The organism is Rhodococcus wratislaviensis (genome assembly GCF_900455735.1).
Lineage (GTDB): Bacteria > Actinomycetota > Actinomycetes > Mycobacteriales > Mycobacteriaceae > Rhodococcus_F > Rhodococcus_F wratislaviensis.
Genome location: NZ_UAUI01000027.1, coordinates 173,015 through 230,685 on the forward strand (window position 1 = coordinate 173,015; position 57,671 = coordinate 230,685).

The following is a 57,671-nucleotide window of genomic DNA, read 5'->3' on the forward strand; positions in this document are numbered from 1 at the left end:
ACCGATCACGGGGTGCCCCTGCTGTCCGCGCTGGTCGACGAGTTCGCCGGGAGGTACTCGCTGGCGCCGCCGGTGATCGCGACCCAGGCCAGGGTGGCGCTCGGCGATCACATCGCGCAGGCACTGGGCGTGCAGACGCTCGTCCTGCTGATCGGGGAGCGGCCGGGATTGTCGGTGGCCGACAGTGTCGGCGTCTATCTCACGCACCTCCCGCGTCCCGGACGCACCGACGCCGACCGGAACTGCGTGTCCAACATCCACCCACCCGAGGGCCTCGGCTACGAACTCGCAGCCCGCGTCGTGGCGGGTCTCGTGTCCGGCGCGAGGAAACTGGGCCGTTCCGGAGTGGAGTTGAAGGACACGTCCCGTGCGGATGCGCTCGCAGCCCCCTCGGAGATCCTCGAACTGTAGTCGTGTTATCTAAAGGGCGGCAGGTCCGACCGGGCCTGCGGAGAACCGCCCTGGACGGGGTGTGACGAGGAGAGATCTATGGCCTTCGCTGGCAATGTGGACGAGTTGGCCCTGCTGCAGGCGGTCCGGTTGAAAGAGCAGGTCAGCGCGGCTGTTCTGGCCGAGCATCTCGGTGTGAGCGCCGCGTCCGCGCAGGCCGCCTACGACGCGCTGCTGACCCAGGGCAAGGCGCAGGAAGTCTCGGACGGCCGGGTCGGGCTCACCGAGGCCGGACTGTCGGAGCTCGAGGACCAGCTCGACGCCGAGCGGGTGTCCATCGACGAGGACTCCATCGCGGAGGTGTACGAGAGCTTCGTGCCGTTCCACGAGGAGTTCGTCGGATTGATCGATTCTGCCGACGCCGATCAGCTGGCCGACCTGGACCGCCGTGCGTCGGTCGTGTTCGACGACCTGTCGGCGTTCGTGCCCCGGTTGTCCCGCTACCAGGACCTGTTCGCCGACGCCCTCGCGAAAGTGGCTGCGGGGGAGACGAAGTGGATCTCGGAACCTGTGATCGACTCGTACGCCACCGTGTGGACCGAGCTCCGCAAGGAGCTGCTCGGCGCGTCCGGCACCGCCGAGTGACGTGACACCCGTCACCACCCCCCTATCCGGGGGTGGTGACGCAGTGAGCCGGATCACTACTTTTCCTCTCATCCGGGATACGCCCACCAGGGTGTTCCCCACGGACCACGGAGGAATCGAGTGACCACAGTCTCCAACTCGGGTGCGGGCGCCCCCCACGCCCCCACACCGGTGCGCCAGGGCGGTACCAGCGTCCGCAAGGTGGCCATCGCCAGTGGCATCGGCACGACCATCGAGTTCTACGACTTCTTCATCTACGGCACTGCCGCAGCCCTGGTGTTCCCCACGGTGTTCTTTCCCGCCCTCGGCTCCACCGCCGGCACCGTCGCCTCCTTCGCGACCTTCGCCGTCGCGTTCGTCGCCAGGCCCGTGGGTGCCATGCTGTTCGGCCACTACGGTGACCGGATCGGACGTAAGAAGACTCTGATCTCCACGCTCATCCTGATGGGTGTCTCGACGTTCCTGATCGGCCTGCTGCCCGGTGCCGCGACGATCGGGGTCGCGGCACCGATCCTGCTGGTGCTGCTGCGTTTCGGTCAGGGATTCGCCGTCGGTGGCGAATGGGCAGGCGCCACGCTGCTGACGGCGGAGTACGCACCCCCGGGCAAGCGCGGCCTCTACGCGATGTTCCCGCAACTCGGCCCCGCCGTGGCTTTCATCCTCTCCAGCGCCACGTTCCTCGTCACCGGCACCCTCCTCGGCGACACCAACGAGGTCTTCCTCGAATACGGGTGGCGGATTCCCTTCCTGTTCAGTGCCGTCCTGGTCGGAATCGGCCTCTACATGCGCCTGGCGATCGAGGAGACGCCGGTGTTCCGCGCGGCCCAGCAGGCCGACCGCGCCGACGCCGCCCCGCGGACCCTCCCGCTGATGGACGCCTGGCGGTACCAGACCAAGGAGATCCTCCTCTCGGCCGGCGCGCTCGCCACCCTGTTCGCGTTCTTCTACATGGGCACAGCGTTTCTCACCAGCTACGGCACCAAGACCCTCGGGTTCAGCCGCCCGTTCGTGCTGACGGTCGGGATCGCCTCGGCCGTGGTCTTCGGATTCACGATCGTCGTCTCCGCGCTGTACTCGGACCGGATCGGGCGTCGACGGGTCATCATGATCTCCTGCGGGCTGGCCGTCGTGTGGGCGCTCGCGCTCTTCCCGTTGCTCGACACCGGTTCACCCGTCGCGTTCACGATAGGCGTGATGGTCACACTCGCGATCTTCGGAATCGCATACGGGCCCTGCGGCGCTCTGCTTCCGGAAATGTTCCAGACGCGCTACCGCTACACCGGCGCCGGTCTCGGCTACAACCTCGCCGGCGTGCTCGGCGGCGCCGTGCCGCCGTTGATCGCCGCACCCCTGGCGTCCGCGTACGGCAGCGTCGCGATCGGCGTGATGCTTGCCGTCCTCGGCGTGTTCAGCCTGCTGTGCACGAAGGCCCTGGTGGAAACGAAAGACGACGCACTCTGACAGGGCCGGCGAGGGGTGTCCGGACTTCGCACAGATACCGGCGCCCCTCGCCGTGCAGTATGCCCTGGATCACATCAACCAAGAGTAAGTTCGACCGCGGAAGGGCCTTCGGGTCCGCCCGTCCCGTAGGTGCCCGAACGGGCTCCTGGAGAGGAAGAGTGATGACAACCCCGCTTCCCAGCTACACCAACGGCGTGTGGGACGCCCCGATGCTCGGTGACACCATCGGAGACAACTTCGACCGGACCGTGGCTGCCCACGCCGATCGTGACGCCCTGGTCGACCGGCCCTCGGGGCGGCGGTGGACGTATGCCGAGCTGAGGCGTGACGTCGACGCCGTGGCGGCGGGGTTGCTGAAGCGGGGTATCGGGAAGGGCGACCGGGTGGGGATCTGGGCGCCGAACTGCCCGGAGTGGACGCTGATCCAGTTCGCGACGGCCAAGATCGGCGCCGTGCTCGTCAACATCAACCCCGCCTATCGGGCGCACGAGTTGAAGTACGTGCTCGATCAGGCCGGTATCCGTCTGCTGGTGTCGGCGCCCGAGTTCAAGTCGTCCGACTATGCGGCCATGATCGAGGAGGTCCGGCCGCAGTGCCCGGACCTCGAGATGGTGGTGCTCCTCGGCAGTGCCGAGTGGAGTCGACTGGCGTCGGACGGCATGGCCGCACACGCCGCCGATCCGGCTCGGCTGCCGGCCGCGCAGGCGGCCCTGTCCTCGGACGACCCGATCAATATCCAATACACTTCGGGGACAACCGGATTCCCCAAGGGTGCGACGCTCAGTCACCACAACATCCTGAACAACGGGTACTTCGTCGGCGAGTTGTGCCACTACACGGAGAACGACCGCGTCTGCATCCCGGTGCCGTTCTACCACTGCTTCGGGATGGTGATGGGCAACCTGGCGTGCACGAGTCACGGCGCGACGATGGTCATTCCGGGGCCGTCCTTCGATCCGAAAGCGACGCTGCAGGCCGTCGAGGCGGAGAAGTGCACGTCGTTGTACGGGGTGCCGACGATGTTCATCGCCGAACTCGCCGAACCGGACTTCGCCTCGTTCGACCTGTCGAGCCTGCGGACCGGGATCATGGCCGGATCGCCCTGCCCGGTGGAGGTGATGAAGCAGGTCATCGAACAGATGGGGATGGCCGAGGTTTCCATCTGTTACGGCATGACCGAGACGTCGCCGGTGTCGTTGCAGACCCGGTCGGACGACACGATCGATCAGCGCGTGTCGACGGTCGGCCGCGTCGGTCCGCATCTCGAAATCAAGATCGTCGATCCGGCAACGGGGTTGACCGTTCCGCGGGGCACGCCGGGCGAACTGTGCACCCGGGGGTACTCGGTGATGCTCGGGTACTGGAACAACCCGGAGAAGACCGCGGAAGCGATCGATGCCGGCCGGTGGATGCACACCGGCGATATCGGTGTGATGGATTCCGACGGCTACGTCGCGATCACCGGTCGGATCAAGGACATGGTCATCCGCGGGGGCGAGAACGTCTATCCCCGCGAGATCGAGGAGTTCCTGTACACGCATCCGGACATCCTCGACGCCCAGGTCATCGGGGTGCCGGACGCGAAGTACGGGGAGGAACTGATGGTGTGGGTGCGGATGAAGGACGGTGCCGAACCCCTGGACGCGGCGAAGGTGCGCGAATTCTGCACCGGCAAGCTCGCCCACTACAAGATCCCGAAGTACGTGCATGTCGTCGACGAGTTCCCGATGACGGTGACGGGCAAGGTGCGCAAGGTCGAGATGCGCGAGCAGTCTCTCGACCTGATCGGGCGCACCTGACCCGCCTCGTCACCTGGTCCGCAGCAACGTCGCCACGGCGACCTGCCCGCGCCGCTCGGCATGCTGCAGGGCCGTCCGGCCGTCCGCGTCCTCGATGGACCGATCGGCGCCCGCGTCGAGCAGGAGGCGGACGACGTCCTGATACTGGTCGGATCCGTCGCCGTAGACCACGGCCTCGAGCAGGGCAGTCCAGCCCGGCTCGTTGACGTGGTCTACCGGCACGCCCGCCTCGATCAGCATCCGCACGGTGTCGACGTGGCCGTGCTCGGCTGCCGGGATCAGCGCGGTTCCGCCGAACCGGTTGGTGCTGGTGACGTCGGCGCCCCGGTCGAGGGTGAGCGCGAGAATCTCGGTCAATCCCTCCGCGCCTGCGTACAGGAACGCCGAGTCCTCGCGGGCGTTCTTCGCGTTGACATCTGCTCCGGCGTCGATCAGTGCCCGCGCGGTGGCGACGTCGTCACGGGCGACGGCGTCGAACAGCGCGCGTTCCAGTTCGGGCGTCGACACGGGGGCGGCTCTTCAACCCAGCGACCCGGCGATCGCGTCGAGACCGGCGGCCGCGCAGGCCTGATCCCGCATTCCGTCGGGGGCGCCACCCACGCCGATACCCGCGATCGACCCGCCGGCCGACTTCACGCTCACCCCTCCGGCGAGGAACAACGTGCCGGGCAGGTCGGCGACCGTCGCGCCGTCACCCTTGGCCCGTTCGCTCAGATCGCTGGTGTTCGCGCCGAACGCGGCAGCGGTGTACGCCTTCTGGCGGGCCGCCTCGACGGTGTGCTGAGCGGCATTGTCCCCGCGCAGCATGGCCTGCACGTTGCCGGCGCGATCGACCACCGACACGGTGACGAAGCCGAGTCCGTCGGCCTGGCACTTCGCGAGCGCCGCCTGCGCGGCGGCCTGCGCAGTGCCGATTCCGAGACGGTTCTGGCCGACCACGCCGTCAGCACCGTCGATCGGGGCGGGCGCGGCGGCGGTCGCGACCGGAGTGGACGTCGGACTCGCCTCGTCGGTCGCGGACGTGCCGCACGCCGAGGTGGCGACGATCGCGGCGAGCGGGACGGCGATCGCCAGAATGCGGGGCAGGCGGTGGAAGGTGCGCATCGGAAGGCCTTTCGGGAAGTGGCGAGCTGACCTGACCAGCCTGGCCCGGCGGTGCCGGTGACCGCATCGGGCCGACGGCGCTCCCGAACTCATCCGTCCGGCCCCGGCAGATCATCCGAACGGTGGATCCGCGACCCACGGCGGATCCGTAGGATTACTCGACGTGACGACACCCGTGGACGCAGCGGACAGGTCGGGCGGCGCGGGTCTGCGCGGCCCGCTCGCTACCGCCATACATGTGTCGTTCTACGTCCTCCTCGCGACGTCGACGGCGCGGTACCTGACGTACCACGGAGTGAGCGGGCAGTTCGTCGTGGTGGTCGCGTTGATTGCCGCGCTTGCCGCGCTGTACACGTTCACCGCCGTGGTCGCACGGCGGGAAGGCGCGTGGGAACCGTGGGTGTGGCCGGTCCTGACGACGTGGGCGGTGCTCGTCTGGCTCGCGCCGAGTTTCGCCTGGTGCGCGTTTCCCATGTTCTTCCTGTGCACGAGGGCGTACCCGAGCCGGATCGCGTACCCGGTCGTCGGGGTTCTCGCCGTCCTCACGTCGCTGGCGTTCTTCACCTTCTCCGGGCGCAGCGAGTGGGCCGTGCTGGTGGGACCGCTGTGCACCGGAGCGCTGATCGTCATGGCGTACAGCCAGATCGAGCGGGACGGCCGGGAGCGGGTGCGGCTGCTCCGCCAGGTGGCGGAGACCCGGTCCCGGCTCGCGGAGACCGAGCGGGAGGCGGGGGTGCTCGCCGAACGCGAACGACTGGCCCGCGAGATCCACGACACCGTGACGCAGGGACTGACCAGCAGCCTGCTTCGGCTCGAGGCGGCCGAGCAGATCTGGGCGCAGGCAGATCCGCGGACGGAGGCACGGGCACGCGAGGACGTCCGGGTGGCGACCGGGACGTTGCGCGAGAACCTGGCGGAAACACGCAGTCTCGTGCACCATCTCGCGGCGCCCAACCTGGAATCCCAGCCGATCGATGCGGCACTGCTCGCCGCCGCGCGTACCCACCACCCGCGGGCAGAGCTCCGGATCGTGGGTACTCCGATCGCGATTCCGGCGGAGGTGACGCACGCGCTGCTGCGGATCACTCAGAGCGCGGTGTCCAACATCGCCCGGCACGCCCACGCCGAGACCGTGGGTGTCACGTTGACGTACCTACCGGACGCCGTCGCGCTCGACATCTTCGACGACGGCACCGGTTTCGACCCTGCGCCCGCCGGATCTCCCTCGGCGCGCGGCGGATACGGCCTGCGCGCGATGCGCAGTCGCGTCGAACAACTGGGCGGCACGTTCACCGTCGAGAGCGCACCGGGCGAGGGCACCGTGGTGGCCGCCCAGATACCGTGCGCGAGAGGAACCGCGGCATGACGACCGTGACCGTGCTGCTGGTCGACGACCACGTGGTCGTTCGCGCCGGACTGCGAGCGCTTCTCGACTCGCAGCCGGACATCGAGGTGATCGCCGAGGCGGGCACGGGGGAGGACGCCGTCGCCGCCGTGAGCACATTCCGGCCGCAACTCGTGACGATGGATCTCGCCCTCGGAGCAGGCATCGACGGGGTGGAGGCCATTCGCCGCATCCGGCAGGTCGATCGGGACCTTCCGGTGCTGGTGTTCACGACGTACGACACGGACGCCGACGTGGTGCGCGCCATCGATGCCGGTGCCATCGGATACCTCCTGAAGGATTCGACACCCCCGGAGATCTTCGCCGCCGTGCGCGGCGCGGCCGCCGGCCAGAGTGTGCTGTCGCCGCCCGTCGCGTCGCGACTACTCCAGCAGATGCAGCGCCCCGAGGAGGCCCTCACGCCGCGGGAGGCCGAACTGCTGACCCTGCTGGCCAAGGGCATGACCAACAAACAGCTCGGCAAAGTCCTGTTCATCAGCGAGGCGACCGTGAAGACCCATCTCGCCCACATCTACGCGAAGCTCGGTGTCGACACCCGGGCCGCAGCGGTGTCCGTGGCCCTGCGGCGGCAGGGCATTCGCTGAACCGAGGGGGTGCACAGCGGTACGCCGCGTGAACCTTTTGGCAACGATTTGCCGAAGCCCTGTCGAACGGGTGTCCAGGTGGTTATGTTCGAAATGAGCGGTGACCTTCCGCTCGCACCATGAATTGCGTGTTGAGAGGACAAGGGCCATGGTCGGCAACATCATCGGCACCATCATCTTCGGTGCGGTCATCGGCGTTCTGGCGCGTCTCGTGATTCCGGGAAAGCAGGCGATGGGGTGGGTCATCACCGTCGTCCTCGGCATCATCGGTGCGCTGATCGGGTACTGGGTGTGGGAGGGGCTCCTCGACAAGGGGGACACCGGCGGGATCGACTGGATCCGGTGGATCATCAGCATCGCCGTAGCGGCCGTGCTGACCCTCGGATACACCTCGATGACGAGCAAGAACAGGGTGTAGACGCCGCATCGCACCGCCACGAGAAAGGTCCCGTCCGGTCGTCCGGGCGGGGCCTTTTTGCGGCTTCGCCGCTCACGGGCGCAGGCAGAGAAGCGTCATGTCGCGCAGTACTTTCCGGGTGCGCGAGGGGGTGGTGGGATCGGCGCTGTGCGGGGTCGAGTTGATGAGCCCGAACGTGGCGTGCGCCTTGGTGCGGGCATCCGTCTCGTCGAGTGACGTGTCCACCTGCAGCAGTATCTTCACCCAGATCTCGACGTAGCGCCGCTGCGTCTGCCGGACCTCTCGGCGGGCCTCGGCGGGCAGGCTCTCCAGATCCCGGTCCTGGATGCGAATGAGGTCGGGTTCGCCGAGCGCGAAGTCCAGATGGAAGTCGATGAGACCCTCCAGGGCCACGTCCGGTGTGGGGGCCTCCGCGACGACGAGTGACCCGCCCTCCAGCAGTCGCGTGCTGATCCCGACGAGCAGTTCGACGAGGACGGCGTCCTTGTTGGGGAAGTGCCGGTACACGGCGGGGCCGCTGATTCCTGCTGCGGAACCGAGGTCCTCGAGGCGGACGCCGAGGAAGCCCCGTTCGGCGATGAGGCGGGCGGCGGCGTCGAGCAGCTGGCGGCGACGATCCGCCTTCATCTGCTCCCGGCGCGTGATCGGCGCTTCGGTGCCGTCGACGTCTGTGGTCATCGCCTTGCTCTTTCTCGGATGTGGTCTGGACAACTCAGTTAATCACAGTTATCTTAGTTTCAGTTATCGAGTATTAACTCACTCGGCACGGGCGTCAAGACGAGAAGGCGGCAGGATGGCACTGAGCGGAACCACTGCACGGGAGGGCTACCGGGCAGAGCACACGAAACTGGTGGACGAGCTGAAGTCGAGGCTGGCCGTGGCCTCGCTCGGCGGCAGCGAGAAGTCGCGCGAGCGGCACGTCAGCCGAGGCAAGCTCCTGCCGCGCGATCGAGTGGACACCCTGCTCGACCCCGGAAGCCCGTTCCTCGAGATCTCCCCGCTCGCGGCGAACGGACTGTACGACGACGAAAGCCCCGGAGCGGGTGTCATCGCCGGCATCGGCCGGGTGTCCGGCCGGGAATGCGTGATCGTCGCCAACGACGCGACCGTCAAGGGCGGCACCTACTACCCGATGACGGTGAAGAAGCACCTGCGGGCGCAGGAGATCGCGCTGCAGAACCAGCTGCCCTGCATCTACCTCGTCGACTCCGGCGGCGCGTTCCTGCCAAGGCAGGACGAGGTGTTCCCGGACCGGGAGCACTTCGGCCGCATCTTCTACAACCAGGCCACGATGAGCGCGCAGGGCATCCCGCAGATCGCGGCGGTCCTCGGCTCCTGCACCGCCGGCGGCGCCTACGTGCCCGCGATGAGCGACGAGGCCGTCATCGTCCGCAACCAGGGCACCATCTTCCTGGGCGGCCCGCCGCTGGTGAAGGCAGCCACCGGTGAGGTCGTGACGGCGGAGGAACTCGGCGGCGGCGACCTGCACTCGAAGGTCTCCGGTGTCACCGACCACCTCGCGGAAGACGACCAGGACGCGCTGCGGATCGTGCGGAACATCGTCGCGACCCTCGGCCCGCGCGCCGAGCGTCCGTGGGACGTGATCAGCGCCGTCCCCGCGTCGGCGCCGCAGACCGACCTCTACGACGTGGTCCCCACCGACCCGCGCACCCCGTACGACGTCCACGAGGTCATCGACCGCATCGTGGATGGCGCCGAGTTCCAGGAGTTCAAGGCGGAGTACGGCAAGACCCTGGTCACCGGTTTCGCGCACATCGAGGGCCACCCGGTCGGCATCGTCGCCAACAACGGCGTGCTGTTCGCCGAGTCCGCGATGAAGGGCGCGCACTTCATCGAACTGTGCGACAAGCGCAAGATTCCGCTTCTGTTCCTGCAGAACATCGCCGGCTTCATGGTCGGTCGCGACTACGAGGCGGGCGGCATCGCCAAGCACGGCGCCAAGATGGTGACCGCGGTGGCGTGCGCCCGGGTCCCCAAGCTGACCGTCGTGATCGGCGGCTCCTACGGTGCGGGCAACTACTCGATGTGCGGGCGGGCGTACTCGCCGCGGTTCCTGTGGATGTGGCCGAACGCCCGGATCTCCGTGATGGGCGGCGAGCAGGCGGCGTCGGTGCTCTCGACGGTGCGCAGCGAGCAACTCGACAGTGCGGGCAACCCGTGGTCGGCCGAGGACGAAGAGGCGTTCAAGGCGCCGATCCGCGAGCAGTACGAGGCGCAGGGCAATCCGTACTACTCGACGGCCAGGCTGTGGGACGACGGCATCATCGACCCCGCCGATACCAGAACTGTTCTCGGACTGGCGCTCTCGGTGTGTGCGAACGCACCGGTCGAACCGGTCTCCTACGGCGTTTTCCGGATGTGAGTGGAATGACTGAAATGACTCGGATAGATACCGTTCTGGTAGCCAACCGCGGCGAGATCGCGGTGCGCGTGATCCGCACCCTGCGGGCCATGGGAATCCGGTCCGTCGCCGTGTTCAGCGAGGCGGATCGGGACGCGCGGCACGTCCGTGAGGCCGACACCGCGGTGCTGCTCGGTCCGGCCGCGGCGCGGGAGAGTTACCTCGTCATCGAGAAGGTGATCGCGGCGGCGCAGGCCACCGGCGCGCAGGCCATCCATCCCGGTTACGGGTTCCTGTCGGAGAACTCGAAGTTCGCCGGGGCCTGTGCGGACGCGGGGATCGCGTTCCTCGGCCCGTCCGCTCACGCCATCGAGGTGATGGGCGACAAGATCACCGCCAAGAACGCGGTGGCGAAATTCGACGTGCCCGTCGTACCCGGCATCGCCCGTCCCGGACTGTCCGACGACGAACTGATCGCGGCCGCCGAGGACATCGGATACCCGGTCCTGGTCAAGCCGTCGGCAGGTGGCGGCGGCAAGGGCATGCGACTGGTCGAGGAGCCGGGCGCACTCGCCGAGGCACTGCGCAGCGCGCGCCGTGAGGCGGCGTCGGCGTTCGGCGACGACACGCTCTTCCTCGAGCGATTCGTGTTGCGGCCCCGGCACATCGAGGTGCAGATCCTCGCGGACGGGCACGGGAACGTCGTCCACCTCGGTGAGCGTGAATGCAGTCTGCAGCGTCGCCACCAGAAGGTCATCGAGGAAGCGCCGTCGCCGCTGCTGGACGAGGCGACACGCGCCCGGATCGGCGAGGCCGCCTGCAACACGGCACGCAGCGTCGACTACTCGGGAGCGGGAACGGTCGAGTTCATCGTCTCCGCCGACAAGCCCGACGAGTTCTTCTTCATGGAGATGAACACCCGGCTGCAGGTCGAGCACCCGGTCACCGAACTCGTGACGGGCCTGGACCTCGTCGAATGGCAGGTGCGAGTGGCCGCCGGTGAGCCTCTCGGCTTCACCCAGGACGACATCACCCTCACCGGTCACGCCATCGAAGCCCGCGTCTACGCCGAGGACCCGAGTCGCGGATTCCTCCCCACCGGCGGACTCGTGGCCGACGTGGTCGAACCCGCCGGCCCCGGTGTCCGCGTCGACTCCGGGCTGCAGCCCGGCACGGTCGTCGGCAGCGATTACGACCCGATGCTGGCGAAGGTCATCGCCCACGCCGACGACCGCGCCGGCGCGCTGCGGAAACTGGACCGGGCGCTGGCCGGCACCGGTGTGCTGGGAGTGGTCACCAACATCGAGTTCGCGCGCTTCCTGCTCGCCGATCGCGACGTGGTGGCCGGCAACCTCGACACCGGTCTGCTCGACCGACGGCTCGAGGACTTCGTCGCGGCGGAGGCCACCGATGCCGCCCTGATCGCCGCTGCTGCTTTCCGCTGGTTGCAGCGTTGGCCCGAGCGGGCACAGGCCGATCCGTGGGACGTTCCCAGCGGCTGGCGGGTCGGGGTTCCCGCGCCCACCAGCATCCGGTTGTCCTCTGCCACCCGCACCGACCACGTGCGGATCACCGGCAGCCCGGCCGAGGCCACCGCACAGGTCGAGGACGGCGACACCCTGTCCCTGACCGCGGCGCTCGACGGCACCACCCTCTCCGTGGTGATCGACGGCAGGCGCGAAACCTACCGCGTCGCCCAGACCGACGGGCACATCTGGCTCGCCGGTTCCGACGGCACGACGATGCTGCGTGAGCTCCGTGAACTCAGTGTCCGCACCGGCGACGTCCACGCCGGCGAGGCCGAGATCACCAGCCCCATGCCCGGATCCGTCATCGCCGTCGGCGCCGAGGCAGGTGCCCACGTCACCGCAGGTCAGACACTCGTCGTGGTCGAGGCGATGAAGATGGAGCACTCGCTCACCGCCCCCGTCGACGGCGTCGTCGACATCCTCGTCGCACCCGGTGACCAGGTGATGGTCGACCAGCTGCTCGCACGAGTCACCCCGCACACCGACACCACCGACACGAAAGAAGACGCGTCATGACCGAATTCCTTGCCACCGGCCAGCTTCCCGACGAGTACCAGCAGTTGGCGAAGACCGTCGCCGACTTCGCCAAGAATGTGGTGGCACCGGTCGCGGCGGAACACGACGCCAACCACACGTTCCCGTACGAGGTGGTGTCGGGGATGGCCGACATGGGCCTGTTCGGTCTGCCGTTCCCCGAGGAGTACGGCGGAATGGGTGGCGACTACTTCGCCCTGTGCCTGGCGCTCGAAGAACTGGGCAAGGTCGACCAGAGTGTCGCGATCACCCTGGAAGCAGGCGTGTCGCTGGGCGCGATGCCGATCTACCGGTTCGGCAACGAGGAGCAGAAGCAGGAGTGGCTGCCGCAGCTGACGAGCGGCAAGAGCCTGGCCGCGTTCGGGCTCACCGAGCCGGGTGCCGGAAGCGATGCCGGCGGGACGAAGACCACCGCGAAGTTCGACAGCGGTGAATGGATCATCAACGGCAACAAGCAGTTCATCACCAACTCCGGCACCGACATCACCAAGCTCGTCACGGTCACCGCGGTGACCGGTACGAAGGACGGCAAGAAGGAGATCTCCACCATCCTCGTGCCGACGTCGACGCCGGGCTTCACCGCCGAGCCGGCGTACAACAAGGTCGGCTGGAACGCCTCCGACACCCACCCCCTCACGTTCTCGGACGTGCGCGTTCCCGAGGAGAATCTGCTCGGCGAGCGTGGCCGCGGGTACGCGAACTTCCTGCGGATCCTCGACGAGGGCCGCATCGCCATCGCCGCGCTCAGCGTCGGCGCCGCCCAGGGATGCGTCGACGAGTCGGTCAAGTACGCCAAGGAACGTGAGGCGTTCGGACGGCCCATCGGACACAACCAGGCCATCGCGTTCAAGATCGCCCGCATGGAGGCGCGCGCCCACACCGCCCGCACCGCGTACTACGACGCCGCCGCCCGGATGCTGTCCGGCAAGCCGTTCAAGAAGCAGGCTGCCATCGCCAAGCTCGTCGCCTCCGAGGCCGCGATGGACAACGCCCGGGACGCCACCCAGATCCACGGCGGCTACGGATTCATGAACGAGTACACCGTGGCCCGGCACTACCGTGACAGCAAGATCCTGGAGATCGGCGAGGGCACCACCGAGGTGCAGCTGATGCTGATCGCGCGGGAGGCCGGCCTGTGACCGCCACGACCGAACCGAAGCGAATCGTTCAGCGGGGCCTGTGGTTCGAGGAATTCGAACTGGGGGCGGTGTACGAGCACCGTCCCGGCCGGACCGTCACCGAGGCCGACAACGTCCTCTTCACGACGCAGACGATGAACACCCAGGCCCTGCACCTGGACGCCGCATACAGCGAGAACACCCAGTTCGGTGAGCGCCTCGTCAACTCGATGTTCACCCTCTCGACGCTGGTCGGGTTGTCGGTGGCACAACTGACGCAGGGGACCATCGTCGCGAACCTGGGGTTCTCGGAGATCAGTTTCCCGAAGCCGCTGTTCCACGGCGACACGCTCTACGCGGAGACGAAGATCGCGGACAAGCGCGAATCGAAGAGCAGGCCCGGCGAGGGCATCGTCACCCTCGAGCACACCGGCCGCAACCAGAACGGTGACGTGGTGGCGATCGCGGTCCGCAAGACCCTCGTCCAGAAGAAGCCGTCATGAGCTGGGAACTGCCGGGGCCCGCCTGGCTGTTCTGCCCGGCCGACCGGCCCGAACGGTATGCGAAAGCGGCGGCGGCGGCCGACGTCGTGATTCTCGACCTCGAGGACGGGGTGGCACCCGCGGACAAGGAAGCGGCGCGAGTCGCCCTGATCGACACCCCGTTGGATCCGGATCGCACGGTGGTGCGGGTCAATCCGGTCGGAACCGAGGACCACGAGCGCGACCTGCTGGCACTCGACGGCACCCGTTACACGAGGCTGATGCTGGCCAAGTGCGAGTCCGCCGGCCAGGTGCTGTCGCTGGCGCCGCGTGAGGTGATCGCCCTCGTCGAGTCGCCGCTCGGTGCGCTCGCGGTGAGCGAGATCGCGCTGGCGGCGAGCACGATCGGCGTGATGTGGGGCGCCGAAGATCTCGTGGCGGCGATGGGCGGCAACTCCAGTCGCCGCGGGGACGGCAGCTACCGTGACGTCGCCACTCACGTGCGGTCGTCGACACTGCTGGCCGCCAAGGCGTACCAGCGGCTCGCCCTGGATTCCGTCTATCTCGACATCAAGGACCTCGACGGGCTGCGCGCCGAGGCAGTCGACGCTGTCGCCGTCGGATTCGACATCAAGGTCGGCATCCATCCCAGCCAGATCGCGGTGATCCGGAAGGCGTACGCACCGTCGGACGAGGACGTCGACTGGGCGACGCGGGTTCTCGCCGCCGTCGCCGACGAGCGAGGAGTCTTCGCGTTCGAGGGAAAGATGGTGGACGCGCCGGTTCTGCGTCACGCCGAGGCGATCCTGCGCCGCTCCCAGGTCGATTCGAAGGGGACAAGCACGTCCGAGTCGCCGCGGTAGGCGGCGAAAGAGCGCGGAACGGCCGCGCGCTCGGGGAAGATGGTGCCCATGACTGCCGATCCGCAATGGGTGCCCACCGAATCCGACGTGCGCGACGCGGTCGTCACCGATTTCGCCCGGTTCGTCGCCCGTCGTCACAGCGTCCGGGTCGACGACTACCGGGCGCTGTGGCGCTGGTCGGTCGCCGACCCGGCGGCGTTCTGGCGGGACGTGTGGGACTACTTCGAGATCCGGTCCGCCACCGATCCCGGACCGGCCCTCGCGGACGACGCGATGCCGGGTGCCGTCTGGTTCCCCGGGGCGACCCTCAACTACGTCGACCACGTCTTCCGGAACGCCCGCCCCGGCACACCGGCGATCCTGTACGCAGGTGAGGGCGCCACCGACATCTCCGTCGGGTGGGACGAGTTGCGGTCCGCGGTGGCGGGCCTCGCCGCGACTCTCCGCGAGCACGGAGTCGGGGTCGGTGACCGGGTCGTCGGCTACCTCCCCAACATTCCCGAGGCCGTCGTCGCGTTCCTCGCCACGGCGTCGCTCGGCGCCGTGTGGGCCGCGTGCGGACAGGACTACTCCGCGCCGGCCGCGCTCGATCGCCTGGGTCAATTGGAACCGAAAGCGCTGATCACCGCGGACGGCTACCGGTTCGGGGGCAAAGAACACGATCGGCTCGCGGCGGCGGCCGAGCTGCGCGGCGGATTGCCGTCGCTGGCCCTGACGGTAGTCGTGCCGCATCTCGATCCGGACGCCGTCGCCGACGGCACCCTCACCTGGGCGGAGGCCACCGGCCGGGACGCCGCACTCGAGTCCGTCGCCGTCCCGTTCGACCACCCGTTGTGGGTGGTGTTCTCCTCGGGAACCACGGGCCTGCCGAAGGGCATCGTGCACGGTCACGGCGGCGTTCTCCTCGAACACGTGAAGTCGCTCGCGCTCCAACTCGACGTCGGACGCGACGACACCCTCTTCTGGTACACCAGTCCCAGTTGGATGATGTGGAACTTCCAGACGGCGGGACTGCTGGTGGGGGCCACCATCGTCTGTTACGACGGAAGCCCGTCCTTTCCTACGCCGGATGCGTTGTGGGCCTTGGTGTCACGTCTGGGCGTGACCGTGGCCGGCACCAGTCCCGGCTATGTTCTCGCGTGCGACAAGGCGGGGGTGGTCCCCGTGCGAGAGCACGACCTGAGCGCGCTCCGCGCGGTCGGGCTGACCGGGTCCACGCTGCCGGCGGCGTCGTCACTGTGGTTGTCCGAGAACGTCGGTCGCCGAGTTCCCGTCGTGTCGATCACCGGTGGGACCGACGTGGTGTCGGCGTTCGTCGGGGGAGCGCGGAGTGTGCCGGTCTGGCCAGGGGAGCTGTCCGCCCGTGCCTGGGTGTCGCCGTCGACGCGTTCGACGAGTCGGGGCAGCCGGTGCGAGGGGAGGTCGGTGAACTGGTCGTGACGGCGCCGATGCCGTCCATGCCGGTGTCGTTCTGGAACGATCCCGACGGAAAGCGTTACCGTGAAGCGTATTTCGATGTGTTTCCCGGAGTGTGGCGGCACGGCGACTGGATCACGATCACCGATCGCGGGACCGTCCTGATGCACGGCAGATCTGATTCCACGTTGAACCGCAACGGAATTCGGATGGGTAGCGCCGACATCTACCAGGTGGTGGAGAAGCTTCCGGAGGTTGCCGAGGCGCTTGTCGTCGGTGTCGACCTGGCGGACGGCGGATACTGGATGCCGCTGTTCGTGGTCCTGTCGGAGGGGGCGGAACTCGACGACGCGCTGAAGCAGCGTATCCGCGGAGCGATACGTGAGCAGGCCTCTCCGCGGCACGTGCCCGACGACATCATCGAGGCGCCGGGGATTCCGCACACCCGGACCGGCAAGAAACTCGAGGTGCCTCTCAAGCGCATTTTCCAGGGTGCGGACGCGGGGCGCACGGTGGACCGCAGCGCCGTCGACGACCCAGCCCTGCTCGACTGGTTCGCGCGGCACGGGCGCTGAGCGGCGCGTCTGTCGACGTCAGTGCCGTTGGGCGCCAACGGTTAGGTTAGTCTTACTTTGGTTACTCCCTGGTAGCGCCGTGGAGTTCGTCGTTCCCATGTCGGCGAATGTGAGAAATCTCCCGTCGGCCTCCAATTGGCCGCGCCGCCGCGATCACGACTAATCGGACATCGAGAGTGCCACGCCCCGGGAGGGCGTTCCAGATGTTGGGATGCGGCCCGGGGGTCGTCGGTTCACGTCCCTTCGCCGGGGACGCGTGCCTGCGTCCTCGTGGCAGGTCAGCGGGCGATCTTCCGGAGCCTGGGAGCTCACTTGAACGTCCAAGTTTTCGTTCGACGGGGATGCGCGATTGACCTGGTCGGTTATTCCCGATGTGCAACTGCGGGTGCTCGCCGTTTTGAGACCTGCGCGGGGCTTTGGTAGACACGGTGGTTGGCAAAAACTGCGGTCACGGGGGGCAGTGAGTGTTCAACGCCGCGGCCGATCAGCAGATCGGTTGCACCGTGCACGAATAACAGTCGGGAGGCGGAACATGAAACTGGATACGACAGTTGTACACCTAGCGAAATTCCGACTCTCGGTACGGTATCCGCATTCTGGTTGTACACAGTGCCCGGAATGTGGTTCGGCCTGTTGAATATGTGCGCGTCGAAGATCGAATTCAGGCCTGGTTCTGGAAGTATCGAGGGTTGGGTACGTCACACCGGCGCCGGTAACGGCAGTGGATCCGACACCGATGTAATTCCCGGCGCTACCGCAGAACCGTACGAACCGAAATTGTCACCACCGAGCGAGAGGAGGCCGAAGCAATGATCGCGACGATGTTTCGCTCCTCCACCAGCGCCGTAGACTCGGCTCTCGACTCGGGGGATGACGAGCACCGATTGGGTGGCCGCTTGTTGGATCGATGAGAGAACGGAGCCACGTATGAACCCGCTCACCGCAGATAGTTCGGGATGTAAGGGCCTTGGAGTGTTCAGCGTCGTAGGCAATCGGGTTTCGGACGATCGTCTGACATCGACTCCGAGTGTGGTGGAACTCTTCGATCAGCGCAGGGCGTCCCATGCCCGGCACGTCCCCGCTCCGCGAGATGCTTCGAACCGGCTAGGCCTGTTCATGTGATGGCGTTCATCGGAAGACCGGCCCACGACGCAGTCCGTGGGACCGAGAGCTACGAACCACCAAAGACACAGGCGGCAGTCGCCACGCGTTCGAGAACGGAGTAACCCTTGGGGTCGGGACAAGCAGCGGGTAGTAGCGGTGCTCCGGAAGGGGCGTTTCCGCTGTCGGCTGCGCAGCGAGGCATCTGGTTCGCGCAACACGCGATGGGCGAGGTTCCTCTCACCATCGCCCAGTACATCGAGCTTCGCGGTGACATCGACCTCGACCTGCTGACCGAGGCCACGGTCCGTACCGGCCGGGAGTTCGGCTCCGGCTTCCTCCGCCTCGTCGAGATCGAGGGGATGCCCTACCAGTACGTCGACAAGTCCCTCGACGACGCCATCACCTACGTCGACCTCCGCGCCGAGGACGATTCCGTCGACGCCGCCGAGAAGTGGATGCGGGCCAACTACAGCGCGCCCGTCGACCTCCTCGAGGACCGCCTCGTCGTGGTCTACCTGCTGCACGTCGGGGAAAATCACTACTTCTGGTTCTGCCGCATCCATCACATCGCGCTCGACGGTTTCGGCGCGATGGCGCTGATCGCACGCATCGCCGAGATCTACACCGCGCTGGTCGAGGGCACCGAGCCGCCCGCGTGCCGCGCCGAGGACCTGGTCCGGATCGTCGAGGACGAGCAGCGGTACCGGAACTCCGAGCGGTTCGCGAAGGATCGCGAATACTGGGCCGAACGCACCGCGCACCTGCCCGAGGCCCCGAGCCTGGCCGGTCGTGCGGCCATGGTGGGCAAGTTCGCGCGGCTTTCCTCCGAGGCCCTGCCCGAGTCCACCGCCACCCTTCTCGACGAGGCTCTCGGCGGCAGCAACGCCAGTTCCGCGCCCATCGTGGTGGCCGCATTCGCCGCGTACCTGGCCCACATGACCGACCGGACGGACGTCGTCCTCAGCCTCCCGGTCTCGGCGCGCACCACCGCGACGTTGCGCCGCTCCGGCGGAATGGTGTCGAACATCGTTCCGCTCCGACTGCAGATCACCCCGGAGATGACCGTCCCCGAACTGGTCAAGAGCGTCCAGATCGAGCTGACCGGTGCCCTGCGTCGCCAGCGGTACCGGCACGAGGACATCCGCCGGGACGCCGGAGCGCCCCAGGGCCAGCGTGGCTTCTTCGGTCCGTCGATCAACATCATGATGTTCCACAGCGAGATCAAGCTGGGGACGGTCACCGGACACCAGAACGTCCTCACCACCGGACCGGTCGAAGATCTCTCGCTGAACATCTACCAGGGTGTGGCGGGCAGCAAGATCCACATCGACTTCGAGGCCAATCCCAACCTGTACTCGGCGGACGAGCTGGACCGTCACCACAGCCGCTTCTTCGACTTCTTCGAGCGCTTCCTCGGCGCCGGCGACGACGCGTCGGTGTCGGACCTCGCCGCGATGAGCGACGAGGAACGCGGACAGGTCGTGACCGGGTGGAACGGCGACGTCGTGTCGCCGCCGACGGGGACCGTCGTCGACCTGTTCGACGCCCAGGTCGGGCGCACGCCCGACGCGACGGCACTCGTCTTCGACGGCGAGGAGCTCACGTACGCCGAGTTCGACGCGCGGGTGAACCGTCTCGCCCGGACGCTGATCGGCAGGGGAGTGGGTCCCGAGGCGAAGGTCGCGCTCGCGATCCGCCGCTCGCTCGACTCCATGGTTGCGATGTACGCCGTCGTCAAGGCGGGCGGCGCGTACGTGCCCCTCGACCCCGACCACCCCGCCGAGCGCACGGCGTACGTGCTCGAGAGCGCCCGCCCGCTGTGCATCCTCACGGTCGCGCGGGACGGCCTCGTCTTCCCTGCCGATCAGGACGTCCTGGAGATCGACGCCCTCGATCTGAGCGGCGTGCCGGCGGACCCGATCCGCGACGACGAGAGGGCCGCGGACCTGCGGCCGGCGAACCCGGCCTACGTCATCTACACGTCCGGGTCCACCGGACGTCCGAAGGGCGTGGCCGTGAGCCACGCTTCCGTCCTCAACCAGGTCACGTGGATCGCGGCGCGCTACGGGCTCGGCGCGGACGATGTCGTGCTGCAGAAGACCCCGACGACGTTCGACGTGTCGGTGTGGGAACTGTTCGCCGCACTCGCCTCCGGGTCGCGTCTGGTGATCGCCGCGCCCGAGGGGCATCGCGATCCCGCCTACCTCGCCGACGTGATCGCACGCGAGAAGGTCACGGCGACGTCGTTCGTCCCGTCGATGCTGTCGGTGTTCGTCGCCGAGGCCGACCGCGAGCAGCTCGCCAGCCTGCGCGTCGTTCTCGTTGCGGGAGAGGCATTTCCGCCCGCAGTCGCCGCAGCGTTCCGCGCGAAGTCGGACGCCGGGTTGCACAACCTGTACGGCCCCACCGAGTTCACCGTGCACGCCACCGCAGGCGAAGTGGATCGGGAGACCCACCACACGATCCCGATCGGCACCCCGGTGTGGAACACCGAGGCGTACGTGCTCGACGGCCACCTCCGGCCCGCTCCCATCGGATCCGCGGGAGAGCTCTACCTCGCGGGCGCTCAGGTCGCGCGCGGCTACGAGGGCCGGCCGGAGCTCACGGCGGAACGCTTCGTGGCCAATCCATTCGGTGCCGCGGGAACCCGCCTGTACCGTACCGGCGACCTCGTCAAGTGGCGCGTCGACGGCAGCATCGAGTACCTCGGTCGCACCGACTTCCAGGTGAAGGTGCGCGGCCTGCGCATCGAACTGGGCGAGATCGAGGCCGCGATGTCCTCGTATCCCCATGTGGCGCAGTCCGTTGCGGTCGTCCACGACAGCTCCCTGGGGCAGCGGCTCGTCGGTTACGTGGTCCCCGAACCCGATTCGGCGGTGGACGTCGAGGATCTCACGGTCCACGTCGGCCGCGCGGTGCCCTCGTACATGGTTCCCGACGCCGTCGTGGTGATCGCCGAGATGCCGGTCGGCGCGAGCGGCAAGCTCGACCGGAAGGCCCTGCCCGAACCCACGTTCGCGGCGGAATCCAGTGAGTACGTGGCCCCTCGCAGCGCCATGGAGGAGTCGATCGCAGGACTGTTCGCCGAGGTTCTCGGCCTGCCGCGGGTCAGTGTCGGCGACTCGTTCTTCGCGCTCGGTGGCGACAGCATCGTCTCGATCCAGCTGGTGTCCCGCGCGAAGGAAGCCGGTGTCCTGTTCACGGCCCGCGACGTCTTCGAGCGCAAGACGGTGGCCTCGCTCGCCGAGGTCGCGAAGTCGGCATCCGACTCGGCGACGGTGCACGTTCTCGAGGAGCTGCCGGGCGCCGGTATCGGCACGATGCCGCTGACACCCGTCGTGCACTGGATGACGGAGCTGGGCGGCGACTTCCACCGCTTCTCCCAGTCCATTCTCCTGGCCCTGCCGCCGAAGGTGGAGCGCGACCGCCTGGTGCGCACGCTGACGGCCGTCGTCGATCGCCACGACGCTCTGCGTTCGTCGTTGCACCGCACCGACTCTCCGGCCGGATGGTCGCTGGAGGTCGCACCGATCGGCTCCGTCGACGTCGACCGGCTCGTCGACCGCGTCGAGTTCAGCGAGGGACCCGGCACCGACTCGTTCGAGGCGCTGGCCGCGCACGCCCTCGAGCGCACAGTGGACACGTTGGACCCGGCGACCGGCAGCGTGGTGCGTTTCGTCTGGTTCGCGCCCGCAGAGGACTCCGCAGATCTCGCACCGCGGGACGGCGAGGACGGCGACAGCGGAGACGTCGAGCGCACCCCGCAGTCGGGACGACTGCTCGTCGTGATCCACCACCTCGCCGTGGACGGTGTGTCCTGGCGAGTGCTGGTGCCCGACTTCGCATCCGCGTGGGCGCAGATCGCCGCCGGGGCAGACCCGCTGCTCCCGGCGGTCGGCACCTCTGTGCGCCGCTGGGCGCACGGACTCGCAGACAACGCCCGGAGTGCCCGCCGCGTCGCCGAACTCGACTACTGGCGCACCACCCTCGACGGTGCGGACCCGCTGATCGGTTCGCGCGCCCTCGACGGCCGCGACACGGTCTCGACCACCGGCCGGGTCCGGCTGGAGGTCCCGGCCGACGTCACCGACGGTCTGCTGACCGACGTGCCCCGCGCCTTCCACGGCGGCGTCAACGACGGTCTCCTCACCGCCCTCGCCCTCGCCGTCGCGGCGTGGCGCGCCGAACGCGGCGTCACCGAGTCCTCGACCCTCGTGCACCTCGAAGGTCACGGCCGCGAGGAGACGGTGCTGCCCGGCGCCGATCTCGCCCGTACCGTCGGCTGGTTCACCAGCATGTTCCCGGTCCGGTTGTCGGCGCCCGGCGTCGACGTGCGCGACGCCCTCGCCGGCGGTGCGGCCGCAGGTCAGGCCGTCAAGTCGGTGAAGGAACAACTCGCACGGGTACCCGAGCACGGCATCGGCTACGGAATGCTCCGATACCTCAACGCCGAGACCCGCGCGGTTCTCGCGGCGTTGCCGAGCCCGCAGATCAGTTTCAACTATCTCGGTCGCGTGTCGGTCGGCGAGATCCCCGACGCGTTCCGGGCTGCGGGCTGGGTGCCCGACACCGACACCATGGAGCTGACCGGTACCCGCAACAGCGAGATGCCGGTGCACTTCGCCCTCGACATCAACGCGATGATCGTGGATGTCGAAGGAGAACAGCGACTTTCGGCCACCGTCGACTTTCCCCACGGCGTTCTCACCGACTCCGAGGTCGGCGAGCTCACCGGTCTGTGGACGCGTGCGCTCGAAGGTCTCGTCGAGCACACGAAGCGGCCCGGGGCCGGTGGCCGGACGCCGTCGGACCTCGACCTCGTGTCCCTGAGTCAGAGCCGGATCGACACGCTCGAGAGCGACTATCCGGCGCTCGCCGACGTCTGGTCGCTGGCCCCGCTGCAGGTGGGCTTGCTGTTCCACGCGTCGCTGGCCGATACCGCCACCGACGTGTACACCACCCAGCTCGTCATGGACCTGGGCGGATCCGTGGACACCGGCCGTCTCCGCCGTGCCGCGGAGTCGCTCGTCGCGAGGCACCCCAACCTGCGCACCGCGTTCGTCGCGGGCGACGACGGCACCGGCATGCAGGTGGTCGTCGACCGGGTGGAGGTGCCGTGGACGCAGGTCGACCTCTCGGCCGCGTCCGAGTCCGACCGTGAGGCGGAACTCGATGCGCTGATGCTCGCGAACCGGACCGACCGGTTCGACATGACCGCACCGCCTCTCGTGCGATTCCTGCTGGTCGAGACGGGCGAGGACCGCTACCGGTTCGCCGTTACCAACCACCACATCCTCCTCGACGGCTGGTCTCTGCCGATCCTCATCCAGGATCTGCTGACCCTGTACGCGGTGGACGGCGACGCGCTGGCACTGCCGCAGCCGCGTCCGTACCGCAGCTACCTCGAGTGGCTGTCCGCGCAGGACCCGCAGGTGCCCGTGGCCGCATGGACGAAGGCCCTGGGCGGTATCGAGGAGCCCACCCTCCTCGCACCTGCGCACGCGGAGACCGCCCCGACGCTCGCCCCCGGTGAGCTCGTGATCGATCTGCCGGACGCCCTGCTGGCCGACATGACCGCGCGCTCGCGCGAACTCGGCGTCACCATGAACACTCTCGTCCAGGCTGCGTGGGGAATCGTGCTGGGCAGGCTGACCGGGCGGGACGACGTGGTGTTCGGCACCACCGTCTCGGGCCGTCCGCCGCAGGTGCCGGGCATCGAGTCCATGCTCGGGCTCTTCATCAACACCCTGCCGGTGCGGGTCCGCGTCCGGTCCGGCGACGCCGTCCGCACCCTGCTCGACCGCATCCAGCACGAGCAGACCGAGTTGCTCGATCACCATCACGTCGGGCTCACCGACATCCAGCAGGGACTCGGCCTCGGCGCGCTGTTCGACACGCTGATGGTCTACGAGTCCTACCCGCTCGACCGTGAGGCTCTCACGAAGAGCAGCGACATCGAGGGCCTCCGCGTTCTCGACGTGACATCCAACGACGCCACGCACTACCCGCTGGCGATCGTCGCGATGACGGACCCGCGGCTGCACCTGACGGCCAAGTTCCTTCCCGAGATCTTCGAGGCCGCCGAGGTCGAGGAGATCATGGTGCGGGTCGTCCGCGTGCTCGGCGCGCTGTCCGGGGACGTCGACACACTCGTCGCGGACATCGACATCCTCGCCCCCGGCGAGCGGGCCTCCCTGCTGGCGGCGCACGGCACCGACGCCGCCGCACCGCTGTCGCTGCCGGAGATCCTCGCCGCGACCGCGGCGGAGAACGGCGAGCGCATCGCTCTCGTCGCGGACGGCGAATCGCTCACCTACGCGGAACTCGACGCGCGCTCGAACCGGCTCGCCCGCGTGCTCGTCGACCGCGGTGTGGGACCGGAAACGTCTGTGGCGCTCGGGATGACGCGTTCGCTGCACTCGGTGATCGCAACGTGGGCGGTGGCCAAGGCCGGCGGCGCCTTCGTGCCCGTCGACCCCCGCTACCCGTCCGAGCGCATTGCACACATGGTTGCCGACTCCGGCGCGATCCTCGGCCTGACCGTGGCCGCCCAGCGGGACACCCTTCCCTCGGACGTCGATTGGCTCGCCCTGGACTCGTCCGAATGCGACGCGCTCTGCACCCCGAAGTCGGCGGCGCCGGTCACGGATTCCGAGCGGACCGCGTCGGTACAGCTCGAGCACCCGGCGTACATGATCTACACGTCCGGCACCACCGGCCTGCCCAAGGGCGTCGTCGTCACCCACACCGGTCTGGCCAACTTCTCCGCCGAGCAGCGCACCCACTACGGGGTGAGCCCGTCGGCGCGGACCCTGCACTTCGCGTCCCCGAGCTTCGACGCGTCCGTCCTCGAACTGCTGCTCGCCTTCGGCTGCGGCGCGACGATGGTCGTTGCCCCGGCAGACCTGTACGGCGGTGAGGAACTCCGAAACTTCCTCGCGGACAACGAGGTCACCCACGCCTTCGTCACTCCCGCCGCGCTCGCGTCGGTGGAGCCGGCCGGACTCGACCGGCTCGAGGTCGTCGTCGTCGGCGGCGAGGCGTGCCCGCCGGAACTGGTGGAACGCTGGGCGCCGGGTCGTCGGATGTACAACGGGTACGGGCCCACCGAGGCCACCGTCATGAGCAACGTCAGCAACCAGCTGGTGCCCGGGAGCCGGATCGAGATCGGCGGTCCCGTCTGCGGGGTCACCGTCTACGTTCTCGACGAACTGCTGCGCCCGGTACCCGTCGGCGTGGCGGGAGAGTTGTACATCGCAGGCCCCGGTCTCGCACGCGGCTACCACGACCGTCTCGGCCTCACCGCCGAACGATTCGTGGCGAACCCGTTCGGCGAGAACGGCAGCCGGATGTACCGCACGGGCGACATCGTCCGATTCGTCGTCGACCACGGGCACCGCGCCGGTTACGGCGTCGAGTACGTGGGCCGCAGCGACTTCCAGGTGAAGGTCCGCGGTTTCCGGATCGAACTCGGCGAGATCGACGCCGCGCTGGCCAAGCACCCGGATCTCGAATTCGCGGCCACCCTCGGCACGTCGATGCCGTCGGGTTCCACCGCCCTCGTGTCGTATGTCCTGCCGACCGCGGGCGCCGCGGTGGACGTCGCCGAGGTGACCCACTTCGTCGGCGACACGCTTCCGGCGCACATGGTGCCGAGCGCGGTCGTCGTCCTCGACGAGATCCCGCTCACCACCGCAGGCAAGCTCGACCGGAGGGCTCTGCCCGAGCCCGACTTCGACGCCCTGCAGGCCGAGATGGTCGAGCCGCGCACGCCCACCGAGGAGCTGGTCGCCGGTGTCCTCGCCGACGTACTCGGGCTCGCGAAGATCAGCGTCGCCGAGTCGTTCTTCGACCTCGGCGGCAACTCGCTGGTGGCGACGAAGGCGGTCGCCCGGCTCAACGCTGCCGCAGGCACCCGTCTGGGTGTGCGCGAGTTGTTCGAGGCGCCGACCGTGGAGCGGCTCGCGGTCAAGGTTGCCGAGCAGGCAGGCACCGGCTCCGGCCGGCCGGTCCTCCTCGCGCGGCCGCGCCCCGGGCGCGTTCCGCTGTCGATGGCTCAGCAGAGCATGTGGCTGATGAACCGGTTCGACACGGCGTCCTCGGCGTACAACATCCCGCTCGCCGTGCGACTGTCCGGTTCGCTCGACATCGACGCGATGTCGTCGGCCGTGTCGGATGTGCTCGCGCGGCACGAGTCTCTGCGGACCGTGTTCCCCGACTCCGGCGACGGCCCGTACCAGCAGGTCGTCGACACCGAGCAGGTTCCCGTCGACCTGACGCCCGTCCCGGTGACCGAAGCCGAACTCCACACGGCCCTCACCGAATTCGCCACCGAGGGATTCGACGTCACGGTCGCGCCCCCGCTGCGTATCCGGCTGTTCGCCACGAGCGAGAGCGAGTTCCTGCTCGTCCTCGTCGTGCACCACATCTGCGCCGACGGCGCGTCGATGTCGCCGCTCGCGCGGGACGTCATGGTCGCGTACAGTGCGCGCACCGCCGGCGCGGCTCCGCTGTGGCAGCCGCTGCCGGTGCAGTACCCCGACTTCGCGCTATGGCAGCGCGAGGTCCTCGGTGACCCCGCCGACACCCAGTCGCTCGCGGGCAAGCAGATCGCGCACTGGGCCGACACCCTCGCCGGGGCACCCGAGCTCATCGACCTTCCGCTGGACCACGCACGCCCGGCCAGGCAGTCGATGCGGGGCGATTCGATCGACTTCGCGATCACCCCCGAGCTGCGGCGCGGCCTCGAAGCGGTCGGCAAGGAACGCGGCGCCTCGCTCTTCATGGTGACGCACGCGGCATTGACGACGCTGCTGTCGCGGCTGAGCACCAGCGACGACATCACCGTCGGCACCCCGCTCGCCGCCCGCAGCGATCAGGCGCTCGACGACCTGGTGGGCATGTTCGTCAACACCCTGGTCCTGCGCACCCACGTGCGGCCGGGGGATTCGTTCGCCGAACTCGTCGAACGGGTCCGCGAAGGCGACCTGGCGGCGTTCGGCAATTCCGACGTGCCGTTCGAGAAGATCGTGGAAGCACTGCGGATCCGGCGCTCGGCGGCGTACTCGCCGCTGTTCCAGGTGATGCTGTCGTTCCAGAACAACCGGATGGACGCGCTCGAACTGCCCGGTCTGACCGTGCGCGTGATCGAGGACATGGCGCAGGGCGCCAAGTACGACCTCACGTTGACGATCACCGAGAAAGCCGACGAGTCGGGTGAACCGGCAGGCCTCGGCGGCAGGTTCACGTTCGCCACCGACCTGTTCGAGCGGAGCACCGCGGAACGGATCTCCGAGCGGTTCGTGCGGATCCTCGAGGCCGTCGTCACCGATCCCGGTGTCGCTGTAGGCGACATCGACATTCTCACCGAACACGAGAGAGCAAAGTTGAGCCAAGCCCGACCTGCCCGCACGATGACAGTTCGCGAGCTGCCGCAGCTTCTCGCTGCAGCGGTCGAGGTCGATCCCGACGCCGTCGCCGTCGCCCACGACGGCATGCAGGTGACGTACCGCGAGTTCGACGAGCGGCTCCGCTTGATGTCCGCGCCGCTGTCGGAGCGCGGGATGGGTCCGGACGCGATCGTCTCCGTCGTGCTGTCCGGTCTGGTTCCCACGATCATGATGGCCCCGCCGTCCGAGGACGGGAAGGACGGCTTCGGCACGATCCTCGACCAGGTCATCGCGGACGCGCACGCCCTCGTCGGTGACATCGAGATCGCCGCGCCCGCACCGGAAATCGTTGCGACGCCGGAGGCGGAGGTCGCCGAAACGTCGGGATGGCCGCTCGAACTCTTCGTCACGCGCTGGCAGGAGTGGGTCGAGCGCGACCCGGAGGCCCGCGCCGTCGTGGCGGGCGGCGTCGAGACCAGCCGCGGCGAACTGAACCGCCGGGCCAACCAGCTCGCACGCGAACTGCTGTCCCGTGGTGTCCGCCCCGACGACGTCGTCGCACTCCTCACCCCCCGTTCGGTCGAATGGGTGATCGGGATGCTCGCCACCTGGAAGGTCGGCGCCGCGTACTCCCCGTTCGACCAGAAGTGGGGAATGGAGCGGATCACGGGCCTCGTCGAGGACAGCGGCACGCGGACCGTGGTGGCCACCCGGTCCTGGAGCGGGCTCACCGAGGCACCCACCGGGAACGCGGCCCTCGACGACCCGATCGTGCTCGACGACCCCGACACGGTGCGCCACCTCGAATCGCTGGACGACACCGACTTCCCGCACGACCCGTGGTCGGACGAGCACGCCGGCAAGCGCCTGGGGCACGTCATCTCGACGTCGGGCTCGACCGGGCGGCCCAAGCCCACGATGGTGCCGATGCTGGGCCTGTCCAACAACTATCAGTCGTACCAGTGCGACCTCCGGGTGAAGGACGGCACCGGACTGCTGATCGCAAACTCCCCGCTGTTCGACCAGACCCAGAAGAACATCTGGGTGGGTCTCGCGTACGGCGGTGTGCTCCACCTCGCCGACGACGGCTTCGATCCGGGACCGATTCTCCGCATGATCGGCACGGGCGAAGTCCAGATCACGAACCTGGCACCCAGTGCGTTCGAGGTCCTCACCGAACTCGATACCGACGGCGTCCTGCCCAATCTGAAGGTCGTCCTCCTCGGCGGTGAGATGCTGCGGCCGGCCGCCTGCACGGCACTGATCGGCACCGATTCGCGTCTCCTCAACAACTACGGTCCGACCGAGGCATCGGTCACCTGCTCCTCGTACGAACTGGACCTCTCCACCGCGGACGCCGAGTCGTGGCCGGTCCCGTTCGGCGCCGCGTTCCGCGGTGTCCGGTACCACGTGCTCGACGGCCGGATGCGCCCCGTGCCGCCGGGAGTGACCGGCGACCTCTACATCGGCGGCCAGGTCCTGGCCCGTGGATACGGCAACATGTTCGGCACCACCGCGTCACGATTCGTGGCGAACCCGTTCGAGGGGCCCGGCGCCCGCATGTACCGGACCGGTGACCTCGTCCGCGAGCGTGCCGACGGCGGACTCGTGTTCGTGGGACGCAGCGACTTCCAGGTGAAGATCCGCGGTCTCCGGATCGAACTCGGAGAGATCGAATCCGCACTCAACGCGACCGACGCGGTGCAGAAGTCGGTGGTGGTCGTCCACGACAGCGAGCAGGGCCCCCGGCTCGTCGCATACGTCACCGCAACCGCAGGCGCCGAACTCGACGTCGATGCGACGCTCGACGCACTGCGGCACGTACTGCCGTCGCACATGATCCCGGACACGGTGATGGTGCTCGACGAGATGCCGCTCAACGCGAATCTCAAAGTCGACCGCAAGGCCCTCCCGGACCCGGTCTTCGCCACGAGCACGGTCGAGTTCGTCGCACCGCGCACCCCGCTCGAGGAGGTCGTCGCCGGCATCTTCGGTGACGTGATCTCCGCGACGCGGGTGAGTGTCGACGAGTCGTTCTTCGACCTGGGCGGCAACTCGCTCAGCGCCACCCGCGTCGCTGCCCGCGTCACGTCCGCGACCGGCACCGAGGTCGGGATCCGTGATCTGTTCGACGCCCCGACCGTTGCCACCCTCGCGAAGCTCGTCGAGGACCGGGCCCACAACGGCTCCACCCGGCCGGCACTCGTCGCGGGCGAGCGCCCCCGGGAGTTGCCGCTGTCGCTCGCGCAGCAGCGGATGTGGTTCCTCAACCGTTTCGATCCGTCGTCGCCGGCGTACAACGTTCCGCTCACCGTGCGACTGCGCGGCGAACTGGACGTCGCCGCCCTGGCTGCGGCGCTCTCCGACGTCGTCGCGCGGCACGAGGTGCTGCGGACCGTGTTCCCGGACTCCGATTCCGGTGCGCACCAGGTGATCCTGCCCGCCGCAGGCATCGACCTCGCTCTCGAGCCGGTCGACGTCCGGGAGGAGGACCTGCGGGACCGGATGTTCGAGTTCGGTTCCACCGGCTTCGACGTCACCGACACGATCCCGGTCCGGGCCCGCCTGTTCCGGCTCGGCGCGACCGACCACGTGCTGGTGCTGGTCATGCACCACATCGCGTCCGACGGCGCGTCCACGCTGCCGCTGGCCCGCGATGTCATGACGGCCTATGCGTCCCATCTGGACGGAACGCAGCCCGCGTGGCCGGCGCTGCCCGTCCAGTACGCGGACTACGCGCTGTGGCAGCGGGACGTGCTCGGTTCCGAGGACGACCCCGATTCCCTGGCCGCCGCGCAGATCGACTTCTGGTCGAAGACCCTGGCGGGTGTGCCCGACGTCCTGGCCCTCCCCACCGACCGGCCCCGCCCGACGGTGCGGTCGATGGCCGGTGCCTCCGTCGGCTTCTCCGTCGACGAGGACATCCACCGTCGTCTCGGTGAGGTCGCCCGCGCACACAACGTGTCACTGTTCATGGTGCTGCACGCGTCGCTGTCCGTGCTGCTGGCACGGCTCAGTTCGAGCACCGACATCGCCATCGGCACAGCTGTGGCCGGGCGCGGTGACGAGGCGCTCGAGAACCTCGTCGGCATGTTCGTCAACACGCTCGTGCTGCGGACCGAGGTCGAGCCCGGAACGTCCTTCGCCGAACTGCTCGAGCAGGTCCGCACCCAGGACCTCGCCGCGTTCAGCAACCAGGACGTCCCGTTCGAGCAATTGGTGGACGCCCTGAAGCCGGCCCGGTCCACGGCGTACTCGCCGCTGTTCCAGGTCGTGCTGACCCATCAGGTCAACGGCATTCCGTCGCTCGAGTTCGCCGGACTCGAGGCGACACCCGGTGCCGTGGACGTCGAGTTCAGCAAGTTCGACCTCACCGTCGACCTGCGCGAACTGTGGTCGGACGAGGGTGCGCCCACCGGGATCACCGGCGTTCTCGGGTTCGCCACCGAGATCTTCGACGCGGATACCGTGCAGGGCTTCGCGGATCGCTTCGTGCGGATCCTCGCCGCCGTCGCAGGCGGCGGAACCGACATCGCCGTGGGCGATATCCCCATCCTCGACGCCGAGGAGACCGAGGAACTGACACCGGTCCGCGGTATCGAGGGCACGTCGCCCACGACTCTCGTCGAACTGCTGTCCGCGGCGGTCGCCGCGAACCCCGACGGGGACGCGATCGTCTCGGGCGGCGACAGCATCACCTACCGCGAGCTGGACGAGCGCTCGAACCGTGTGGCGCGCATCCTGATCGAGCGCGGAGTCGGCGCGGAGACGTTCGTCGGGCTCGGCATCACCCGCTCGATCGCGTCCATCGTCGGAATCTGGGCCGTCGCCAAGAGCGGCGGCGCATACGTGCCGATCGACCCCCGGTACCCGGACGAGCGCATCGCGCACATGGTGACCGATTCCGGTGTGTCGCTCGGGCTTTCCGTGAGCTCTGAGGTCGGCCGGCTTCCCGCGGACGTCGACTGGCTGGTCCTCGACAGCGAAGACTTCGAGAACGCCTCCGCGCGTTACTCCACGGCCCCCGTCGCGGAGGCGGAGCGTCGCACGGCGGTGACACCGGCCAACAGCGCCTACGTGATCTACACGTCCGGCACCACCGGGCAGCCCAAGGGCGTCGTCGTGACCCACCGGGGTCTTGCCAACTTCGCGGCCGAACAGCGTGAGCGTTACCAGGTGACGGCGGACTCGCGGACGCTGCACTTCGCGTCGCCGAGCTTCGACGCGTCCGTTCTCGAACTGCTGCTCGCGGTCGGCGCCGGCGCCACCATGGTGATCGCTCCCACCGACGTGTACGGCGGACCCGAGTTCGCGACGTTCCTGCGCGAGCACCGCGTCACACACGGCTTCGTCACGCCTTCGGCGCTGGCGTCCGTGGATCCGTCCGGGCTGGACGACTTCCAGTTCGTGGTCGCCGGCGGCGAGGCCGTCCCGGCGGAACTCGCGGCCCGCTGGGCACCCGGACGCTCACTGTTCAACGGATACGGTCCCACCGAGACCACGATCATGACCAACATCAGCGACCCGATGGCCGCCGACGGTCCGGTCACGATCGGTGGTCCGATCCGCGGCACCAGCGCACTGGTCCTCGACGATCGACTCCGCCCCGTTCCGGTCGGTATCGCAGGTGACCTCTATCTGTCGGGTCTCGGGCTCGCCCGTGGCTACCACCGGCGCACGCCGCTGACCGCGGGACGCTTCGTCGCGAACCCGTACGGTGAGCCGGGCGACCGGATGTACCGCACCGGCGACGTCGTGCGGTGGAAGAAGGACGCGGACGGCACGCTGACCGTCGACTACGTCGGCCGCTCGGACCAGCAGGTGAAGGTCCGCGGATTCCGCATCGAACTCGGCGAGATCGACGCGGTGCTCGCCAAGCACCCCGCCGTCGACTTCGCCACGACGTCCGTGCTGCCCGGCCCCTCCGGGGATTCGGTCCTCGTGTCGTACGTTCTCCCGGTACCGGGCGCCGAGGTGGACGTCACCCGGATGCTGGACTTCGTGGGCGAGTTCGTGCCCACGTACATGGTGCCGTCGACGATCGTGACCCTCGACGCCATCCCGCTCACCCCGGTGGGCAAGCTCGACCGCCGGGCCCTGCCCGAGCCCGAGTTCCTCGCGGAGGACCGTGAGTTCCGTGCCGCGGGAACCGCTCTCGAACAGCGTGTCGCCGCGGTGTTCGCGGAAGTGCTCGGTGTCGACGTGGTCGGTGCCGACGACTCCTTCTTCACCCTCGGCGGCAACTCGCTCGCCGCCACCCGCGTGATGGCGCGGATCAACGAGGCCGTCGGTATCGACGCACCGGTGCGCGAGATCTTCGAGGCCCCCACGGTGGCGCAGCTGGCCCGCAGGCTGGAAGAACTCGGTGTGGACGGCGGCGCCCGTCCGCCCGTCACCGCCGGAGCGCGTCCGGACCGTCTGCCGCTGTCGCTGGCACAGCAGCGGATGTGGTACGCCAACCGGTTCGATCCCGAATCGGCCGAGTACAACATCCCGTTGGCGCTGCGGCTCACCGGCGCACTGGACGTCGACGCGCTGCGCTCGGCGATCGCCGACGTCGTTGCCCGGCACGAATCGCTGCGCACGGTGTACCCGGATTCCGTCGACGGCCCCTATCAGGTCGTCCTGTCCGCGTCCGACACGAAGTCCGGGCTCGACGTCGTCCGCGTGGCCGACGAGCAGGAACTGCGGGAGCGGGTCGTCGCGCTGGCATCGGCAGGCTTCGACGTCACCGCCGACGTCCCGGTTCGCGCCGCCCTGTTCGAGCTCGGGGAACGCGACCACGTCCTCGTGGTCGTGGTCCACCACATCTCGGCGGACGGCTCGTCGATGGCCCCGCTCGCACGGGACCTGTTCGGGGCCTACGGCGCTCGCATGCAGGGGGAGGAGCCCAGCTTCTCGCCGCTGCCCGTGCAGTATCCGGACTTCGCCCTGTGGCAGCGGAATCTCCTCGGCTCCGAGGACGACCCGGAGTCGCTCGCGGGCAAGCAGATCGCGTACTGGACGCACGCGCTCGGCGATGCACCGGAGGTCCTCGACCTCCCGGCGGACCGGCCGCGTCCGGCCGTCCGCAACCCGCAGGGTGGCCTGATCGAGTTCGAGATCGGGCAGGACGTGCACCGGTCGCTGAACGAACTCGCGCAGACCCACCAGGCGTCGCTGTTCATGGTGGTGCACACCGCACTCGCCGTGCTGCTGGGGCGTCTGAGCAACACCAGCGACATCTCCGTCAGCACCCCGGTCGCGGGCCGCGGTGACCGCGCGCTCGACGACCTCGTCGGGATGTTCGTCAACACGCTCGTGCTGCGTACCGATGTCGACCCGAACGCCCGCTTCAGCACGCTGCTCACGCAGGCACGCGAGGTCGATCTGAATGCATTCGGCAACGCGGATGTGCCGTTCGAGCAGATCGTCGAGGTGCTCCGTCCGTCGCGCACCGCCGCGTACGCGCCGCTCGCGCAGGTGATGCTGAGCTTCCAGAACCTCGAACGGCCGAAGCTCGACCTCGACGGGCTGACCGTCGAGGTCCTCGAGAGCGGACTCACCACGAGCAAGACCGATCTCGGTGTCGCCGTCGAGGAACGGTTCGACGAGGGGGCCGTCGCGAACGGCATGCGGGGCTGGTTCTCCTACGCCACCGACCTCTTCGACGAGTCGACGGTCCGCGGTTTCGCCGATCGCTTCGTTCGGGTGCTCGAGGCCGTCACGGCCGACGCGGACGCCGTGGTCGGTGACATCGACATCCTGACCGAGGGCGAGAAGGCCGGACTGGCCGTGCCGGACGAGGGGACGCAGTCCCTGATGTCGCACTCCATCTCGGAGGAGCTGGCGGCCACCAAGTCGCTGCCCGAACTCCTCGACGGTGCGGCGTCGATCAACCCGGACGGAATCGCGCTGTCGCACAACGGCACCGATGTCACGTACGCGCAGTTGCGGGACAAGTCGGCGGAACTCGCGCGCACGCTCGCCGGTGTGGGCGTCGGCCCGGAGGCCGCGGTCACGGTGGCCCTGTCCACCCTGCTGCCCGGACTGCTCGACGGCTCGTCGGGCGAGGGCTTCGCCGACACGTTCGCCGGTGTCCTCGCGGGCGTGATCGCCGACGCGACGTCGGCGACCTCCGCGACCGCGGCGGAGGAGCGCACCCTCGTCGACCTGTTCGACGAGCAGGTGGCGCGGACGCCGGACGCGGTTGCCCTGGTGTTCGGCGACGACGCACTGACGTATGCCGAGTTCGACGCCAGGACCAACCGCCTGGCACGGGAACTGCTCGCACGGGGTGTCGGCCCGGAGTCCAAGGTCGCGGTCGCGCTGCGCCGCTCCCTCGAGATGATGATCGCGATCTACGCGATCGAGAAGACGGGCGCCGCCTACGTGCCGCTCGACCCGGATCATCCGGCGGCGCGCACCGCGTACGTGATCGAGAGCGCCTCCCCGGTCTGCGTGCTGACCTCGTCGGCCGATCGGGACGCCGAGACGGACGCGCCGCGGATCGAGGTGGACACCGTCGACCTCTCCGGTCACCCCGACGGTCCGATCACCGATGACGAGCGCGGGGCACCGGTCCGTCCGGATTCGACCGCCTACGTGATCTACACGTCCGGATCGACCGGTAAGCCGAAGGGCGTCGCCGTCAGTCACCGGGCGATCGTCAACCGGTTGCTGTGGATGCAGGACACCTACCCGATGGATTCCACGGACGTCGTCCTGCAGAAGACTCCCGTCACGTTCGACGTGTCCGTGTGGGAACTGTTCTGGCCGCTCGAGGTCGGAGCCAAGCTCGTCGTCGCGATCCCGGACGGGCACCGCGACCCGGCGTACCTCTCCGAGGTCATCGCCGAGCACAGCGTGACCACGATGCACTTCGTGCCGTCCATGCTGGCGGTGTTCACCGCAGGTGCGGACGCCCCGCTGTGCGGTTCGCTGCGTCAGGTGTTCTGCAGTGGCGAAGCCCTTCCGCCTGCCTCCGCGGCCGCGTTCCGGGACTTTTCTTCCGCAGCGCTGCACAACCTGTACGGCCCGACGGAGGCCGCGGTCGACGTCACCTACTGGGAGTGCACCGAAGCGGACCGCACGACGGTGCCGATCGGCGCACCCGTGTGGAACACCCAGCTGTACGTCCTCGACTCCCGGCTGCGTCCGGTGCCCGCGGGCGTGCACGGCGAGCTGTACCTGGCCGGCATCCAGCTGGCCCGCGGCTACGTCGGCCGCAGCGACCTGACGTCGGACCGGTTCGTGGCGAACCCGTTCGGCACGGCCGGGCAGCGGATGTACCGCACCGGCGACATCGTCCGCAAGCGCGCCGACGGCATCGTGGAGTACATCGGGCGCCGCGACTTCCAGGTCAAGCTCCGCGGACAGCGGCTCGAGCTCGGCGAGGTCGAGTCCGCGCTTCTGGCGCACCCGTCGGTGGCGCAGGCCGTGGTCGTCGTGCACCGCAGCGAGACCACCGGCGAGAACCTGGTGGGCTACGTGATCCCGGTGGCCGATGTGGCGATCGATACCGCGTCGGTGCTGGACGCGGCAGCGGAGACGCTGCCCGCGTACATGGTGCCCGCCCGGATCCTCGTCTTGGACAGTTTCCCGCTCGGCGCCACCGGCAAATTGGACCGGGGTGCACTTCCCGAACCCGACTTCGTCAAGTCTGAGGCCGAATACGTCGCACCCCGCACCCCGGTCGAGGAGATCGTCGCCGGGGTGTTCGGCGAGGTGCTCGGCGTCGAACGCGTCGGTGCCGCCGACTCGTTCTTCGACCTCGGCGGAAACTCCATCAGCGCAACGAGGCTCACCGCCAGGCTCACCGCCGCGCTCGGCGGGAGGCTGTCGGTTCGGGAGTGCTTCGAGCACCCGACCGTCGCGGAACTCGCGGAGCTGCTCGAGGCGACCGCGAGTACCGGCGAACAGCGTCCCGCGCTCGTCGCCCGTCCGCGGCCCGACCGCATCCCGCTGTCGCTGGCGCAGCAGCGGATGTGGTTCGTCAACCAGTTCGATCCGTCCTCCCCGGCGTACAACCTGCCGCTGGCGGTGCGGCTGACCGGCTCGATCGACCCGGCGGCGCTGAATGCGGCGTGGGCGGACGTCGTGGAGCGGCACGAGTCGCTGCGGACGGTATTCCCGGTCGGCGACGAGGACGCGCACCAGGTCGTGCTGACCCCAGCCGACGTGGTGTCCGATCTGACCCCGACCCCGGTCTCGGACGAGCAGGACCTGTACGCGCGGATGCGTGAACTCGGCGCCACCGGATTCGACGTCACCGAGACGGTGCCGGTGCGGGTCGCCTGCTTCGAGGTGAACCCCACCGACCACATCCTGATGATGGTCGTGCACCACATCTCGGCCGACGGTGCGTCGCTGGCGCCCCTGTTCACCGACATCATGACCGCCTACGCGGCGCGTGCCGCCGGCAGTGCTCCCGGCTGGGAACCGCTGCCCGTCCAGTACGCCGATTACGCGCTGTGGCAGCGTGTGTCGCTCGGTGACGAGTCCGACCCCGAATCGCTGGTCGCCCGCCAGCTCGGCTACTGGCAGCAGGCGCTCGGCGGGCTCCCCGAGGTGCTCGAGTTGCCGACCGACCGGCCCCGGCCGCCCGTGCAGTCGCTGCGCGGTGCGTCGGCACGGTTCACGATCGACGCGCAGACCCACCGCGGGCTGCTCGCGATCGCCCGAGAAACGAACTCGACCCTCTTCATGGTCGTGCACGCGGCGCTCGCCGTCCTGCTCGAGCGGTTGTCGTCGCAGACGGACGTCGCCATCGGCACGCCGGTCGCCGGCCGCGGCGAGCAGGAACTCGACAGGCTCGTCGGCATGTTCGTCAACACCCTCGTGCTCCGCGCGTCGGTGCGCCCCGACGACACCTTCGCCGACCTGCTGGCCCAGGTGCGCGCTACCGATCTGAATGCGTTCAGCCACAGCGACGTTCCGTTCGAGCGTCTCGTCGAGGTACTCGACGTCCCGCGGTCGACGGCGCACCAGCCGCTGTTCCAGGTGGCGTTGTCGTTCGACAACAACGAGTCGGTCCGGATGGAGTTCCCGGGTCTCGAGATCTCCGCACTCGACGCCCCGCTCGAGGTCGCCAAATTCGACCTCCAGCTCAGCGTCGGCGAGCGCTACGTCGACGGCGCCGCCGCAGGTATCGCCGCGACGTTCAACTACTCGACCGACATCTTCGACGAGCAGACCGTCCTGAGGTTCGCGGACCGGTTCGGCCGGATCCTCCATGCCGTGTCGGCCGACCGCGACGTGGTCCTCGGCGACATCGAGATCCTCGACGCCGCGGAGAAGGCCGCGATCGCCCCGGTCCGCGGACCGCAGTCGATCGAGCCGCGCACACTGCCCGAGCTGCTGCGTTCGGGTGTCGAGATCTCGCCGGAATCGGTCGCGGTGTCCTTCGAGGGACGCGAGGTCACGTACCGGGAACTCGACGAGCGGTCGAATCAGCTGGCGCGCGTCCTGATCGATCGTGGCGTGGGACCGGAGAACTATGTCGCACTGGCGATCACGCGTTCCGTCGAATCCATCCTCGGAATCTGGTCGATCGCCAAGGCCGGCGGCGCGTACCTGCCCGTCGACCCGAAGCTTCCATTCGAGCGGATCGGCGAGATGCTGTCCGATTCGGCGGCGGTCCTCGGACTGACGGTCGCCCGCCATCACGACGACCTTCCCGGCACGGTGCCGTGGATCGTCCTCGACGATTCGGCGGCGGCCGAGGAGATCGGTGCCCGCGCTGCGGGCGCGGTGGAAGACGCGGATCTGCGGCGCGCGCTGACGGTCGACCACCCGGCGTATCTCATCTACACCTCGGGTTCGACGGGTAAGCCGAAGGGCGTGGTGGTCACCCACCGCGGTCTGGCGAACCTCACCCGCGAGGTGCGCGAGCATTACGTCGTGTCGCCGAACTCCCGATTCCTGCACGTCGCGTCGCCGAGCTTCGACACGTCGGTCGGGGAGATGCTCGCCGCGTTCAGCGCGGGCGCCACCCTGGTGATCTCGCCCGCGGACGTCTACGGCGGCGACGAACTCGCCGAGCTGATCCGCCGCGAACGGGTCAACAACGTGGTCATGACGCCGACCGCGCTGATGACCGTCGACCCGGACGGGCTCGACTCCGTCACGTCCGTCGTGGTCGGTGGCGACACCTGCACACCGGAACTCGTGGCACGGTGGGCTCCCGGCCGCGAGATGCGCAACGCGTACGGTCCCACCGAGACCACGGTCATCGTCACCATCACCGAACCGATGGTGGCGGGTGAGCGTGTGACGATCGGTTCGCCGCTGCGTGGCGTCGAATCCCTCATCCTCGATTCGCGGTTGCGTCCGGTGCCGGAGGGAGTTCCCGGGGAGCTCTACATCTGCGGTCCGTCGGTGACCCGTGGCTACCACAACCGTCCGTCGGTCACGGCGGAGCGGTTCGTGGCCAACCCGTTCGGCGAACCCGGCGCGCGCATGTACCGCACCGGCGACGTCGTGCGCTGGGCGGACGGGCATCGGGTGGAGTACGTCGGCCGGTCCGACTTCCAGGTGAAGGTCCGCGGGTTCCGCGTCGAACTCGGTGAGATCGACGCCGCCCTGGCCGCACAGCCGGAAGTCGAGTTCGCCGTCACCGTGGGTCGCGAGAATCCGGCCGGGCTGACGACCCTCGTGTCGTACGTCCTGCCCGCCGACGGTGCGACCGTCGATGCGGAATCGCTGAAGTCGGTTGTCGGCGAGACGCTTCCGCCGTACATGGTGCCGTCCGTCGTGATCCTCCTCGACGAGATCCCGCTGACCGGCATCGGCAAGCTGGATCGCGCGCGGCTGCCCGAGCCCGAATTCGTCACCGCGGGTGCGGAATTCCGTGCCCCGACGACACCCGGGGAAGAGACGATCGCAGGCATCTTCGCCGACGTGCTCGGGCTCGAGCAGGTCAGCGTCGACGACAGCTTCTTCGACCTCGGCGGAAACTCGCTGAGCGCCACCCGTGTCGTGTCGCGGGCCGGACAGGTCTTCGGTCGCCGCATCGGAGTGCGGGAACTGTTCGAGGCGCCGACGGTCGCGGGCCTGGCCGCCCGCATCGGCACCCCGGACGAGAACGTCCGACCGCGGCCCGTCCTCGCGCCGCGGGAGAGGTCTGCCTTCGTCCCGTTGTCGCTGGCGCAGTCCCGGATGTGGTTCATCAACCGCTTCGACCCGGACTCGCCCGCCTACAACATTCCGCTCGCGGTCCGGTTGACCGGTGCGCTGGACGTGGACGCGCTGCAGGCCGCCGTGTTCGACGTGCTGGAGCGTCACGAGTCGCTGCGCACGATCTACCCGGACTCGCCGGACGGCCCGCATCAGGTGATCCTTCCCGCCGACCAGGTCCGGCTGGACCTGACGCCCGCCGCGGTGTCGGACGACGAGCTGCGCGAGCAGTTGGTGGAGATGGTCACCGCCGGATTCGACGTCACCGCCGACCTCCCGCCGATCCGGACGCGACTGTTCGAGGTCGGCCCGCAGGACTACGTGCTGGCACTCGTCGTGCACCACGTGTCCACCGACGGCGAATCCACGGCGCCGTTCGTGCGCGACGTCATGGTGGCGTACGCGTCGCGGGCGGCAGGCCGGGAACCCGGCTTCGCTCCGCTCCCGGTGCAGTACGCGGACTACGCGATCTGGCAGCGTGAACTCCTCGGCAGCGAGGACGACCCGGACAGCCTGATCGCCGCCCAGCTGGCCTTCTGGAAGAAGACGCTGGCCGGCGTGCCCGACCTGCTCGAGCTGCCGGTGGACCGGCCGCGACCGCCCGTGCAGTCCCTGCGCGGGTCGCGGATCGACTTCACCATCGACGCCGAGGTGCACCGCGGTCTGGCAGCACTGGCCCGCAGGCACAACGCCAGCGTGTTCATGGCCGTGCACGCCGCGTTCGCGGTGCTGCTCAGCCGCCTGTCCGGCACCGAGGACATCTCGGTGGGCACCCCGATCGCAGGCCGCGGTGAGCGCGAACTCGACGACGTCGTCGGCATGTTCGTCAACACCCTCGCGCTGCGGGTGCAGGTCGACGGGCAGCAGACGTTCGACGAGATCCTCGATCGTGCCCGGGAGGCCGACCTCGAGGCGTTCTCGCACGCCGACGTCCCGTTCGAGCGCCTGGTCGAGGTCCTGAACCCGGCACGCTCGATGGCCCACCATCCGATCTTCCAGGTGGGCTACTCGTTCCAGAACACCACGAAGGCCGAGCTGGAACTGCCCGACCTCACCGTCACACCGCTCGAGGTCGAGGGCGACACCGCGCAGTTCGACCTGCATCTGATCCTGGGCGACAGCCCCGAGGGGGAGCAGATGTCGGGCGTGTTCACGTTCGCCACCGACCTGTTCGACGCCGTCACCGTGAAGCGTTTCGCGGACATGTTCCGCCGCGTCCTGGCTGCTGCGGTGGATTCGCCCGGGACCGCGGTCGGTGACCTGCCGCTCGCAGGCAGCGACGAGCGCGCGCTCGTGGTGTCCGGATGGAACGACACCGAGCGGGTGTTGCCGGAGACGACGCTCGCGGACATGTTCGCGTCCGCCGCCGCGGAGAACCCGGACGTCACCGCTCTCGTGTTCGAGGGCGAGTCGTTGACGTACGCCGATTTCTCGACGAGGGTCAACCGGTTGGCCCGGCACCTCGTCGGCCGCGGGGTCGGCCCGGAAACCGTGGTCGGCCTGGCGATTCCGCGTTCGGTGGAACTGCTGGTCGGAATGTACGCGGTCGCCGCGGCCGGCGGCGCGTACCTGCCGATCGACCCGGACCATCCGGCCGACCGCACCGCGTACGTCCTGGAGAGTGCGCAACCCGTCTGCGTCCTGACGACCCGCGCCGTCGCCGGGGGACTGCCGGGCGGAGTCGACCACCTCCTCCTCGACGAACTGGATCTGGGCGGAATCGACGCGTCTCCGCTGACCGACTCGGAGCGGATCGCACCGCTGCGGCCGGAGAACGCCGCGTACGTGATCTACACGTCCGGCTCGACCGGTCGCCCGAAGGGTGTGGCGATCGCGCACCGTGCGATCGCGAACCAGTTGCGCTGGAAGCAGTCGGAATACCCGCTCACCGCGGAGGACTCGGTGCTGCTCAAGACGGCGGCGACGTTCGACCTGTCGGTGTGGGAGTTCTGGTGGGCGCTGACCGCGGGCGCACGTCTGGTCGTCGCCACACCGGACGGACACCGCGACCCGTCGTACCTGGCCGCACTCGTTGCGGAGCAGCAGGTTTCGACGGTGCACTTCGTGCCTTCGCTGCTGTCGGCGTTCGTCGCGGTGGCGGAGCCGGCACAGTTGGTGTCGTTGACACGTGTGCTCTGCATCGGTGAGGCACTGCCCGCCGACACGATGCTCCGGTTCCGCGACGTCTCCGACGCGGAGATCTTCAACCTGTACGGCCCCACCGAGGCCGCTGTCAGCGTCACCCACTACCGGTGCGGCGACGAGCGCGACGGTGCGGTCCCGATCGGCAGGCCCGAATGGAATACGCAGACCTACGTTCTCGATTCGCGTCTGCACCCTGTTCCCGCCGGCGTCACAGGTGAGCTCTATCTCGCGGGCGAGCAGTTGGCGCGCGGGTACTTCGGCCGCCACGACCTCACCGCGGAACGGTTCGTCGCCAACCCGTTCGGCGCGGCCGGGCAGCGGATGTACCGCACCGGTGACCTGGTGCGATGGAACCGGGACGGCAACCTCGACTACGTCGGCCGGAGCGACTTCCAGGTCAAGGTCCGCGGTTTCCGGATCGAGCTCGGCGAGATCGAGCGGGCGCTCGTGGCGCATCCGTCGGTGGCGCAGGGAGTCGTCGTGGTCCACCACGACCGTCACACCGGGGACCGGCTCGTCGGCTACGTGGTGCCGGAGCAGGGCGACTCCGTCGACGACGCCGACGTGCTCGCGTTCGCCGGCCGGTCGGTGCCGGGCTACATGGTGCCGTCCGCGCTGATCACCCTCGACGCATTGCCGCTGAACATCAACGGCAAGCTCGACCGCAAGGCGCTCCCCGAACCCGAGTTCGGCGGCGCCGCGGACCATTACCGGGCCCCGCGTACCCCCGTCGAGGAGATCGTCGCGGGTGTCTTCGCGGACGTGCTCGGTCACGAGCGGGTCAGCGCGGACACGAGCTTCTTCGACCTCGGCGGCAACTCGCTCGTCGCGACGCGGGTGGTCGCCCGCATCAACGCCGCGCTCGACACGTCGATCGGTGTGCGTGAACTGTTCGAGGCTCCGACGGTGATCGCGCTGTCGGCTCGCGCCGAGCAGTCCGATTCGGCGGGCGCGAGCCGCCCGGCGCTGGTGCCGCAACCGCGTCCCGCCCGGATTCCGCTGTCCCCGGCACAGTCCCGCATGTGGTTCATCAACCAGTTCGACACGGCGTCGGCGGCGTACAACATTCCGCTGGCGATCAAGTTGACGGGCCACCTCGACGTCTCGGCGCTCGAACAGGCACTCGGCGACGTCGTCGAACGCCACGAGACGCTGCGCACGACGTACCCCGACACCGGCGACGGTCCGGGCCAGGTCGTGTTGTCGCGGGCCCGGAGTTTCACGTCTCTGGACGTGGAGAACGTCGCCGACGAGAACGCGCTGCGTGAGCGTGTGGTCTCTCTCGTCACCGCCGGTTTCGACGTCGCGCAGGCCGTCCCGGTCCGCGCGCGTCTCCTGCGGATCGATGCCGAGCAGCACGTGCTGGTCATCGTCGTGCACCACATCTCGTCCGACGGCGCCTCGACGGCACCGCTGGCGCGCGACGTGGTGATCGCCTACAGCGCCCGCGCCGCCGGTTCCGAACCTGCGTGGGCACCGCTCGACGTCCAGTACGCGGACTTCTCGCTCTGGCAGCACGAGTTGCTCGGCGACGAGAACGCGTCGGATTCGCTGGCGGCCAAGCAGATCGACTACTGGCGGACCACGCTCAGCGGTCTGCCGGACGTGCTGCCGTTGCCGACGGACCGGCCGCGTCCGCCCGCGCAGTCGATGCGCGGCGCGAACTTCGACTTCGAGATCGACGCGGAACTGCGCGACCGGCTCGGGGCGCTGGCGCGCGAGCACAATGCGTCGCTGTTCATGGTCGCGCACGCGGCACTGTCGGTGCTGCTCGCTCGGCTGAGCGCCACGGACGACATCGCGGTGGGTACCGCGATCGAGGGTCGTGGCGAGGCCGCGCTCGACGACCTCGTGGGCATGTTCGTCAACACGCTGGTGCTGCGCGCCCAGGTCGACGTCGACGCGACGTTCTCCGACCTCCTCGCGCAGGTCCGTCAGCACGACCTCGGTGCGTTCACGCACACCGACGTGCCGTTCGAGCGGCTGGTCGAGATCCTCCAGCCGGAACGCTCGACGGCATTCTCGCCGCTCTTCCAGGTGGCTCTCGCGTTCCAGAACATCGAGCAGGCGCACCTGGAACTGCCCGGCCTGACGGTCGAGGGGCTCGACGGTGGGATCAGTGCCGCGAAGTTCGATCTGCAGCTCACGCTCGCCGACGCAGCCGATGCGGACGGGGACGCGCCGATGCGGGGCGTCTTCACCTACGCGACGGATCTGTTCGACGAACGCACGATCGCGGCGTTCGCGTTCCGATTCCAGCGCATCCTCGAGGCGGTCACCGCCGACGCCTCGGTGCTGATCGGGGACATCGACGTCCTGAGCGAGAACGAGCACGAGGTGCTGGCACCCGTGCGCGGCGCCGACAGCGCCGCACCCGAGCTCCTGTCGAGCATCCTCGCCACCGCCGCCGCGGTGGATCCCGACGCCGTCGCCGTCGTGTGCGGCGACGAGCAGGTCACCTACCGTGAGCTCGACGAGCGCTCGAACCGTCTCGCCCGCGTCCTGATCGGCAGGGGCATCGGGGCCGACGACTTCGTCGCGCTGGCGCTGACGCGTTCCGTCGAATCCATCCTCTCGATCTGGGCGGTCGCGAAGACCGGCGCGGCCTTCGTCCCCGTCGACCCGAGCTACCCGTTCGACCGGATCCTGCACATGGTCACGGACTCCCGTGTGGAGGTCGGTCTCACCACCGGCGCCCACGTCGGCGAGCTGCCCGACACCGTGCGGTGGCTGGTGCTCGGTGAGGACGAGATGGACGGCGACTGCGCGTCCGTGTCGTCCGAGGCCGTCACGGACGCCGATCGCATCCGCCCGACCCGGGTCGACGACGCGGCCTATGTCATCTACACGTCGGGCTCGACGGGTCTGCCCAAGGGCGTCGTCGTCACCCACACCGGGCTGGCGAACGTCACGACCGAGCAGGTCGAGCGGCTCCGGCTCACCCCGCAGTCGCGGGTGCTGCACTTCGCCTCGCCGAGCTTCGACGCATCCGTCTTCGAGTTGCTGCACGCCGTGGCCGCCGCGTCGACGATGGTCATCGCGTCCGGCGTCGTGTACGGCGGCGACGAACTCGCCCGGTTGCTGAAGAAGCAGAAGGTCACACACGCGTTCATCACGCCCGCGGCTCTCACCACGGTCGACCCGGCCGGGTTGAACGGCATCGAGGTGCTGTCGGTGGCCGGCGAGGCGTGCCCGCCGGAACTCATGCAGAAGTGGGCACCGGGCCGGCGCATGTTCAACCTGTACGGCCCGTCCGAGGCGACGATCTGGAGCACGTCGAGCAACCCGATGAAGGCGGATCAGCCCGTCACCATCGGTGGTCCCACCCGGGGCGTCGACGTGGTCGTGCTCGACTCCCGGCTCACGCCCGTCCCGGTGGGGGTCGCGGGTGAGCTGTACGTGGCGGGCCCGAGCGTGGCACGCGGCTATCACAACCGGTTCGCCCTGACGGCGGAGCGATTCGTCGCCAACCCGTTCGGCGGTCCCGGTGAGCGGCTCTACCGCACCGGCGACGTCGTCCGCTGGGTGCCCGACGGGGAGACCGGCGACCTCGTCCTCGACTACGTCGGCCGGTCCGACTTCCAGGTGAAGGTCCGCGGGTTCCGCATCGAACTCGGCGAGATCGACGCCGAACTCGGCAGCCACCCGAGCGTGGACTTCGCGGTCACACTGGGCCACCACCGCGAGCAGACCGGTCAGACCGTGCTGGTGTCGTATGTGATGCCGGCTCCGAGCGCGTCGATCGACGTCGCGGAACTGTCGGCGTTCGTGTCCGAGACCCTGCCCGGGTACATGGTGCCGTCGTCGATCATGGCGATCGACTCGGTGCCGCTGACGCCCGCCGGGAAGCTCGATCGCAAGGCGCTTCCCGAGCCGCAGTTCGTGTCGGCGGCCGGCGAGTACTGCGCGCCGTCGACGCCGATGGAGAAGGCCATCGCCGACGTCTTCGCGCAGGTACTCGGTGTGGACCGCGTCAGCGTCGACGACTCGTTCTTCGCCCTCGGCGGCGACAGCATCGTGTCCATCCAGCTGACGACCCGCGCGAAGAACGCCGGGGTGCTGTTCACGGCGCGGGACGTCTTCGAGCGCAAGACCGTCTCGGCGCTGGCCGACGTGGCCGCCTGGGCCACCGACGTCGAGTCGGTCAAACTCGAGGAGCTGCCGGGCGGCGGCGTCGGATCGATTCCGCTGACACCCATCGCGCACTGGCTGGTGGAGACGGCGGGGACCTTCGAGAAGTTCTCCCAGGCGGTTCTGCTGACCACCCCGCCCGCGGTCACGCGGGATCAGCTCGTGGCCACGGTGGATGCGATCCTGGACCGCCACGACATCCTGCGGTCCCGGCTCACCCGGACCGGGGACGACTGGGCGTTCGAGGTTCTCTCCACCGAAGAGGCATTCGGTGCGGCGGATCTGATCGAGCAGATCGAGTTCACCGACAAGCCGGGAACGGACGGATTCGAGCGGCTGGCACGCGCGGCTCTCGACCGTGCGGCGGAACGGCTGGATCCGGCGTCGGGCCGGATGACGCAGTTCGTGTGGTTCGCTCCCGCGGCGTCGTTGCCGGGGCAGAGCGGCCGCCTGCTGGTGCTCGCGCACCACCTCGTCGTCGACGGGGTGTCTTGGCGAGTGCTGTTGCCGGACTTCGCGACCGCGGGTTCACAGATCACGGCGGGACAGCCGGCGCAGCTCGAAGCGGTCGGCTCCTCGGTCCGGGCCTGGGCACACGGACTGGTCGCGGAGGCGAAGTCGCCGCACCGCGTGGCGGAACTCGACTTCTGGCGCGGGATGCTCGCGGGCACCGATCCGCTGATCGGACAGCGTGCGTTCGATCCCGCACGCGACGTGATCGCCCGGACCGACCGCCTGAGCATGACGTTCTCGACGCAGGTGACGCAGGCGCTGCTCACCACGATCCCGCAGTCCGTGAACGGCGGTGTCAACGACGGCCTGCTCGCGGCTCTCGCACTCGCGGTCGCGCGCTGGCGTGGACTCCGCAACGGGACCGAGGATCGCTCGGTGCTGATCAACCTCGAGGGACACGGCAGGGAAGAGGCGACCGTGCCCGGTGCCGACCTGTCCCGGACGGTGGGCTGGTTCACCAGCCTGTACCCGGTGCGCTTGGACGTCTCCCGCGCCGATCTCGCCGACGCGTTCGACGGCGGGGCGTCGACGGGCGCGGCACTGAAGGCTGTCAAGGAACAGTTGCTTGCCGTGCCCGACAAGGGCATCGGCTACGGGTTGCTTCGCTACCTGAACGAGGAGACCGCTCCGACTCTGGCCTCGCTGCCGACTCCGCAGATCGGGTTCAACTACCTCGGTCGCGCGGGCTCGGTGGAACTGCCCGCCGAGATCCGGGATCTCGGCTGGATCCCCGACAGCGATTCGGGTGAGTTCGGTGGTGCCATGGACGACGAGATGGTGGCACCGGCGGTGCTCAGCATCAACGCGGTGACGTCGGAGACGGCGTCCGGTCCCCAGATCGAAGCCAAGATCGCGTTCGCCACCGAGATTCTCGACGAGGCGGACGTGTGGGAGCTCGCCGAACTGTGGCACGCCGCGGCGACCGCGCTGGCCGAGCACGCCTCCGGGCCGAACGGCGGCGGTCTCACGCCGTCCGACGTTCCGCTGGTGTCCGTGACGCAGGACGACCTCGAGGCGCTCGAGCGGCGCTACCCCGACGCCACCGACGTGTGGCCGCTCGCCCCGCTGCAGTCCGGAATGTTCTTCCATTCCGTTCTCGCCGAGGACGCGGTGGACGTCTACACCGCTCAGGTGGTCCTGGACTTCCAGGGCACGGTCGACGTCCGTCGGCTCCGCGGTGCGGCGGAGGCGTTGATCGCACGTCACGCGAACCTGCGCACGGCCTTCGTCCCCGACGATTCGGGGACCGCGGTCCAGGTGGTCGTCGACCGCGTCGCACTGCCGTGGGAAGAGCTCGACCTCTCCGGGCTGTCCGGGGCCGAACGTGAGGAGCGGATGAGTTCCGTTCTGAGCGGACATCGTTCGGCGCGGTTCGACATGAGCCGTCCGCCCCTGATGCGGTTCCTGCTGATCCGCACGGGCGAGAACAGCTACCGGTTCTCCATCAGCAACCACCACATCCTGCTCGACGGATGGTCGATGCCGTTGCTGATGAAGGATCTGCTGGTGCTGTACGCGACCCGCGGAGACGGTTCGGTGCTGCCGCGTGTGCGTGGCTACCGCGACTTCCTCGGCTGGCTGTCCGAACGCGACACCGACGCATCACGGAGCGCCTGGGCGCACGCACTGGCGGGACTGGACGGTCCGACCGTCCTGGCCCCGGCACCGACCAGCGAGGACCGCCCCGAGCCGGCCGAGTTCGCGCTGCACCTCGGTGAGGTGGTGAGCGAGAACCTGGCGCGCATCGCCCGGGACCGTGGCCTGACGATGAACACGATCGTCCAGGCTGCGTGGGGTCTGCTGCTGGCCCGGATGACGGCCTCGGACGACGTCGTCTTCGGCGCCACCGTGTCGGGTCGCCCGCCGGAGGTCGCGGGCATCGAGTCGATGGTGGGCCTGTTCATCAACACCATCCCGATTCGGGTGCGTATCGATCCCCGTGAGTCGCTCCTCGGACTGCTCGAGCGGCTGCAGGCGGAACAGTCGACGTTGTTCGACCACCACCACATCGGTCTTCCGGAGATCCAGCAGATCGCCGGAATCGGTGGGCTGTTCGACACGTTGACGGTGTTCGAGTCGTACCCGGTGGACCGCGCAGGTCTCACCGAGGACAGCGACATCGACGGGCTCCGGGTCGCCGGGGTACAGATCAGCGATGCCTCGCACTACCCGCTGAGCCTGCTGGCCCAGTCGGACAGCGAGCTGCAGCTGGTCCTGAAGTACCTCCCGGACGTATTCGGCGCCGACACCGTCGAGCGGCTCGGATCCCGACTGAACCGGATTCTGCAGACCATCGCGGCCGGCAGTTCCACGCTGGTGGGCGACCTCGATCTGCTGACCGGCGACGAACGCGAACTCGTCCTGTCCGGGTGGAACGACTCGGCGCACGACGTCGCCGACGAATCCGTGGTGTCGATGTTCGGCGCCCAGGTCGCACGCACGCCGGATCGAACGGCTGTGGTGGCGGACCATGTGCGCCTCACCTACGCCGAGTTCGATGCGCGGGTGAATCGTTTGGCGCGGCACCTGATGTCGATGGGTGTGGGGCCGGACTCGGTGGTGGGCATCGCGATGCGACGCTCGCTCGACATGGTGATCAGCCTCTACGCCGTCCACGCGGCGGGCGGGGCGTACGTGCCGATCGACCCGGAGCATCCTGCGGACCGCACCTCGTACGTGGTGGACAGTGCCATGCCGACGTGTGTGCTGAGCCTGGCCGACGACATCGCGAATCTCGACGTGGACGTGCCGGTGTATCTGGTCGAGGACTTCGACGTGTCCGAGTACGCGGACGGCCCGGTCGAGGATTCCGAGCGGCTCGCCGGGTTGCGCCCGGACAACCTGGCCTACGCGCTGTACACGTCGGGTTCGACGGGACGTCCGAAGGGCGTGGCGATCCCGCACTCGGCGCTCGCCAACCAGCTGGCGTGGATGCGGGACGTCTACGGCATCGGCGCGCAGGACGTGGTGCTGCAGAAGACACCGTTCACGTTCGACGCCTCGGTGTGGGAGCTGTTCCTGCCGTTGGTGGTCGGTGGCACCCTCGTGATCGCGTCGCCGGACGGTCACCGCGACCCCGAGTACATGGCAGCGACCGTGGGCACGGAAGCGGTGACGGTGATCCAGTTCGTCCCGTCCGTGCTGACCATGTTCCTCGACGCCGCGACGGCCGACCGGTGCGGTTCGCTGCGCCTGGTCTTCGCGGGCGGTGAGCCGCTGCCGCAGTCGGCAGCGGAGCGGGTCGCCGGTCTCGGTTCCGCGGAATTGGTGAACCTGTATGGCCCGACCGAGGTGACCATCAACTCGACAGCCCACGTGGTGGAGCCGTCGGGCACGGCGCCGATCGCGCCGATCGGTTCGCCGGCCTGGAACACGCGGGCCTACGTGCTCGACGCTCATCTGAACCCGGCGCCGGTCGGTGTTCCCGGTGAGCTGTACCTCGACGGTGCGCAACTCGCTCGCGGATACGTCAACAGTTCGGCGCTGAGTGCGGAACGGTTCGTCGCGAACCCGTTCGGCGATTCGGGTGCGCGGATGTACCGCACCGGCGACCTCGTCCGGTGGAACGAGAACGGCGTCCTCGAGTTCGTGGGCCGCACCGACTTCCAGGTGAAGGTGCGCGGACTGCGTATCGAGCTCGGCGAGATCGAGGAGGCGTTCGTCCGGTACCGCGACGTGGCGCAGGCCGCCGTCATCGTCCACAACAGCGAGGTGGGTGCGCGGCTCGTCGCCTACGTCGTGCCGAAACAGGATGCGACTCTCGACTCGGCGGCGCTGAACGGATTTGTCGCGGAATTGCTGCCCGAATACATGATTCCGGACTCCGTGATGGTGCTCGCCGAACTTCCGCTGGGTACCAGCGGCAAGCTCGACCGGCGCGCGCTGCCGGTGCCGGACTTCGCGTCGGCGGCAGATTTCCGGGCGCCTGGCACCGACACCGAACGTGCACTCGCGACCGTGTTCGGCGAACTGCTCGGCCGGGAGAGCGTCGGAATCGACGATTCGTTCTTCGAGCTCGGCGGCGACAGCATCGTGTCCATCCAGTTGGTGGCGCGGGCACGTGCGGCCGGTATCCACTTCACCGCGCGAGATGTGTTCGAGCGGCGCACCGTTGCCGAACTGGCCGCGGTGGCCGACTCGGGCGAGTCCGCGGCGGCCGTGCTGCAGGAGTACGAGGGTGGTGGCGTCGGAACGGTGCCGCTCACCCCGGTCGCCCGCAAGATGGTCGAGCGCGGCGGCGACTTCGACCGGTTCGTCATGCCGTTGCTGCTGACACTGCCCGCCGGGATCGGACGCGAGCAGGTGATCGCGACGATCACCGCCGTCGTCGACAAGCACGACGTGCTGCGGTCGACCCTCGTCACGTCCGGCGTGGAGGACGCGCTCGAGATCGCACCCGCGGGCAGCGTCGACATCGACGGCACCGTGCAGCGGGTGGAGATCGCGGCAGGCGACGAACCCGGTTCGCCGGAGTTCGATGCCGTGGCGAGTGCCGCCTTCGACGCGGCGCTGGATCGTCTCGATCCGCGCACCGGGTCGATGCTCCAGTTCGTCTGGTTCGATCCCGCCGAGGCGGATCGGCGCGGACGGCTCCTCGTGTTGCCGCACCACCTCGTCATCGACTCCGTGTCGTGGCGGATCCTGGTGCCGGACTTCGCGACCGCAGGCGCCCAGATCGCCGGCGGAACGGCGCCGTCACTCGAGCCGGTCGGAACGTCGCTGCGGCGCTGGACCGACGGTCTGCTGGAGGCGGCGGCGAGGCCGGAGCGGGTGGCCGAACTCGAGGTGTGGGAACACATGCTCACCGGCCCGGATCCGTTGCTCGGATCGCGTGAGCTGGACCTGGAAACCGATCTGATCAGCACGCTGGAACGGACCCGGGTGGATGTCCCCGCACCGGTCACCGAGGCACTGCTGGGGGGCACGCCGGGCGCGCTCGACGGTGAGATCGGCGACGTCCTCGCGGCTGCCCTCGCGTTGGCGGTGGCCGCATGGCGGCGCGACCGCGGAGTCGACGCTTCGTCGACGGTGGTCACCCTCGAGGGCCACGGACGTGAAGAGTCCACGGTGCCGGGTGCGGATCTGTCGCGGACGGTCGGCTGGTTCACCACGATGTACCCGGCGCGTCTCGATCTCGCCGGGGTCGACATCGCCGATGCCCTGCGGGGCGGCGCGGGCGCGGCGGACGTCGTGCACGCGGTGCGGGATCAGCTGAGCGCGATCCCGGACCGGGGAATCGGGTACGGGCTGCTCCGGTACCTGAACCCCGACACGTCGGCGGTCATGAGGAACTGGCCGGAACCGCAGATCGTGTTCAACTACATCGGACGCGTCAGCGCGGCCGAGGTCCCCGAGGCCGTGCGCGGACTCGACTGGCTGCCCGATTTCGAATCGCCCGTCACGGGTGGATTCGAGAAGAGCGCGATGCCCGCCCAGGCCGCCCTCGACATCCAGTCGGTGATCTCGGAAACCGAGGAGGGCCTGCAGTTGTCGGCGTTCATGTCCTTCCCGCCCGGCATCCTCTCGACGCCGGACGTGGACCGGTTCGGGGAGTTCTGGGTGGCCGCACTCACCGCGCTCGTGGCTCAGGCCGAGGAGCGATCCGGGCGCTGATCTCCGCGGCCCGTGGTGGGAAGGCACCGAGCCTTCCCACCATGCGGCCCCGTCTGTTCCTGTCGCCCGGTTCCCGTCGCCGCGGGGTCAGGCCCACTCGAAGGACATCTCGCCCGCGACGCCGAGGTGCTTGCACAGTTTGTGGATGCCACTGAAATCCTGAACCAGTGCGGATCGGCGGGTGTCGTGTTCGGCGTCGTCGATCATCGCCTGACCGCCGCCCAGATCCATGAGTTCGACAATGGTGTGCCACGTCGAGTAGTCGTTGCTGCTGAATGCGGTCATCGCGTCGACGAGCCCGTCCAGGAAATGGCGGCGGTCGCCGGGGCTCAGGGTGTCGTAAACGACGCCCGCGATGTCGTCGGCGATCGAGGCGTGACAGTACTCGTCGCGGTTGTGGAGGCGGACCGTCGCCCGGTTGACCGGCTGGATGACGTCGTTCTCGGAAATCAGGTCGAGGTAGGAGCTGATCGAGATCTCGGCCACCGTCATGAAGGCGAACGTCGTGATCGCCCGCTTCCTCGGGTCGGCGGCATCGGCAGTCGCCGCGCGTTGACGGCGCAACGTGAGGACGTCGGGAAGGGCATTGTTCGGCATCGCCCAACCGCGTTGCCTGCGCGTGACCGCGCTCGCGTTCAGGTGCATGAGGGTGTGGTACTGCTCGTCGACCATCGCCTGGTGGACGGCCACGGCGAACGTGTCTCCGAGCCCGGTGTCCAGGGCGTCGTGCGCGACGAGGTCGAACCCGGGATTGACCACGTACTGCTCGATGTCCATGACATTCTTGTTGAATGCGATCCAGGCCCACGCCCGGAGCCGGTTCCGTTGCTCCTCGCTCATGCCCAGGAACCGATCGTGATCGGCGAAGGGCAGCAACTCGTTCGGGTAGTCCTGCTTGGCGAGGTCGAACAGTGCGTCGAGGTCCGGTTCCGGCTTCTTCACGGTCGCCCGTTGTCCCCAGTTCCGGGCGAGCCGGGACACGACGGCGCTCTCCACCGGATCAGCCGGGTCGTACTCCGGGAGCGAGGGAGTCTTCTGGGGCGTCATGACGAATCTCCGTTCCTGTCCCACGACCGCGGCTGTCTGTGAACGAGATCGGTGAAGAGGTCGGCGCACAGCCGGGCGAGGGGTTCGCTCCGGTCGCCGAGCGCCGACGTCGAGCGGGACATGAGCGAGGCGAAGTCGTCCTCCGAGCCATGCTCGACGGTTTCCGTGAGAGTGGTCAGCGCCGCGGCGAGCGCGCGGCGGGCCTCGCCCGCGAAGGGATTGCCCGCCTGGATGTCCCGGTAGACCTCTGGGACGCCTCCACCGACCCGGGCGAGGAGCGCGAGCGACACGAGATGGGGAGGGGTCCCCACCGCGGTGAGTTCGGCACCGTCGACACCGAGGTCCGCGAGCGCGAGGCCGAAGGCGAGGACGCCGGCGTGGGTCAGCGCCTGGGTCGCTGCCGTCAGCCGGTCGTGGTGTTCGGCGTCCAGGCGGACGACCGACGACCCCCAGCCGGACAGCACCGACAGGAACCACTCGACCTCACCGCTGTCCCGGTAGGTCACCGCCGCGATGGGGCGGCCCTCCGGTCCGAGGGAGGGCGCGAACATCGGATTGATGCCGACCGCGCCGTTGCGCAGCGCACTGTCACGCAGGGCGGCGTCGAATCGGGACTTCACCGACAGCGTGTCGACCAGCAGGGCGTGTTCGGACAACTCCGCCACCGCGAACGGAATCGCCTCCAGCGCGGCACTTTCGGGGATCGCGAGGATCACCGCGTCCGCGGCGTTCACCACCGCCTGCACCTCGGAAGACGGGTCGGTGACGTCGCCCTTCACCTGATCCGGATCGGACCGGTCGGTGAACCGGATGTCGATGGTGCGCACCGTGTTTCCGTCGGCGCGCAGCCGGGTCGCCAGCATCCGGCCGACATCGCCGGAACCGCCGATCAGCGCGACGGTCCGGGCGGATGCGGCCGGGACGTTCACGGCCCGATCTCGTTCGGCCGGTCTGCCGTCACGGTCAGTGCCCGCAACATGGTGGCGGCCTTGACCATCGCCTCGTCGAATTCCTCCTCCGGGTCGGAGAGTGCCGTGATCGCCCCGCCGATACCGAACGTCACCTCGCTGTCCGTGGCGACGATCGTGCGGATGACGATCGACAGGTCTGCCGTCCCCGTCAGCGAGAAGTAGCCGATCGAACCGGAATACACACCGCGCGGCCCGGACTCGAGCCGGTCGATGATCTCCATGGTCCGGATCTTCGGGGCGCCCGTCATCGATCCGCCCGGGAAGGCGGCGCGAACACACTCGACGACGGAGGCATCGGCGCTGAGGGTGCCGCGCACGGTCGACACGAGTTGATGCACCGCCGCGTACGTCTCGACATCGAAGAGTTTGGGAACGTGCACCGATCCGGGAACGCACACCCGGGCCAGATCATTACGCGTCAGGTCGACGATCATCAGATTCTCGGCGCGGTCCTTCTCGCTGTCGAGCAGGTCCTGCCGAAGCGCCGCGTCCTTGGCGGGGGTGGCGCCGCGTGGACGCGTCCCCTTGATGGGTTTGGACTCCACCACCCGGTCCGCGCCGATCCTGAGGAACCGTTCGGGGGAGGCGCTGAGAACCGACAGTCCGGCGAACTGGAGGTACGCGCTGTACGGGGTGGGGCTGATGGAACGCAGCAACTCGAACGTGTGCAGGGGATCGATCGACTGGTCCACCGTCGCCATGTTGGTCAGGCACACCTCGTAGGACTCGCCGGTCCGGATCTCACCGAGCGAGGTTGCGATGTGTTCGAGGTACTTGTCGTGTTCGTGGCGCAGGGCGAGTTCGGCGGACTCCGGCTTCCGGATCGGCGATACCGCGGTCGGCGGGTTGTCCGGCTCGGCCAGCCGATGCAGCGCCACCTCCATCTCGTCGAGCCAGCGGCGCAACTCCGGATCGTCCTGGTGATCGCTCAGGCACAGCGCGTAGGTGCGCTCGCCGGAATGGTCGATGACGACGGCGCGGTCGGCGAACACCAGCGCGGCGTCGGGGGTGGGCGACTTGTGGGCCGCCGTGCCGCCGGTCTCGGCCTTCAGTTCGTAGCCGAGGTACCCCACGTAGCCGAGGCCGAACGGCACACCCGGGAGGCCGGGCACCGACCGGGCCTGCAGCTGCCGCTCGAGGTAGTCGAAGAACGGTGCGTGCACCTGTTCGACCGGCAATCCCTCGCGGGTGATCCGGACGATCGATTCGCTGACGTCGTACGTGATGTACTCCGCGCGAGGGCCGGAACAATTGCCCATGATGGTGAATCGCGAATTCGGTTCCGATGCCGACGTCCCGTCCAGCCAGAACGCGTTGGGCCCGGATGCGAAGAGATCCTCGAACGTGGTGCGGGGGTCGACTTCGTGGTCGACGCGCACCTGCTGGACCACGTACGGCGCGTGGGGAATCGGGATTCTCAGCATCGAACCGTGCGTGGGTGTCCCGGAATGCGTCTGCGTGAGATCGCGGAAGTTCGCGAGCAGTTCGTGACCGAAGGCGGTGCTGATCGATTCGGGGTGGAACTGGACGCCCCACAGCGGACGCGTGCGGTGCCGGACACCCATCAGCAGGCCGTCGGCGGTCCAGGCGGTGGCCTCGAGGTCGTCGGGGAGATCCTCGACGATCAGCGAGTGGTAGCGGACCGTCGGGAACGGTGACGGAATGCCGGCGAAGAGTTCGGAACCGTCGTGTTCGACGAGGGACACGCGGCCGTGCATCGGTTCGGGTGCGAGAACCACACTGCCCCCGAACAGCTGGCACAGACCCTGGTGACCGAGGCACACGCCGAGGACGGGGAGTTCGGTCTCGGTGATGACGCGCGCACTGATGCCGAAGTCGCGTTGCCGCTCCGGGCGTCCGGGACCGGGGGAGATGACGATGTTGTCGAAGTCGGACCAGGGGATCGAATCCCACTCCACATCGTTGTGCACGACCGTGGGGGGCTCACCGTTCACCTCGGCCAGCAGAGTGAACAGGTTATAGGTGAAGGAATCGTAATTGTCGATCAACAGCGTCCGGGTACTCATCACGACTCGACATTCGCAGATGGCACGGAACTGTGACGAACGTGGTGGTTGTCACGGTGGTCGTGGTGTCCGTTGTGGCGGGCGCCCTCGTCGGCGGGCTCCGCGTTGATGACGAGGTCCTCGAGCCGGCACGTCTCGGCGATGAGAAGGTCGTAGAGCGAGTCGAAGAACTCCGGGGACAGTGAGTGGCTGTCCGCGTACTGTCGCGCCCGCTCGTGGACGATGTGGATCCGGCCTGGCTGCATCATGGCGATGTGCTCGCGTCGCTTCAGTTCGCCGATGCGCAGGCACACCTCCAAGCGCTGCCGGACCGCTTCGAGCAGGGTCGCGTCGACTGCGTCGAGTTCCGCGCGCAGACCCTCGAGTGCCTGCTGCGCCGAGGCGTCAGAATGCTCTCCGGAATCGTCGCCGTTCCGCTGTCCTACGGAGAAGTACATAGTCGCCCCACTCACTCGATCGGCAGTAGCTTTCTCATCCCGACTATCGTGTGTCGTTGGTGGTTCGTTTCCATGAGCCCTTCCGGATGGCCGGAAGGGGTGTGTTCGAACGGCCGAATACGAACCAGGTGGGTTATCACCCCCAGAGTCTCGATCTCGAGTTGAGACTTTGATGGACGGTTGGCTAACGTAACCTGAAGTCTATTTCCGCTAACCCAGGATACGAGGAATATGCGTATATCGTTGGCCAGTAGGGCCCTGTTGTTCGTGCTGGCAGGCATCGTGATGCTGTGCAGTGCGGCACCAGCGGCAGCGGATCCCGTGGAAGCGGAACCCGCACCCGCGGCCGACCTGTCGGTGCTGCCGGGGGCGAATGACTGGAGCTGTAAGCCGTCCGCGGCGCATCCGCGTCCCGTCGTGCTGGTGCACGGCACGTGGACCGGCATGGTGGGAACATGGAAGGACCTCGCGCCGGCGCTCACGGCGGAGGGATACTGCGTGTTCGCCCTCAATTACGGACAGGCCACCGGTCTGACCGAGGGCAACCTGATGCGCATGTTCGGTGGCGCCGACATCGCGGAGTCCGCTCAGCAGCTCGCCGGATTCGTCGACCAGGTCCGCACCACCACCGGCGCTTCGCAGGTCGACATGATCGGGCATTCGCTCGGTGGCACGGTCTCCCGCCAGTACCTGCGGTTCGACGGCGGCGCCGACCGCACGAACCCCGCGCTGAACAAGGTGCACTCGCTCGTCACACTCGGCGCCACCAACCACGGCACCAGCTTCGGGGACGTCCAGTCGCTCGGTGCGATCGCGCAGGCACTGGGTGTGCCGGTCATGACGCTCGCCGGTGTCGCGGTCGGACCGTCCTACATCCAGCAGATGGTGGGCTCACCCTTCCTGCAAGTCCTCAACGCCAGCGGCGACACCGACCCGGGCATCGAGTACACGGTGGTCGCCAGCCGCAGCGACACCGTGTCGACCCCGCCGGAGAACACGTTCCTGACGGCCGGTCCCGGTGCCGTCGTGCACAACATCTGGCTCCAGGACGGCTGCGAGACGAACACGTCCGAACACATCCAGCTGACCACCGATGCGCGGGCCGTATACATCATCCAGCGGGCTCTGGACCCCACCTACGGAGATCGCAACCCCGCACCGTGCTGACACCGGTGGCGCCGGTCAGTCCCAGATGCCGACCTCGTCGAGATGCGCGACCAGCCGCTGGGCGCCGTCGATGAAGTGGGCCTTGTTCTCCGCACCCACCACGTCGGCCTTCCCGTCGGCGAGCGCGGCGATGAGCCGGCGATGGCTCTCGACCGCCGACTCACCCCAGGCCGGATCGGACGAATAGAACTGCACCGGGGTGTACCGGGTGGCGCTGAGCAGGAACCACGACAGCTTGCTCGCGTCGGCAAGCCGGTTGATGACCCGGTGAAACGAGAACTCGAGG

General features: G+C 68.6%; 22 protein-coding genes and 1 pseudogene (2 of these 23 running past the window's edge). 15 read left to right on the plus strand and 8 right to left on the minus strand.

The genetic code is table 11. From position 1 onward, the window contains the following. The 4 genes from eutC to DTA22_RS32750 form a co-directional block, all read left to right on the plus strand. Positions 1-411: the 3' portion of an ethanolamine ammonia-lyase subunit EutC gene (eutC, locus tag DTA22_RS32735; RefSeq protein ID WP_112302192.1), read on the plus strand. The gene continues 357 nt to the left of window position 1, outside the view; the window shows 411 of its 768 coding nt (coding positions 358-768); the start codon falls outside the window, past its left edge; its stop codon occupies positions 409-411. Positions 412-489: 78 nt separating this feature from the next. Continuing rightward, on the plus strand, positions 490-1,035 hold the full coding sequence (locus tag DTA22_RS32740) for a hypothetical protein (RefSeq protein WP_112302193.1): 546 nt from the start codon (positions 490-492) through the stop codon (positions 1,033-1,035). A gap of 120 nt (positions 1,036-1,155) precedes the next feature. After that, complete coding sequence (locus DTA22_RS32745) at positions 1,156-2,496, plus strand: MFS transporter (protein ID WP_370180607.1); 1,341 nt, start codon at positions 1,156-1,158, stop codon at positions 2,494-2,496. Positions 2,497-2,657: 161 nt separating this feature from the next. Then, on the plus strand, positions 2,658-4,295 hold the full coding sequence (locus tag DTA22_RS32750; protein ID WP_037244592.1) for an AMP-binding protein: 1,638 nt from the start codon (positions 2,658-2,660) through the stop codon (positions 4,293-4,295). 9 nt (positions 4,296-4,304) lie between these two features. On the opposite strand, the gene DTA22_RS32755 is transcribed toward DTA22_RS32750, so the two are convergent. Both DTA22_RS32755 and DTA22_RS32760 read right to left on the minus strand, forming a co-directional pair. Further along, positions 4,305-4,802, minus strand: a complete 498-nt coding sequence (locus DTA22_RS32755; protein ID WP_112302194.1) for an ankyrin repeat domain-containing protein — start codon at positions 4,800-4,802, stop codon at positions 4,305-4,307. Positions 4,803-4,814: 12 nt separating this feature from the next. Then, positions 4,815-5,399: a GlcG/HbpS family heme-binding protein gene (locus DTA22_RS32760; protein WP_037244599.1), complete on the minus strand. Its 585-nt coding sequence runs from the start codon at positions 5,397-5,399 to the stop codon at positions 4,815-4,817. A gap of 163 nt (positions 5,400-5,562) precedes the next feature. Between DTA22_RS32760 and DTA22_RS32765 the strand changes: the two genes are divergently transcribed. The 3 genes from DTA22_RS32765 to DTA22_RS32775 all read left to right on the plus strand — a co-directional run bounded on the left by DTA22_RS32765 (position 5,563) and on the right by DTA22_RS32775 (position 7,806). Then, a complete protein-coding gene (locus DTA22_RS32765; protein ID WP_112302195.1) occupies positions 5,563-6,765 on the plus strand; it encodes a sensor histidine kinase in 1,203 nt (400 codons plus the stop codon). Beyond that, positions 6,762-7,388 carry a response regulator gene (locus DTA22_RS32770; RefSeq protein ID WP_037244606.1) on the plus strand — a complete coding sequence of 209 codons (627 nt, stop codon included), beginning with the start codon at positions 6,762-6,764 and terminating at the stop codon, positions 7,386-7,388. Before DTA22_RS32765 ends, DTA22_RS32770 begins: the two co-directional genes overlap by 4 nt. Before the next feature lie 148 nt (positions 7,389-7,536). Next, a complete protein-coding gene (locus tag DTA22_RS32775; protein WP_005239513.1) occupies positions 7,537-7,806 on the plus strand; it encodes a GlsB/YeaQ/YmgE family stress response membrane protein in 270 nt (89 codons plus the stop codon). A 72-nt stretch (positions 7,807-7,878) separates the two neighbouring features. Here DTA22_RS32775 and DTA22_RS32780 read toward each other — a convergent pair whose 3' ends face one another. Further along, entirely contained in the window at positions 7,879-8,484 is a 606-nt protein-coding gene (locus tag DTA22_RS32780; RefSeq protein WP_037244608.1) for an SACE_7040 family transcriptional regulator, read from the minus strand. A 115-nt stretch (positions 8,485-8,599) separates the two neighbouring features. On the opposite strand from DTA22_RS32780, the gene DTA22_RS32785 reads away from it, so the two are divergent. From DTA22_RS32785 to DTA22_RS32820, 7 genes and pseudogenes are all read left to right on the plus strand, one after another. Beyond that, entirely contained in the window at positions 8,600-10,189 is a 1,590-nt protein-coding gene (locus tag DTA22_RS32785) for a carboxyl transferase domain-containing protein (protein ID WP_037244611.1), read from the plus strand. Between the two features lie 14 nt (positions 10,190-10,203). After that, positions 10,204-12,213 carry an acetyl/propionyl/methylcrotonyl-CoA carboxylase subunit alpha gene (locus tag DTA22_RS32790; protein ID WP_112302196.1) on the plus strand — a complete coding sequence of 670 codons (2,010 nt, stop codon included), beginning with the start codon at positions 10,204-10,206 and terminating at the stop codon, positions 12,211-12,213. Next, positions 12,210-13,370 (plus strand): acyl-CoA dehydrogenase family protein, encoded by a 1,161-nt coding sequence (locus DTA22_RS32795; RefSeq protein ID WP_005253824.1) that lies wholly within the window; start codon positions 12,210-12,212, stop codon positions 13,368-13,370. The genes DTA22_RS32790 and DTA22_RS32795 overlap by 4 nt, the downstream gene beginning before the upstream one ends. Next, a complete protein-coding gene (locus tag DTA22_RS32800) occupies positions 13,367-13,852 on the plus strand; it encodes a MaoC family dehydratase (protein ID WP_005239560.1) in 486 nt (161 codons plus the stop codon). The genes DTA22_RS32795 and DTA22_RS32800 overlap by 4 nt, the downstream gene beginning before the upstream one ends. Continuing rightward, on the plus strand, positions 13,849-14,694 hold the full coding sequence (locus DTA22_RS32805; protein WP_112302197.1) for an HpcH/HpaI aldolase/citrate lyase family protein: 846 nt from the start codon (positions 13,849-13,851) through the stop codon (positions 14,692-14,694). Before DTA22_RS32800 ends, DTA22_RS32805 begins: the two co-directional genes overlap by 4 nt. A gap of 48 nt (positions 14,695-14,742) precedes the next feature. Beyond that, positions 14,743-16,685 (plus strand): annotated as a pseudogene (locus DTA22_RS32810) (acetoacetate--CoA ligase). A 1,325-nt stretch (positions 16,686-18,010) separates the two neighbouring features. Continuing rightward, a complete protein-coding gene (locus DTA22_RS32820) occupies positions 18,011-51,736 on the plus strand; it encodes a non-ribosomal peptide synthase/polyketide synthase (protein ID WP_245973315.1) in 33,726 nt (11,241 codons plus the stop codon). 87 nt (positions 51,737-51,823) lie between these two features. On the opposite strand, the gene DTA22_RS32825 is transcribed toward DTA22_RS32820, so the two are convergent. Genes DTA22_RS32825 through DTA22_RS32840 form a run of 4 tightly spaced genes read right to left on the minus strand, consistent with a single transcriptional unit; the run spans position 51,824 to position 56,218 of the window. Next, positions 51,824-52,783: an AurF N-oxygenase family protein gene (locus tag DTA22_RS32825; RefSeq protein ID WP_112302198.1), complete on the minus strand. Its 960-nt coding sequence runs from the start codon at positions 52,781-52,783 to the stop codon at positions 51,824-51,826. Then, positions 52,780-53,712, minus strand: coding sequence for a prephenate dehydrogenase/arogenate dehydrogenase family protein (locus tag DTA22_RS32830; RefSeq protein WP_112302199.1), 933 nt, complete (start codon positions 53,710-53,712; stop codon positions 52,780-52,782). The genes DTA22_RS32825 and DTA22_RS32830 overlap by 4 nt, the downstream gene beginning before the upstream one ends. After that, complete coding sequence (pabB, locus tag DTA22_RS32835; protein WP_037244634.1) at positions 53,709-55,781, minus strand: aminodeoxychorismate synthase component I; 2,073 nt, start codon at positions 55,779-55,781, stop codon at positions 53,709-53,711. Before pabB ends, DTA22_RS32830 begins: the two co-directional genes overlap by 4 nt. Then, entirely contained in the window at positions 55,781-56,218 is a 438-nt protein-coding gene (locus DTA22_RS32840; RefSeq protein WP_112302200.1) for a chorismate mutase family protein, read from the minus strand. Before DTA22_RS32840 ends, pabB begins: the two co-directional genes overlap by 1 nt. 231 nt (positions 56,219-56,449) lie before the next feature. Between DTA22_RS32840 and DTA22_RS32845 the strand changes: the two genes are divergently transcribed. Continuing rightward, positions 56,450-57,385 carry an esterase/lipase family protein gene (locus DTA22_RS32845; RefSeq protein ID WP_112302201.1) on the plus strand — a complete coding sequence of 312 codons (936 nt, stop codon included), beginning with the start codon at positions 56,450-56,452 and terminating at the stop codon, positions 57,383-57,385. Positions 57,386-57,400: 15 nt separating this feature from the next. On the opposite strand, the gene DTA22_RS32850 is transcribed toward DTA22_RS32845, so the two are convergent. Then, positions 57,401-57,671, minus strand: the 3' portion of a protein-coding gene (locus tag DTA22_RS32850; protein WP_112302202.1) for a GntR family transcriptional regulator. The gene runs 425 nt beyond the window's last position; the window shows 271 of its 696 coding nt (coding positions 426-696); the start codon falls outside the window, past its right edge; its stop codon occupies positions 57,401-57,403.

Bases quoted from the DNA above. Each gene is read 5' to 3' on its own strand.
- DTA22_RS32740 (WP_112302193.1), top strand. From the start codon at position 490: ATGGCCTTCGCTGGCAATGTGGACGAGTTGGCCCTGCTGCAGGCGGTC.
- DTA22_RS32750 (WP_037244592.1), top strand. From the start codon at position 2,658: ATGACAACCCCGCTTCCCAGCTACACCAACGGCGTGTGGGACGCCCCG.
- DTA22_RS32760 (WP_037244599.1), bottom strand. From the start codon at position 5,399: ATGCGCACCTTCCACCGCCTGCCCCGCATTCTGGCGATCGCCGTCCCG.
- DTA22_RS32770 (WP_037244606.1), top strand. From the start codon at position 6,762: ATGACGACCGTGACCGTGCTGCTGGTCGACGACCACGTGGTCGTTCGC.
- DTA22_RS32775 (WP_005239513.1), top strand. From the start codon at position 7,537: ATGGTCGGCAACATCATCGGCACCATCATCTTCGGTGCGGTCATCGGC.
- DTA22_RS32780 (WP_037244608.1), bottom strand. From the start codon at position 8,484: ATGACCACAGACGTCGACGGCACCGAAGCGCCGATCACGCGCCGGGAG.
- DTA22_RS32785 (WP_037244611.1), top strand. From the start codon at position 8,600: ATGGCACTGAGCGGAACCACTGCACGGGAGGGCTACCGGGCAGAGCAC.
- DTA22_RS32790 (WP_112302196.1), top strand. From the start codon at position 10,204: ATGACTCGGATAGATACCGTTCTGGTAGCCAACCGCGGCGAGATCGCG.
- DTA22_RS32795 (WP_005253824.1), top strand. From the start codon at position 12,210: ATGACCGAATTCCTTGCCACCGGCCAGCTTCCCGACGAGTACCAGCAG.
- DTA22_RS32805 (WP_112302197.1), top strand. From the start codon at position 13,849: ATGAGCTGGGAACTGCCGGGGCCCGCCTGGCTGTTCTGCCCGGCCGAC.
- DTA22_RS32820 (WP_245973315.1), top strand. From the start codon at position 18,011: ATGGGCGAGGTTCCTCTCACCATCGCCCAGTACATCGAGCTTCGCGGT.
- DTA22_RS32825 (WP_112302198.1), bottom strand. From the start codon at position 52,783: ATGACGCCCCAGAAGACTCCCTCGCTCCCGGAGTACGACCCGGCTGAT.
- pabB (WP_037244634.1), bottom strand. From the start codon at position 55,781: ATGAGTACCCGGACGCTGTTGATCGACAATTACGATTCCTTCACCTAT.
- DTA22_RS32840 (WP_112302200.1), bottom strand. From the start codon at position 56,218: ATGTACTTCTCCGTAGGACAGCGGAACGGCGACGATTCCGGAGAGCAT.
- DTA22_RS32845 (WP_112302201.1), top strand. From the start codon at position 56,450: ATGCGTATATCGTTGGCCAGTAGGGCCCTGTTGTTCGTGCTGGCAGGC.